Source organism: Halodurantibacterium flavum (genome assembly GCF_042681825.1).
Taxonomy (GTDB): domain Bacteria; phylum Pseudomonadota; class Alphaproteobacteria; order Rhodobacterales; family Rhodobacteraceae; genus Halodurantibacterium; species Halodurantibacterium flavum.
The window spans coordinates 165,835-219,850 of sequence record NZ_JBHUGH010000010.1 but is presented as its reverse complement, the minus strand read 5'-3'; the positions used below and the strand labels follow the sequence as shown (position 1 = coordinate 219,850).

Annotated in this window: 58 protein-coding genes and 1 pseudogene (2 of these 59 running past the window's edge); 24 read left to right on the top strand and 35 right to left on the bottom strand. The window is 65.4% G+C overall.

The window, feature by feature from the left end:
- The 4 genes in view from ACFSGJ_RS13965 to ACFSGJ_RS13950 are tightly spaced (at most 59 nt apart) and all read left to right on the top strand, a layout consistent with a single transcriptional unit that may run on beyond the window.
- Window positions 1-1,069, top strand: partial view of a DNA polymerase III subunit gamma/tau gene (locus tag ACFSGJ_RS13965; protein ID WP_390263002.1) — the 3' portion only. The gene continues 752 nt to the left of window position 1, outside the view; only the last 1,069 of its 1,821 coding nucleotides appear in the window; the start codon falls outside the window, past its left edge; it ends in the stop codon at window positions 1,067-1,069.
- A 4-nt stretch (window positions 1,070-1,073) separates the two neighbouring features.
- The gene (locus ACFSGJ_RS13960; protein WP_390262999.1) at window positions 1,074-1,418 is read left to right on the top strand and encodes a YbaB/EbfC family nucleoid-associated protein; all 345 of its coding nucleotides are present in this window, start codon (window positions 1,074-1,076) and stop codon (window positions 1,416-1,418) included.
- Between the two features lies 1 nt (window position 1,419).
- The gene (gene recR, locus ACFSGJ_RS13955; RefSeq protein ID WP_390262996.1) at window positions 1,420-2,019 is read left to right on the top strand and encodes a recombination mediator RecR; all 600 of its coding nucleotides are present in this window, start codon (window positions 1,420-1,422) and stop codon (window positions 2,017-2,019) included.
- Between the two features lie 59 nt (window positions 2,020-2,078).
- Entirely contained in the window at window positions 2,079-2,552 is a 474-nt protein-coding gene (locus ACFSGJ_RS13950) for a BON domain-containing protein (RefSeq protein WP_390262993.1), read from the top strand.
- On the opposite strand, the gene pheT is transcribed toward ACFSGJ_RS13950, so the two are convergent.
- The 6 genes from pheT to pyk all read right to left on the bottom strand — a co-directional run bounded on the left by pheT (window position 2,549) and on the right by pyk (window position 8,986).
- Window positions 2,549-4,969, bottom strand: a complete 2,421-nt coding sequence (gene pheT / locus ACFSGJ_RS13945) for a phenylalanine--tRNA ligase subunit beta (protein ID WP_390262991.1) — start codon at window positions 4,967-4,969, stop codon at window positions 2,549-2,551. The genes ACFSGJ_RS13950 and pheT overlap by 4 nt on opposite strands.
- 418 nt (window positions 4,970-5,387) lie before the next feature.
- Entirely contained in the window at window positions 5,388-6,470 is a 1,083-nt protein-coding gene (gene pheS / locus ACFSGJ_RS13940) for a phenylalanine--tRNA ligase subunit alpha (RefSeq protein WP_390262988.1), read from the bottom strand.
- Window positions 6,471-6,595: 125 nt separating this feature from the next.
- Window positions 6,596-6,961 carry a 50S ribosomal protein L20 gene (rplT, locus tag ACFSGJ_RS13935; RefSeq protein WP_390262985.1) on the bottom strand — a complete coding sequence of 122 codons (366 nt, stop codon included), beginning with the start codon at window positions 6,959-6,961 and terminating at the stop codon, window positions 6,596-6,598.
- A gap of 12 nt (window positions 6,962-6,973) precedes the next feature.
- Entirely contained in the window at window positions 6,974-7,174 is a 201-nt protein-coding gene (gene rpmI / locus ACFSGJ_RS13930) for a 50S ribosomal protein L35 (protein WP_377398283.1), read from the bottom strand.
- Between the two features lie 111 nt (window positions 7,175-7,285).
- Window positions 7,286-7,510 carry a hypothetical protein gene (locus ACFSGJ_RS13925; RefSeq protein ID WP_390262982.1) on the bottom strand — a complete coding sequence of 75 codons (225 nt, stop codon included), beginning with the start codon at window positions 7,508-7,510 and terminating at the stop codon, window positions 7,286-7,288.
- Between the two features lie 30 nt (window positions 7,511-7,540).
- Window positions 7,541-8,986, bottom strand: coding sequence for a pyruvate kinase (gene pyk, locus ACFSGJ_RS13920; protein ID WP_390262979.1), 1,446 nt, complete (start codon window positions 8,984-8,986; stop codon window positions 7,541-7,543).
- A gap of 150 nt (window positions 8,987-9,136) precedes the next feature.
- Here pyk and ACFSGJ_RS13915 point away from each other — a divergent pair, with 150 nt between their 5' ends.
- Both ACFSGJ_RS13915 and ACFSGJ_RS13910 read left to right on the top strand, forming a co-directional pair.
- Window positions 9,137-9,877, top strand: a complete 741-nt coding sequence (locus ACFSGJ_RS13915) for an N-formylglutamate amidohydrolase (RefSeq protein ID WP_390262976.1) — start codon at window positions 9,137-9,139, stop codon at window positions 9,875-9,877.
- A gap of 20 nt (window positions 9,878-9,897) precedes the next feature.
- On the top strand, window positions 9,898-10,209 hold the full coding sequence (locus tag ACFSGJ_RS13910; protein ID WP_390262973.1) for a DUF1244 domain-containing protein: 312 nt from the start codon (window positions 9,898-9,900) through the stop codon (window positions 10,207-10,209).
- Window positions 10,210-10,316: 107 nt separating this feature from the next.
- Here the strand turns inward: ACFSGJ_RS13910 and ACFSGJ_RS13905 are convergent, their stop codons facing one another.
- The 3 genes from ACFSGJ_RS13905 to dgcN are packed head-to-tail and all read right to left on the bottom strand — an operon-like array spanning window position 10,317 to window position 13,205.
- On the bottom strand, window positions 10,317-11,171 hold the full coding sequence (locus tag ACFSGJ_RS13905) for a D-amino-acid transaminase (protein WP_390262970.1): 855 nt from the start codon (window positions 11,169-11,171) through the stop codon (window positions 10,317-10,319).
- Window positions 11,172-11,182: 11 nt separating this feature from the next.
- Window positions 11,183-12,148 carry an N-acetyl-D-Glu racemase DgcA gene (gene dgcA / locus ACFSGJ_RS13900; RefSeq protein ID WP_390262967.1) on the bottom strand — a complete coding sequence of 322 codons (966 nt, stop codon included), beginning with the start codon at window positions 12,146-12,148 and terminating at the stop codon, window positions 11,183-11,185.
- Window positions 12,149-12,203: 55 nt separating this feature from the next.
- Window positions 12,204-13,205, bottom strand: a complete 1,002-nt coding sequence (dgcN, locus tag ACFSGJ_RS13895) for an N-acetyltransferase DgcN (protein WP_390262964.1) — start codon at window positions 13,203-13,205, stop codon at window positions 12,204-12,206.
- Between the two features lie 270 nt (window positions 13,206-13,475).
- Between dgcN and ACFSGJ_RS13890 the strand changes: the two are divergent.
- Both ACFSGJ_RS13890 and ACFSGJ_RS13885 read left to right on the top strand, forming a co-directional pair.
- Window positions 13,476-14,437, top strand: a pseudogene (locus ACFSGJ_RS13890) (L-malyl-CoA/beta-methylmalyl-CoA lyase).
- Between the two features lie 189 nt (window positions 14,438-14,626).
- Window positions 14,627-15,586, top strand: a complete 960-nt coding sequence (locus ACFSGJ_RS13885; protein ID WP_390262961.1) for an acetyl-CoA carboxylase carboxyltransferase subunit alpha — start codon at window positions 14,627-14,629, stop codon at window positions 15,584-15,586.
- A 1-nt stretch (window position 15,587) separates the two neighbouring features.
- Here the strand turns inward: ACFSGJ_RS13885 and ACFSGJ_RS13880 are convergent, their stop codons facing one another.
- Genes ACFSGJ_RS13880 through ACFSGJ_RS13865 form a run of 4 tightly spaced genes read right to left on the bottom strand, consistent with a single transcriptional unit; the run spans window position 15,588 to window position 18,490 of the window.
- A complete protein-coding gene (locus ACFSGJ_RS13880; protein WP_390262958.1) occupies window positions 15,588-16,193 on the bottom strand; it encodes an MSMEG_1061 family FMN-dependent PPOX-type flavoprotein in 606 nt (201 codons plus the stop codon).
- The gene (locus tag ACFSGJ_RS13875; protein ID WP_390262955.1) at window positions 16,162-16,932 is read right to left on the bottom strand and encodes a lysophospholipid acyltransferase family protein; all 771 of its coding nucleotides are present in this window, start codon (window positions 16,930-16,932) and stop codon (window positions 16,162-16,164) included. The genes ACFSGJ_RS13880 and ACFSGJ_RS13875 overlap by 32 nt, the downstream gene beginning before the upstream one ends.
- Window positions 16,932-17,822 carry a cell division protein FtsX gene (locus ACFSGJ_RS13870; RefSeq protein ID WP_390262952.1) on the bottom strand — a complete coding sequence of 297 codons (891 nt, stop codon included), beginning with the start codon at window positions 17,820-17,822 and terminating at the stop codon, window positions 16,932-16,934. Before ACFSGJ_RS13870 ends, ACFSGJ_RS13875 begins: the two co-directional genes overlap by 1 nt.
- Window positions 17,819-18,490, bottom strand: a complete 672-nt coding sequence (locus ACFSGJ_RS13865) for a cell division ATP-binding protein FtsE (protein WP_390262949.1) — start codon at window positions 18,488-18,490, stop codon at window positions 17,819-17,821. The genes ACFSGJ_RS13870 and ACFSGJ_RS13865 overlap by 4 nt, the downstream gene beginning before the upstream one ends.
- Before the next feature lie 151 nt (window positions 18,491-18,641).
- On the opposite strand from ACFSGJ_RS13865, the gene ACFSGJ_RS13860 reads away from it, so the two are divergent.
- On the top strand, window positions 18,642-19,232 hold the full coding sequence (locus ACFSGJ_RS13860) for a zinc-ribbon domain-containing protein (RefSeq protein ID WP_390262946.1): 591 nt from the start codon (window positions 18,642-18,644) through the stop codon (window positions 19,230-19,232).
- An 8-nt stretch (window positions 19,233-19,240) separates the two neighbouring features.
- Here the strand turns inward: ACFSGJ_RS13860 and ACFSGJ_RS13855 are convergent, their stop codons facing one another.
- The 5 genes from ACFSGJ_RS13855 to argH form a co-directional block, all read right to left on the bottom strand.
- The gene (locus tag ACFSGJ_RS13855) at window positions 19,241-21,676 is read right to left on the bottom strand and encodes a DUF4175 domain-containing protein (protein ID WP_390262943.1); all 2,436 of its coding nucleotides are present in this window, start codon (window positions 21,674-21,676) and stop codon (window positions 19,241-19,243) included.
- A 78-nt stretch (window positions 21,677-21,754) separates the two neighbouring features.
- Entirely contained in the window at window positions 21,755-23,023 is a 1,269-nt protein-coding gene (gene lysA, locus ACFSGJ_RS13850) for a diaminopimelate decarboxylase (RefSeq protein ID WP_390262940.1), read from the bottom strand.
- The gene (locus ACFSGJ_RS13845; protein ID WP_390262937.1) at window positions 23,023-23,340 is read right to left on the bottom strand and encodes a DUF2834 domain-containing protein; all 318 of its coding nucleotides are present in this window, start codon (window positions 23,338-23,340) and stop codon (window positions 23,023-23,025) included. The genes lysA and ACFSGJ_RS13845 overlap by 1 nt, the downstream gene beginning before the upstream one ends.
- Window positions 23,340-23,540, bottom strand: a complete 201-nt coding sequence (locus ACFSGJ_RS13840) for a hypothetical protein (protein WP_390262934.1) — start codon at window positions 23,538-23,540, stop codon at window positions 23,340-23,342. Before ACFSGJ_RS13840 ends, ACFSGJ_RS13845 begins: the two co-directional genes overlap by 1 nt.
- Window positions 23,537-24,937 (bottom strand): argininosuccinate lyase, encoded by a 1,401-nt coding sequence (argH, locus tag ACFSGJ_RS13835; RefSeq protein ID WP_390262931.1) that lies wholly within the window; start codon window positions 24,935-24,937, stop codon window positions 23,537-23,539. Before argH ends, ACFSGJ_RS13840 begins: the two co-directional genes overlap by 4 nt.
- A gap of 23 nt (window positions 24,938-24,960) precedes the next feature.
- Between argH and ACFSGJ_RS13830 the strand changes: the two genes are divergently transcribed.
- The 5 genes from ACFSGJ_RS13830 to yddG all read left to right on the top strand — a co-directional run bounded on the left by ACFSGJ_RS13830 (window position 24,961) and on the right by yddG (window position 29,445).
- A complete protein-coding gene (locus ACFSGJ_RS13830) occupies window positions 24,961-25,512 on the top strand; it encodes a TlpA family protein disulfide reductase (RefSeq protein ID WP_390262928.1) in 552 nt (183 codons plus the stop codon).
- 48 nt (window positions 25,513-25,560) lie between these two features.
- Complete coding sequence (locus ACFSGJ_RS13825) at window positions 25,561-26,397, top strand: EAL domain-containing protein (protein ID WP_390262925.1); 837 nt, start codon at window positions 25,561-25,563, stop codon at window positions 26,395-26,397.
- An 89-nt stretch (window positions 26,398-26,486) separates the two neighbouring features.
- Window positions 26,487-27,662: an acetyl-CoA C-acetyltransferase gene (locus tag ACFSGJ_RS13820; RefSeq protein WP_390262922.1), complete on the top strand. Its 1,176-nt coding sequence runs from the start codon at window positions 26,487-26,489 to the stop codon at window positions 27,660-27,662.
- A gap of 98 nt (window positions 27,663-27,760) precedes the next feature.
- Window positions 27,761-28,486 carry a beta-ketoacyl-ACP reductase gene (phbB, locus tag ACFSGJ_RS13815; RefSeq protein ID WP_390262919.1) on the top strand — a complete coding sequence of 242 codons (726 nt, stop codon included), beginning with the start codon at window positions 27,761-27,763 and terminating at the stop codon, window positions 28,484-28,486.
- A gap of 92 nt (window positions 28,487-28,578) precedes the next feature.
- Window positions 28,579-29,445, top strand: a complete 867-nt coding sequence (gene yddG, locus ACFSGJ_RS13810) for an aromatic amino acid exporter YddG (RefSeq protein ID WP_390262916.1) — start codon at window positions 28,579-28,581, stop codon at window positions 29,443-29,445.
- Between the two features lie 9 nt (window positions 29,446-29,454).
- Here yddG and ACFSGJ_RS13805 read toward each other — a convergent pair whose 3' ends face one another.
- The 3 genes from ACFSGJ_RS13805 to ACFSGJ_RS13795 form a co-directional block, all read right to left on the bottom strand.
- Window positions 29,455-29,625, bottom strand: a complete 171-nt coding sequence (locus tag ACFSGJ_RS13805) for a YdcH family protein (protein WP_390262914.1) — start codon at window positions 29,623-29,625, stop codon at window positions 29,455-29,457.
- Window positions 29,626-29,707: 82 nt separating this feature from the next.
- Window positions 29,708-30,481, bottom strand: coding sequence for a tRNA1(Val) (adenine(37)-N6)-methyltransferase (locus ACFSGJ_RS13800; RefSeq protein ID WP_390262911.1), 774 nt, complete (start codon window positions 30,479-30,481; stop codon window positions 29,708-29,710).
- A complete protein-coding gene (locus tag ACFSGJ_RS13795; protein ID WP_390262908.1) occupies window positions 30,478-30,693 on the bottom strand; it encodes a putative signal transducing protein in 216 nt (71 codons plus the stop codon). The genes ACFSGJ_RS13800 and ACFSGJ_RS13795 overlap by 4 nt, the downstream gene beginning before the upstream one ends.
- Window positions 30,694-30,747: 54 nt before the next feature.
- Here ACFSGJ_RS13795 and ACFSGJ_RS13790 point away from each other — a divergent pair, with 54 nt between their 5' ends.
- On the top strand, window positions 30,748-31,761 hold the full coding sequence (locus ACFSGJ_RS13790; RefSeq protein ID WP_390262906.1) for a polyprenyl synthetase family protein: 1,014 nt from the start codon (window positions 30,748-30,750) through the stop codon (window positions 31,759-31,761).
- Here ACFSGJ_RS13790 and ACFSGJ_RS13785 read toward each other — a convergent pair.
- From ACFSGJ_RS13785 to ACFSGJ_RS13775, 3 genes are all read right to left on the bottom strand, one after another.
- On the bottom strand, window positions 31,754-32,617 hold the full coding sequence (locus tag ACFSGJ_RS13785) for a 4-(cytidine 5'-diphospho)-2-C-methyl-D-erythritol kinase (RefSeq protein ID WP_390262903.1): 864 nt from the start codon (window positions 32,615-32,617) through the stop codon (window positions 31,754-31,756). The genes ACFSGJ_RS13790 and ACFSGJ_RS13785 overlap by 8 nt on opposite strands.
- Complete coding sequence (locus ACFSGJ_RS13780; protein WP_390262900.1) at window positions 32,607-34,307, bottom strand: tetratricopeptide repeat protein; 1,701 nt, start codon at window positions 34,305-34,307, stop codon at window positions 32,607-32,609. The genes ACFSGJ_RS13785 and ACFSGJ_RS13780 overlap by 11 nt, the downstream gene beginning before the upstream one ends.
- Before the next feature lie 94 nt (window positions 34,308-34,401).
- The gene (locus tag ACFSGJ_RS13775) at window positions 34,402-36,054 is read right to left on the bottom strand and encodes an electron transfer flavoprotein-ubiquinone oxidoreductase (RefSeq protein ID WP_390262897.1); all 1,653 of its coding nucleotides are present in this window, start codon (window positions 36,052-36,054) and stop codon (window positions 34,402-34,404) included.
- An 82-nt stretch (window positions 36,055-36,136) separates the two neighbouring features.
- On the opposite strand from ACFSGJ_RS13775, the gene ACFSGJ_RS13770 reads away from it, so the two are divergent.
- Genes ACFSGJ_RS13770 through ACFSGJ_RS13750 form a run of 5 tightly spaced genes read left to right on the top strand, consistent with a single transcriptional unit; the run spans window position 36,137 to window position 38,743 of the window.
- Window positions 36,137-36,298, top strand: a complete 162-nt coding sequence (locus tag ACFSGJ_RS13770) for a hypothetical protein (RefSeq protein WP_390262894.1) — start codon at window positions 36,137-36,139, stop codon at window positions 36,296-36,298.
- 12 nt (window positions 36,299-36,310) lie between these two features.
- Complete coding sequence (gene greA, locus ACFSGJ_RS13765) at window positions 36,311-36,781, top strand: transcription elongation factor GreA (protein ID WP_390262891.1); 471 nt, start codon at window positions 36,311-36,313, stop codon at window positions 36,779-36,781.
- Between the two features lie 8 nt (window positions 36,782-36,789).
- Entirely contained in the window at window positions 36,790-37,704 is a 915-nt protein-coding gene (locus tag ACFSGJ_RS13760) for a hypothetical protein (protein WP_390262888.1), read from the top strand.
- An 8-nt stretch (window positions 37,705-37,712) separates the two neighbouring features.
- The gene (locus ACFSGJ_RS13755) at window positions 37,713-38,417 is read left to right on the top strand and encodes an AzlC family ABC transporter permease (protein WP_390262885.1); all 705 of its coding nucleotides are present in this window, start codon (window positions 37,713-37,715) and stop codon (window positions 38,415-38,417) included.
- Window positions 38,414-38,743 (top strand): AzlD domain-containing protein, encoded by a 330-nt coding sequence (locus ACFSGJ_RS13750; RefSeq protein WP_390262882.1) that lies wholly within the window; start codon window positions 38,414-38,416, stop codon window positions 38,741-38,743. The genes ACFSGJ_RS13755 and ACFSGJ_RS13750 overlap by 4 nt, the downstream gene beginning before the upstream one ends.
- On the opposite strand, the gene ACFSGJ_RS13745 is transcribed toward ACFSGJ_RS13750, so the two are convergent.
- The 9 genes from ACFSGJ_RS13745 to ACFSGJ_RS13705 all read right to left on the bottom strand — a co-directional run bounded on the left by ACFSGJ_RS13745 (window position 38,716) and on the right by ACFSGJ_RS13705 (window position 47,301).
- Window positions 38,716-38,925, bottom strand: coding sequence for a Trm112 family protein (locus ACFSGJ_RS13745; protein WP_390262879.1), 210 nt, complete (start codon window positions 38,923-38,925; stop codon window positions 38,716-38,718). The two genes, ACFSGJ_RS13750 and ACFSGJ_RS13745, sit on opposite strands and share 28 nt — an antisense overlap.
- The gene (locus tag ACFSGJ_RS13740; RefSeq protein ID WP_390262876.1) at window positions 38,922-39,566 is read right to left on the bottom strand and encodes an LON peptidase substrate-binding domain-containing protein; all 645 of its coding nucleotides are present in this window, start codon (window positions 39,564-39,566) and stop codon (window positions 38,922-38,924) included. The genes ACFSGJ_RS13745 and ACFSGJ_RS13740 overlap by 4 nt, the downstream gene beginning before the upstream one ends.
- Before the next feature lie 27 nt (window positions 39,567-39,593).
- Window positions 39,594-40,499, bottom strand: coding sequence for a thioredoxin (gene trxA / locus ACFSGJ_RS13735; protein ID WP_390262873.1), 906 nt, complete (start codon window positions 40,497-40,499; stop codon window positions 39,594-39,596).
- Window positions 40,500-40,617: 118 nt separating this feature from the next.
- Window positions 40,618-40,830 carry a hypothetical protein gene (locus ACFSGJ_RS13730; protein ID WP_390262870.1) on the bottom strand — a complete coding sequence of 71 codons (213 nt, stop codon included), beginning with the start codon at window positions 40,828-40,830 and terminating at the stop codon, window positions 40,618-40,620.
- A 75-nt stretch (window positions 40,831-40,905) separates the two neighbouring features.
- Window positions 40,906-41,547, bottom strand: coding sequence for a YjbF family lipoprotein (locus tag ACFSGJ_RS13725; protein ID WP_390262867.1), 642 nt, complete (start codon window positions 41,545-41,547; stop codon window positions 40,906-40,908).
- An 8-nt stretch (window positions 41,548-41,555) separates the two neighbouring features.
- Window positions 41,556-43,718 carry a YjbH domain-containing protein gene (locus ACFSGJ_RS13720; protein WP_390262865.1) on the bottom strand — a complete coding sequence of 721 codons (2,163 nt, stop codon included), beginning with the start codon at window positions 43,716-43,718 and terminating at the stop codon, window positions 41,556-41,558.
- Window positions 43,719-43,779: 61 nt separating this feature from the next.
- A complete protein-coding gene (locus tag ACFSGJ_RS13715; RefSeq protein ID WP_390262862.1) occupies window positions 43,780-45,543 on the bottom strand; it encodes a polysaccharide biosynthesis protein in 1,764 nt (587 codons plus the stop codon).
- Between the two features lie 203 nt (window positions 45,544-45,746).
- Window positions 45,747-46,535, bottom strand: a complete 789-nt coding sequence (locus tag ACFSGJ_RS13710) for an exodeoxyribonuclease III (protein ID WP_390262859.1) — start codon at window positions 46,533-46,535, stop codon at window positions 45,747-45,749.
- A gap of 79 nt (window positions 46,536-46,614) precedes the next feature.
- Window positions 46,615-47,301, bottom strand: coding sequence for a response regulator transcription factor (locus ACFSGJ_RS13705; protein WP_390262856.1), 687 nt, complete (start codon window positions 47,299-47,301; stop codon window positions 46,615-46,617).
- Between the two features lie 167 nt (window positions 47,302-47,468).
- Between ACFSGJ_RS13705 and ribA the strand changes: the two genes are divergently transcribed.
- Entirely contained in the window at window positions 47,469-48,560 is a 1,092-nt protein-coding gene (ribA, locus tag ACFSGJ_RS13700; RefSeq protein ID WP_390262854.1) for a GTP cyclohydrolase II, read from the top strand.
- On the top strand, window positions 48,557-49,057 hold the full coding sequence (locus ACFSGJ_RS13695) for a L,D-transpeptidase family protein (RefSeq protein ID WP_390262853.1): 501 nt from the start codon (window positions 48,557-48,559) through the stop codon (window positions 49,055-49,057). Before ribA ends, ACFSGJ_RS13695 begins: the two co-directional genes overlap by 4 nt.
- Here ACFSGJ_RS13695 and ACFSGJ_RS13690 read toward each other — a convergent pair.
- Window positions 49,054-49,701 (bottom strand): YggS family pyridoxal phosphate-dependent enzyme, encoded by a 648-nt coding sequence (locus ACFSGJ_RS13690; RefSeq protein WP_390262851.1) that lies wholly within the window; start codon window positions 49,699-49,701, stop codon window positions 49,054-49,056. The genes ACFSGJ_RS13695 and ACFSGJ_RS13690 overlap by 4 nt on opposite strands.
- 104 nt (window positions 49,702-49,805) lie before the next feature.
- Window positions 49,806-50,810, bottom strand: a complete 1,005-nt coding sequence (locus ACFSGJ_RS13685; RefSeq protein ID WP_390262848.1) for a porin — start codon at window positions 50,808-50,810, stop codon at window positions 49,806-49,808.
- 341 nt (window positions 50,811-51,151) lie between these two features.
- Between ACFSGJ_RS13685 and ACFSGJ_RS13680 the strand changes: the two genes are divergently transcribed.
- Window positions 51,152-51,655: a DUF3576 domain-containing protein gene (locus ACFSGJ_RS13680; protein WP_390262845.1), complete on the top strand. Its 504-nt coding sequence runs from the start codon at window positions 51,152-51,154 to the stop codon at window positions 51,653-51,655.
- A gap of 73 nt (window positions 51,656-51,728) precedes the next feature.
- Window positions 51,729-54,016, top strand: the 5' portion of a protein-coding gene (gene leuS, locus ACFSGJ_RS13675; protein ID WP_390262843.1) for a leucine--tRNA ligase. The gene runs 259 nt beyond the window's last position; the window shows 2,288 of its 2,547 coding nt (coding positions 1-2,288); the start codon lies at window positions 51,729-51,731; its stop codon lies beyond the right edge, outside the window.

The following is a 54,016-nucleotide window of genomic DNA, read 5'->3' as shown; positions in this document are numbered from 1 at the left end:
GCTTGCGGACCGGGGGCGGGTGCTCGACCTCTTCGATCTGGTGATGAAAGGCGCGGCGGCCGACGCGCTGGCCGAGCTTTCCGCCCAGTATGCGGATGGCGCCGACCCGATGGCCGTGCTGCGCGATCTGGCAGAGGTCACCCACTGGATCAGCGTCATCAAGATCACGCCCGAGGCCGCCGAAGACCCGACCGTCCCGCCCGACGAACGTGCGCGCGGCCTGCGCATGTCCGAGGCGCTGCCGATGCGGGTTCTGACGCGGATGTGGCAGATGCTGCTAAAGGCGCTGGAAGAGGTCGCGCAGGCCCCGAACGCCATGATGGCGGCCGAAATGGCGATCATCCGGCTGACCCATGTGGCCGACCTGCCCTCGCCCGAGGAACTGGTGCGGCAGCTTCAGTCCATGCCCCCGCCGGCGCCCGGCGGCACGCCGCCCGCAGGTGGACGCTCTGCCCCGAACGGAAGCGGGGCGCGCAACGGATGGCAGGCCGCCGCGCCGGGCAATGGCCAGCCGGGGCCCGCGATGCAGCAGGCGCCCGGCTCTCACGGCCCAACCGCGCATGGTCCAACCACACACGGCCCCACGGCGCATGGGGCCGCGACCGCGCAGGCCCTCGCGGCCCAGGCCGGGCTTGCCGCCTATCCGAGCTTTGACCACATCGTCGCCCTGATCCGCGACAGCCGCGACATGAAGCTGCTGGTCGAGGTGGAAACGCATCTGAGGCTCGCGCGCTATGCGCCCGGCCGGATCGAGTTCCAGCCCACGCCCGAGGCCCCGCCCGACCTTGCGGCGCGGCTCGCGCAGCGGCTGCAGTCGTTGACGCATCAGCGCTGGGGCGTGAGCCTTGTGAACGAGGGCGGCGGGCAGACCATCGCGGAAGCCCGTGCCGCCGACCGGCTGGCGCTGGAGGCAGAGGCCCGTCAGCATCCGCTGGTCCAGGCGGTGCTCGAGGTCTTTCCCGGCGCCCGGATCAGCGATATCCGCACGCCCGAGGCACTGGAAAAACAGGCCGCGACCGAGGCCCTGCCCGAGGTCGAGGACGAATGGGACCCCTTCGAAGAGGAGTGACGAAATGATCAAGGGATTGGGCGGTTTTGGCGACATGGCCAAGATGATGAAAGCCGCGCAGGAAATGCAGGGCAAGATGGCGACCCTGCAGGAGGATCTTGAAAAGATCACCGTCACCGGCGAAAGCGGCGCGGGCCTCGTCAAGGCGACGGCCAGCGCCAAGGGCGATCTGGTGGCGCTCGACATCGACCCGTCGATCTTCCGCCCCGAGGACAAGGAGGTCGTCGAGGACCTGATCCTTGCGGCGATCAAGGATGCGCAACAGCGCGCCGGCGACCGCGCGCAGGAAGAGATGCGCAAGATTTCCGACGCGATGGGCCTGCCCGCGGGCATGAAGTTCCCGTTCTGACGTGTCCGACACCCGGCGCGAGATCGATACCCTGATCGAGGCCCTGGCGCGCCTGCCCGGGCTTGGGCCCCGATCGGCGCGGCGGGCGGTGCTTTACCTGCTGCAACGGCGCGGGACGCTGATGCTCCCGCTCGCGCAGGCGATGGAAGCCGTTGCCCAGACCGCGCGCGATTGTCTTGTCTGCGGCAATATCTCGACCGACGATGTCTGCCCGATCTGCGCGAACGAGGCTCGCGCGACGGGCGAACTGTGCGTCGTCGAGGATGTGGCCGACCTCTGGGCGATGGAACGAGCGGGCGTCTTTCGCGGGCGGTATCATGTGCTGGGCGGCACCCTCTCGGCGCTCGATGCCGTGGGACCTGAGGAACTGCGCATCCCGCAGCTGATCCGCCGCATCGCGGACGAAGGCGTGCGGGAAATCATCCTTGCCCTCAACGCGACGGTGAATGGCCAGACGACCGCGCATTACATCGCGGACGCGCTTTCCGGCAGCGGCGTCGCGGTGACGACGCTTGCCCAGGGCGTGCCCATCGGCGGAGAGCTCGACTATCTCGACGATGGCACGATCTCGGCGGCGCTGCGATCCCGGCGCAGTTTCTAGCGCCGGAACCCTTGCCCCCGGCCAAAGGTTCACTTGCCGTAACCAGCGAGGAGCCTGACATGACCGAGCGTGACAAGCGAGACGACGACACCCGCACCGATGCGGCAGGCTATGACATCACGCCACCGCCCCTGCGCCCCGACCAGCATTCCGAAAATCCGGGTTTGCATGATGAGGTCGCGCCTGCGCAGGAAGGCTGGAGAGAATTCGACACCGAGCGTGACCCAGCGGACTGGAAAGCCGACGAACCCTATCCCGAAACACCCGATGCAGAAGAGGCCACGCTGGACGACCTGCCGGACCTGCCCGAAGGCGATCTTTCGGAGAGGATCATCACGCTTCTGGAGGACTCTGACCTCACCATCTCCGACCTCTCGGTCGAGCGCAAGGGCACGACGATCATCCTGCGCGGCACCGCCGAGACGAATGCCGACCGGGCGCGCGCCGTGGATCTTGCCGTGGCGGTTCCCGGCGTCGATCACGTCGAGAACCTGCTTGCCGCCGACCATGCGTCGGACAGTGCGGAGGGCTAGCCGCGCAGGCTGCCCCCCGACACCTTGGTGACCTTTTCGATGATACGGGCGCTGACCGCCTCGATCTCCTCTTCGGTCAGCGTCCGTTCCACGGGCTGCAGCCGCACGGTCAAGGCAAGGCTCTTTTTCCCCTCGCCCATCTGCGCTGCCGCCTTTGGGCCGGTGAATTCATCAAAGACACGCACGCTTTCGATCAGGGCCTTGTCGGCCCCTTGGGCGGCATTCACCAGCGTCAGCGCCTCTACCCGTTCGTCGACCACGAAGGCAAAGTCGCGCTCCACCGCCTGAAGGCCGCTGGCGGCAAGCGCCGGCCGTGCCAAGGTCCGCGACTTCGGATAGGGCGCGTTTTCCAGCAGAACCGTAAAGGCAACCGCCGGTCCCTTGATGTCGAGCGTGGCGAGAACCCTGGGATGCACCTCGCCGAAGGTCGCGAGCACGAGTTTCGGCCCCAAAGTCATCTGCCCCGCGCGTCCGGGATGAAACCAGCCCGGAACGTTCCGCCCGATCTGGACCTTGGCAGGCGCACCGATGGCCGCGAGCACCGCCTCGGCATCGGCCTTTGCGTCATAGATATCCACGTTGCGGCGGCTGCCATGGGGATCGCGCGCGGCGGCCGCCCCGACCAGAAGGCCCGCCGCCTGAATATGCTGCTCGCCCGGCTCACCGCCGCTGAAGGCCGCGCCCACCTCGAACAGCGCCAGATCTGCAAAGCCCCGTGCCTGATTGCGCGCAGCCGCCAGCAGAAGGCCCGGCAGCAGGTCGGGCCGCAGATGGGTCATTTCCGACGAGATGGGGTTCTGCAGCCGCACCGCATCGTCCCCGCCGCCGAACAGCGCGGCAGAGGCTGCGTCGATGAAGCTGTAGGTGACGCATTCGTTATATCCGAGGCCCGCAAGCTGCCGCCGCGCCGCCTGTTCCCGGCGCTGCATCGGCGTCAGGATCGGGCGCGGTACGCCCGCCTGCGCCCGGGGCAAGGGCCGTCCCTTGAGCTTGGTGAGGCTGGCGATCCGCGCAACCTCTTCGATCAGATCGGCCTCGCCCAGCACATCGGGGCGCCAGCTGGGCGGGATCGCCTCGTCGCCCTCCAGCCGGAAGCCGAGCGCCTCAAGCGTCGCGCGCTGATCGGCCTCGGGGATATCCATCCCGACAAGGCTGATGACGCGGGCCGGATCGAACCGGTAGCGGCGCGTGGTGTCGGGCACTGCGCCGTCCATCACGACATGGCCGGGTTCGCCGCCGCAAAGCTCCAGCACCATCTTTGTCGCAAGTTCCAGCCCCGGCAGCGTGAATTCCGGGTCCACCCCGCGTTCGAAACGGTAACGCGCATCGGAATTGATCCGCAGCGCGCGGCCCGTGGTGGCAATGGTGATCGGGTCCCAATAGGCGGATTCCAGGAACACGTCGACGGTTTCGGCGGTGCAGCCGGAATGTTCGCCGCCCATGATCCCGGCAAGGCTTTCGACGCCCTGATCGTCCGCGATCACCATCTGACCTTCGCCCAGGGAATAGGTCTTGCCGTCGAGCGCCAGCAGGCTTTCCCCCTCGCGCGCCGGACGGATGTGCAAATTGCCCTGCACCTTGGCCATGTCAAAGACGTGCAGCGGGCGGTTCAGGTCGAAGGTGAAGAAGTTGGTGATATCGACCAGCGCCGAGATTGGTCGCAGCCCGATGGCGCGTAACCGTTTTTGCAACCAGTCGGGGCTTGGCCCGTTCTTCACGCCGCGGATGACACGGCCGGCGAAAAGGGGGCAGCCCTTTTCCTTCAGGCCCGGGTCGATGCTTACCGTGATCGGGCTGTCGAAACGCCCCTCGACCGCCGGAACCTCTTGCGGTTTCAACCGCCCCAGCCCCCGTGCCGCCAGATCGCGCGCGATGCCACGCACGCCGAGCGCGTCGGGCCGGTTCGGCGTGATCTTGATATAGATCATCGGGTCGTTGAGGCCGCGATAATCGATGAAGCGCGCGCCCAGCGGCGCGTCCTCGGGCAGGTCGATGATGCCGTCATGGTCGTCCGACAGCTCCATCTCGCGTTCGGAACAGAGCATCCCGTTCGATTCCACGCCCCGGATCACCCCCGGCTTGAGGTCCACGCCCGTGCCCGGAACATGCGTCCCCACCGGCGCAAAGACCCCCACAAGCCCCGTCCGCGCATTGGGCGCACCACAGACGACCTGAACCTCTTCCATCCGGCCGCCGGGGCCATCGGGATAGGTCGCCACACGGCAGAGCCGCAGGCGGTCGGCATTGGGGTGCTGCACCGCCTCGATCACCTTCGCGATACGAAAGGCGCCCAGCTTTTCGGCCGGGTCCGAGACCTCCTCGACCTCCAGCCCCAGATCGGTGAGGGCGTAAAGAATGTCATCCAGCGACGCCTCGGTCTCGAGGTGGTCTTTGAGCCAGGAGAGGGTGAATTTCATTGTGTTATCCCGAGACGGTTCATGACGATGATCGTCAAAATGGTCGTTATGATCGGGAGACCGACCGAAATCAGAAGCTGAGAGCTCGCAGAGGCAAGCCACCTTCGTAATCTGCTGAGGGGCATGTTTGACCGTAGATCGCGCAACCTCTCGAATCCCGGAAGCATAAGCAAGGTGTGTCGAAAGTCGCCGCCCTGAGACTCATGGATTTCCGCCCATCGCTGCTCCCCAAACTGTCGCAGGTAGTACCGCACTTCCACGCCTTGCAAAGGGATCGCTGCGCCCTCTGGCTTTGGTACGGAGTGATCCGTCGTCCAGCGATAGGACGCTCGATCATCATTCACTAGAAATGCCACCCTGGACGGAGCCGACTTCTCGAGAATCTCCAGCAGGAGCCTCTCCGCCTTCTCATCCCACCTCACCTGCTCAGCCCCCCCGGCAGGCTCGGCATGTCGAGCGCCGCGAAGCCGTAGTTCCGCAGCCAGCGCAGGTCGCTCTCGAAGAAGGCGCGGAGGTCGGGGATGCCGTATTTCAGCATGGCGATCCGGTCGATGCCCATGCCAAAGGCAAAGCCCTGCCATTCATTCGGGTCGATCCCGCCGGACCGCAGCACATGCGGGTGCACCATGCCGGACCCAAGGATCTCCATCCAGCTGTCGCCCTGCCCGATCTTGAGCTGCCCGCCTTCCCAGGAACAGCGGATATCGACCTCGGCCGACGGCTCGGTGAAGGGGAAGTGGCTGGCGCGGAAGCGCAGTTCGACCTGATCGACCTCGAAGAAGGCGCGGCAGAATTCCTCCAGCACCCATTTCAGGTTGGCCATCGACAGATCGCGGTCGATCGCCAGCCCCTCGACCTGGTGGAACATCGGCGTATGGGTCTGGTCCATGTCCATGCGATAGACGCGGCCCGGCGCGATCACGCGGATCGGCGCGCCCTGAGCCAGCATCGCCCGCACCTGAACCGGGCTGGTATGGGTGCGCAGCACATGCGGCGGGCGGTCGTCGCCGGGGGCGCGGTGCATGAAGAACGTGTCATGCTCCTGCCGGGCCGGGTGTTCCGGCGCGATGTTGAGCGCGTCGAAGTTATACCAGTCGCTTTCGACCTGCGGCCCCTCGGCCACGGAAAAGCCCATATCGGCAAAGATCGCCGTCAGTTCCTCCATCACCTGGCTGACGGGGTGGATGGTGCCCATGCGGCGCGGACGGCCCGGCAGCGTCACGTCGAGCCATTCGGCCTGCAGCCGTTCGTTCAACGCGGCATCGGCAAGCGCTGCCTTTTTCGCCCTCAGCGCGGCGTCGATTTCGTCCTTGAGCGCGTTGAGCGCGGGCCCCGCCACCTGCCGTTCTTCGGGCGTCATCTTGCCCAGTTCGCGCATCCTGAGGCTGACTTCGCCCCTCTTGCCGAGTGCTGCCAGACGAAGCTCTTCCAGCGCGGCCTCATCCCGGGCACCGCCGATGCCCTCCAGAAACCTGGCCTTCAACGCGTCGAGATGTTCCATGGCGCCCTCATGCAGTCATTGCGCGCCGGGGATAGCACAGAGCGCCTTGATTGCAAGCGCGGGGCACAAGAAAAACCCCGCCTGCCGGGGCAGACGGGGTTGCGGTTTTCGCAGCGGTCGCAGCCTCAGGCGGCGACGGCGGCCTTGGCGCGGGTCACGATGGCGCCGAACGCCTCGGGCTCATGCACCGCGAGATCGGCGAGAACCTTGCGGTCCACCTCGATCCCGGCCACGGCCAGCGCGTTGATGAAGCGCGAATAGGTCAGCGCCGGGTCGATCTCGCGCACTGCGGCGTTGATCCGCTGAATCCAGAGCGCGCGGAAATTGCGCTTGCGGGTCTTGCGGTCGCGGGTGGCGTATTGGTTGGCCTTGTCCACCGCCTGCGTGGCCGTGCGGAAGTTCGTGCCACGGGCGGCGTAATAGCCCTTGGCGGCCTTGACGACCTTGCGGTGACGGGCGTGGGTAACCTTGCCGGATTTAACGCGTGCCATTGTCCAGCCTCCTTAGCGGTCGTAGGGCATGTAGGTCTTGACGATCTTGGTGTCGGGTGCCGAAAGCACCGTCGTCCCACGAGCGTCACGGATGAACTTGGTCGTCCGCTTGATCATGCCATGCCGTTTGCCGGCCTGACCGACCTTGACCTTGCCGGTCGCGGTCATCTTGAAGCGCTTCTTGGCGCTGGACTTGGTCTTCATCTTGGGCATTTCCATCTCCTTTTCAGGCGGTTTACGCGCGACTCGGCATGCCACATGGGCCGGACGCGCGGGTATAGAGCGGGGCGTATAGGCGGCCCGCCCCGGCTTGGCAAGCGGAAATCAGTTCACGATGCGGGCAAGGACATGGATCACGGCCTCGGCGATCAGGCCGGGGGCCGCCGGTCCGGGGTGCAGGTAGAACCCACCGCCGATCAACCCCGCGCCAAGCAGGGTCAGCACAAAGCCCGACCTCGGGCGCCGTTCATCGGCATAGGCGCCGGCGATCAGAACGATGCCGAAGCCCGCCAGAACCAGCCCCGCAACCAGCATCAGATCGACGGCCATCCTGCCCCCGCGCCAGAGGTGATGCGGCCATTATTCGGGATCGGTCCGGTAAATCAACCGTTCTTCGCAAGGCGCCACGCGCAGGATGTTGGTCGTGCCCTCGACATTGAAGGGCACGCCGGCAGTGACGACGATCTGGTCGGCCTCGGTTGCAAAACCGTAGTTGCGTGCGACCCGTGCGGCGCTGACCACGGCGCCCTTGAACCGGTCGACGGGATCGACAACCTCGCAATGGGTGCCCCAGGTCAGCGAGAGACGGCGGGCCGTTTCCCGGATGGAGGTCAGCGCGATGATCGGAACGCGCGGACGTTCACGGGCCACCAGCGAGCCGGTCGTGCCCGACTGGGTGAAACAGCAGATCGCCCGGATCTCCGTGGCCTCGGCGATTTCGCGGGCTGCGGCGACGATACCGTCGGCGATGGTCTTGCGAACAACCTTGCGGCTCGACTCGATGACGTCGCGATAGGTCTGGTCGCTTTCGACCTCGATGGCGACGTTGTTCATCGTCGTCACCGCCTCGACCGGATAGTTGCCCGCCGCGCTCTCGGCCGAGAGCATGACGGCGTCCGCCCCCTCATAGATGGCGGTGGCGACGTCCGACACCTCGGCCCGGGTCGGCATCGGGCTGTCGATCATGCTTTCGAGCATCTGGGTCGCGACGATCACCGGCTTGGCGGCCGCACGGGCAAGGCGGACCAACCGCTTTTGAATCGGCGGCACGTTCTGGACGGGCAACTCGACACCCAGATCGCCCCGAGCCACCATGATCCCGTCGGAGACCGCCAGAATCTCCGGATAGGCCTTCACCGCCGCCGGTTTCTCGATCTTCGAGAGGATCGCCGCCCGCCCGCGTGCAAGGCCGCGCGCTTCATCGACATCGGCGGCACGTTGCACGAACGAGAGCGCGAGCCAGTCGACCCCCAGTTCGCAGACGAATTCCAGATCGCGACGGTCCTTGTCAGACAGGGCGGCCAGCGGCAGCACGACGTCGGGCACGTTCACGCCCTTGCGGTTCGAAATGATGCCGCCGGCGATCACCACGCAATCGGCAAAGTCCGGACCGCAGGCATTCACCTTGAGGCGGATCTTGCCGTCATTGACCAAAAGCGTTGCCCCCGGCTCCAGCGCCTCGAAAATCTCGCGGTGGGGAAGACAGACGCGATTCACATCGCCCTCGGCCGGATCGAGATCCAGACGGAAGGCGGCACCGGCGTTCAGCATCTCCTCGCCATTGGCAAAGGTGCCGACCCGCAGCTTTGGACCTTGAAGATCGGCAAGGATGCCGATCGGGCGGCCCATATCGGCCTCGATCTGCCGGATGATCGCGTGCCGGGCGGCGATTTCATCATGGCTGCCATGGCTCATGTTCAGGCGGAACACATCTGCCCCTGCCTCGAACAGCGCCCGGATCGTTTCATAGGTGCTTGATGCAGGGCCCAGCGTGGCCACGATCTTTACGTTGCGAAGGCGTCTCATCCTGCCTCATTTCCCTGTGTTCGTATCAGCGTTTCAAATCAGGTTTGAAATCGCGATGGGCCGCAGCCTGTATGGCGGAATTCACCCATGGGGGCAACTGGCGCTTTACCCTACAGACGGTTAAAGGCAGGTGACAAACAGGGAAAGACAATGCAGCACCAGCCATTTTTCGTGGAAGGCGCCGAGCGTCCGGCGCGCTGGCTCATCACCTGCGACCACGCGTCGAACACCGTGCCGCCGTGGGTCAATGGCGGCACGCTGGGCATCGCGCCTGCGGATATGGCGCGGCATATCGCCTATGACGTGGGTGCGGCGGATCTGGCGCGCGCGCTCGCGGCGCGGCTGGATGCCCCTTTCCTGCGCTCTGACTTCTCGCGTCTCGTGATCGACCCCAACCGGGGCGAGGATGACCCGACGCTGGTGATGAAGCTTTACGACGGCACGATCATTCCCGCGAACCGCCATGTCGGGCCGAATGAACGCGAGGATCGGCTCAACCGACTTTATCGCCCCTATCATGCGGCGCTTGAAAGGCTCGCCGGGCGGCGCCCCGATACGGTGATCGTGGCGATCCACAGCTTTACCCCATGTCTGCGCGGGCGCCCCCCGCGGCCCTGGCATGTCGGTATCCTTTTCGCGGATGATGTGCGACTTGCGCGTCCCCTTCTCGACCTGCTTCATGCCGAGACCGACCTCTGTGTGGGCGAGAACGAGCCCTATCTGGGGCACCTTCCCGGCGACAGCATCGACCGCCATGCCCTTGCCCCGGGGCGGCCCAATGTTCTGATCGAACTGCGCAACGACCTGATCGCCTCGCCGGGGGACGCCGAGGCATGGGCCGCGCGGCTGGCACCCCTGCTTGAAGCCGCGCTGACGAAGGCCAATCTTTGATCCGACAAAGGAGATGACCGATGGATGACGCCACCCGCACCGAACTGGAAGCCGCCGCCTTTCGCCGCCTGATGGAGCACCTGCTGGAAAAGCGCCCGGAGGTGCAGAACATCGACCTGATGAACCTGGCGGGGTTCTGCCGCAACTGCCTGAGCCGCTGGTATCAGGAGGCCGCGAATGCGCGCGGCATCGAGATGGACAAGGAAGAGGCCCGCGAGATCGTCTATGGGATGCCGTATGACGACTGGCGTGCCCGCCACCAGCGCGAAGCCTCGGACGATCAGAAGGCGGCCTTCGAGACCGCGTTCCGGGAAAACGTCGGCGAGAAATGAAAAGGCCGCGCAACTGCGCGGCCCCTTGATCCGGAAGGTCTGACCCGGAAGGCCCGCGGGGCCTTGCCCCCTGTCGCCTTAGGGTCCTCTTGCGGATGCGTCGGCTGTCAGACGGCAGCCTTGCGCATCTCATCCAGATAGATTTCCCGCAGGCGCGCCGCCACGCGGCCCGGCTTGCCGTCGCCAAGCGTCGCGCCGTCGATCTCGACCACCGGCATCACGAAAGCCGAAGCCGAGGTGATGAAGGCCTCATCCGCCGCCTGCGCTTCCTCGATGGTAAAGGCGCGCTCCTCGACCTCCATCTGCGCCTCGCGGGCGCAGCGCAGCACGGCGGCACGGGTAATCCCGTGCAGGATCTCGTTGCCCAACTGCCGGGTGATGATCTTGCCGCCCTTGACGATATAGGCGTTGTTCGAGGTGCCCTCGGTCACCTTGCCATCCTCGACCAGCCAGGCGTCGTCGGCCCCGGCCTTCTTGGCCATCATCTTGCCCATCGACGGGTAAAGAAGCTGCACCGTCTTGATGTCGCGACGCCCCCAGCGGATATCGGGGATCGAGATGACCTTGATGCCCGTCTTTGCGACCGGATTATCGGCCAGACCGGGCTTCGACTGGGTGAAAAGCACCACTGTCGGTTCGGCATCCACGGGGAAGGCGAAATCCCGGTCCGCCGCGCCGCGCGTGACCTGCAGATAGATCATCCCGTCGACAAGTTCGTTGCGCGCCACCAGCTCGCGGTGGATCTCAAGCAACTCATCCTCGGTCAGCGGGGCCTTCATGTCGAGTTCGTTCAGCGAGCGTGCCAGCCGGCGGGCATGGCCCGCAAAGTCGATGAGCTTGCCGCCAAGAACGCTTGTCACCTCATAGACGCCATCGGCCATCAGGAAGCCGCGGTCAAAGATCGAGACCTTTGCCTCTTCCTCCGGCAGGTAGTCGCCATTCACATAGACAGTCCGGCTCATCATTCTCTCCTTCAGCCCCAAAGCGCCGCCTGCGCGGGATGCACGCCCGCCTCGTCATATTGCAGCGGATGGTCGCGGTCTTCCGCCAGAAGCAGCGGCCCGTCAAGATCGGTGACCGCAACGCCCTGCGCCACCAGCACCGCCGGTGCCATCGCCAGCGACGACCCCACCATGCAGCCGACCATCACCTGATACCCCTCTGCCAGCGCCTGCGCCTTCAGCGCCAGCGCCTCGGTCAGCCCGCCGGTCTTGTCGAGCTTGATGTTCACCATGTCATACTTGCCCTTCAGGGCAGGCAGGCTGTGGCGGTCATGGCAGCTTTCATCCGCGCAGACCGGCAGCGGGCGCGCGATCTCGGCCAGCATGTCGTCCTGCCCGGCGGGCAGCGGCTGTTCGACCATCGCCACGCCCAGCCGCAGCAGATGCGGCGCAAGCTCGGAATAAACCTCGGCTGTCCAGCCTTCGTTCGCATCCACCACGATCCGAGCCGAGGGCGCACCGGCCCGCACAGCCTCCAGCCGCGCCATGTCGTCGGGCGTGCCCAGCTTGATCTTGAGCACGGGGCGATGCGCGTTGCGCGCCGCTGCGGCCTGCATCCGCTCGGGCGTGTCGAGCGACAGGGTAAAAGCCGTAATCTCCGGCCCCGGCGCGGCAAGGCCCGCCAATTCCCAGACCCTCTTGCCGGTCGTCTTGGCCTCAAGATCCCACAGGGCGCAATCGACCGCATTGCGCGCGGCCCCGGCAGGCAGAAGGCCCTGCAGCGCCTGCCGGTCGAACGGCACCGAAAGCCCCTCGATCTGCGCCGTGACGCTTTCGAGCGTTTCGCCATAGCGGGCATAGGGAACGCATTCGCCCCACCCCTCATGCGCGCCGTCACCGATCCGCACGGTCAGGACGCGCGTTTCCGTCCGGCTGCCGCGGCTGATGGTAAAGACTTCCGCAAGGCGAAACGTGTCGGGGGTGACGGTCAGACGCATGAACTCTCCTTCCGGCCCGGACAGGCCCGGGCCAATTCTGTCGCTGCGGATCAGATCAGATTGCCGCCAGCGCGTCCACCAGACGCCCGGCGCCATGGCGGAACGGATCGACGGCCGGCAGGCCCATCTCCGCCTCGACCTGGGCCAGATAGGCCTGCGCCTCTTCCTCGGTCATGTGCTGGGTGTTGACCGAGATGCCCACGACCTGCACCTGCGGGTTCGCAACACGCGCCATCAAAAGCGCCGCGTCCCGCAATTCCGCGAGCCCGGGCAGCGTGTAGTCCGGCAGGCCCCGCATATGGGCGCGGGTGGGTTCGTGGCACAGGACCAGCGCGTCGGGCTGCCCGCCATGGATCAGCGCCAGCGTGACGCCCGAATAGGACACGTGGAACAGGCTGCCCTGCCCCTCGATCAGGTCCCAGTGGTCGGGATCGTTGTCGGGGGTCAGCCACTCGATCGACCCGGCCATGAAATCGGCGATCACCGCGTCCAGCGGCACGCCCTCACCCGTAATCAGGATGCCGGTCTGGCCGGTCGCACGAAAGGTCGACTTCATCCCCCGGGCGCGCATCTCACGATCCATGGCGAGCGCGGTGTACATCTTGCCGACCGAGCAATCCGTGCCGACGGCGAGCATCCGCTTGCCGGCGCGTTTCTTGCCGTTCGCGATCGGGTAATCCACCACCGGAACGCGCACGTCATGCAGGCTGCGCCCATGGCGTTCTGCGGCGGCAACCAGTTCAGGTTCGTCCCGCAACAGGTTGTGCAGGCCGCTTGCCAGGTCGAACCCCTCGGCCAGCGCGGCGACCAGAACCTCGATCCATGCCGGGGAGATCACCCCGCCCCGGTTCGCGACGCCGACCACGAGCGTCTTGCAGCCCGCCGCCCTGGCCTCGGCCAGGGTCATGTCGGGCAGGCGCATATCGGCCTTGCAACCGGGCATCCGGAACTGGCCGATGGCAAATTCGGGGCGCCAGTCGCGGATGCCCTGCGCAACCTTGGCCGCAAGCGCATCCGGTGCGTCGCCGAGGAAAAGAAGATAGGGGGTCTGAATCATGGCGCACCTCTCCTGTGTTTCCCGGAGAATGCGGCATCTCCGACCGAATGTCCGTGATTTTTGCGGGCGCAGCAGAGGGCGGTAAGCAATAATTCCGCGGTAAGCTGGTGCAGCGCGCAAATTTCTTCTGTTATTCTTTTTCTGCACGAGTTTTAATCTCACGTCCAAGGGTTTATGCGCAGTTTTCTGCGCGCGCAAACAACACTTGAAACTTTTCGCGCAACTTCGTATCCATCAAGGCGATCATATGGAAACAAAATTACCAGCCCGATGAGCTTCCGCATCCAGCCTGCGCCGCCCGCCCGCCCCAATCGCTGCCAACTCTTCGGGCCGGGCTCTCGTCCGGCGATCTTCGAGAAGATGGCGCAAAGCGCAGCGGACGTGATCAACCTCGATCTCGAAGACTCGGTCGCCCCGGATGACAAGGCGGCCGCGCGCGCCAACATCATCCGCGCCATCGGCGAAGTCGACTGGGGGCGCAAATACCTCTCGGTGCGGATAAACGGCCTCGACACGCCCTATTGGTATCGCGACGTGGTGGACCTGCTGGAACAGGCCGGGGACCGTCTGGACCAGATCATGATCCCCAAGGTCGGCTGCGCTGCGGATGTCTATGCCGTGGATGCGCTGGTGACGGCAGTCGAGCGCGCCACGGGCCGCGAAAAGGCGATCAGCTTTGAAGTCATCATCGAATCCGCAGCCGGCATCGCACATGTGAACGAGATCGCTGCTGCCTCGCCACGCCTGCAGGCGATGAGCCTTGGCGCCGCGGATTTCGCGGCCTCCATGGGGATGCAGACGACCGGCATCGGCGGCACGCAGGAAAACTACTACATGCTGCAGGACGGCGCGCGCCACTGGTCCGACCCTTGGCACTGGGCGCAGGCCGCGATCGTCGCCGCCTGTCGCACCCACGGGCTGTTGCCCGTGGACGGGCCATTCGGCGACTTTTCCGACGATGAGGGCTTTCGCGCGCAGGCCCGGCGGTCGGCGACGCTGGGCATGGTGGGCAAATGGGCCATTCACCCCAAGCAGGTGGCGCTTGCGAATGAGGTTTTCACCCCGTCCGCCGCAGCGGTCGCCGAGGCGCGGGAAATCCTCGCGGCAATGGAACAGGCCCGGGCCGAGGGCGCTGGTGCGACTGTTTACAAAGGTCGTCTGGTAGATATAGNATAGCATCCATTCGGCAAGCCGAGGTGATCGTCCGGCAATCCGAGATGATCGCCGGCTGACAGATACCAGCCCCGTCCGGTTTGGGAGGACATGACGGGGATCTGGGAGGAGGCGCGCGCCCCGGCACCGTCCGGGGCGCGGCGTTGAATCCGGGTCTCGGCGACGGGCCGCACGAAGACTGTCCTACCGTTGCAAATGACCGCCCGGGCCGTCATATAGCAGCCAGTGACATTTCTGGAGCGTGGTCGATGAATTATCTCGAGTTCGAAAAGCCGCTGGCCGAAATCGAAGGCAAGGCCGAGGAGCTTCGGGCGATGGCCCGGTCGAACAAGGAGATGGATGTCGAGAAAGAGGCCTCGGCCCTCGACCGCAAGGCCGAAACGATGCTGCGGGACCTTTACAAGGACCTCACGCCGTGGCGCAAATGTCAGGTCGCGCGCCACCCCGACCGCCCGCATTGCCGCGATTATATCGACGCGCTTTTCACCGAATACACCTCGCTTGCCGGCGACCGGAACTTTGCCGACGACCATGCCGTGATGGGGGGGCTTGCGCGTTTCAACGACCAGCCGGTGATGGTGATCGGCCATGAAAAAGGCAACGACACCCGCACCCGTATCGAACGCAATTTCGGCATGGCGCGCCCCGAAGGGTACCGCAAGGCCATCCGGCTACTGGATATGGCGCACCGGTTCCGCATCCCGGTCGTGACGCTGGTCGACACCCCCGGCGCCTATCCCGGCAAGGGCGCCGAGGAACGCGGCCAGAGCGAGGCGATCGCCCGTTCCACCCAGAAATGCCTTGAGGTCGGCGTGCCGCTGATCTCGGTCATCATCGGTGAAGGCGGGTCGGGCGGCGCCGTGGCCTTTGCCACCGCGAACCGCGTCGCGATGCTGGAACATTCGGTCTATTCGGTGATCAGCCCCGAAGGCTGCGCCTCGATCCTGTGGAAGGACGCGGAAAAGATGCGCGAAGCTGCCGAGGCCCTGCGTCTCACTGCGCAGGACCTGCACAAGCTGGGCGTGATAGACCGGATCATCAAGGAACCGCTGGGCGGCGCCCATCGCGCCCCCTCCGAGACGATTGCAAGCGTCGGGCGCGCCATCGAGGTCATGCTCAAGGAGCTTTCGGGCAAGAAACCCGAGGCCCTGATCCGCGACCGCCGTCAGAAATTCCTCGACATGGGGACCAAGGGGCTGGCGGCCTGACCTACCACATCGTGGCGGCAGCCCGGGCGGGCCAGGCCGCGTCATAGGCGGCGCCGTCGAACCGGCCCTCGGTCATTTCCCGCAGGATGTCGCCCACGCTCGGCAACCCCTCCGATGCGTCGCCCGAGGTCCAGAGTCCGCTGCGCAGAATGGCGCGGGCGCATTGGCAATATATCTCGCCAAGCGACAGCACGATGACAGTGCGGGGCCGGATGCCGCGCCGCTCAAAGCTTTGGCAGAGACCGGTGTCGGCGGTCACCCCGGCACGTCCGTTGACCCGGATCACATTCGTCGCGCCTGGCACCATGAACATGAGCGAGGCGCGCCCGTCCGCGACGATATTGCGCAGCGAGTCGATGCGGTCGTTCCCTTTCCAGTCGGGCAGAGCCAGCGTCCCGGGATCAAGCTCGCGCACCACCGGGCCGTCATCGCCACGCGGGCTGGCATCGGTGCCCTCGGGCCCCACGGTCGTGAGGATGCAGAAACGGCTGCGCGCGATCCAGTTGCGATAGGCGGGCGTCATCCGGCGGGCGACCTTGGCGGTCGCCGCCTCGCCGGGGGTTCCGTAGTGACGCTCAAGCGCCTCGATGTTCGTGATCAATTCCATCCGTCGCCCCTTTGCTGGTGAAACCCGCCTCGGCCATAAGCGCGTCCGACGCGCTCTCGACCTCCCGCTCCAGCCGGGCGACGAAGACGTCCCTTGGCAGACCCGCCGGGATGGCCGGCAGAAATTCGACAACCGCAAGCCCCGGCCGGCGGTATATGCCGTGACGCGGCCAGAACACGCCGACATTCGTCGCGACAGGCACGCAATCCTGTCCAAGCTCATCATAAAGCGCGCCTGCCCCCGCCTTGTAGGGCCGCTGGACCCCCGGGGCGACCCGCGTTCCTTGCGGATAGATGATCAGCTGCCCGGGGTCCTGCCGCCCGCTGCGCACATCGGCCAGCATCTGCCGGACCGCCTGCCCCCGCTTGCCCCGATCAACGGGCACGCAGCCCATTCGCAGCGCATACCAGCCAAGGATCGGCGCCCATTTCAGTTCCTTCTTCATGATGAACTTGGGGCGCGGCAGCACGCTGACCATGAGGATGATGTCGAGAAACGACTGATGCTTGGCCGCGACCAGAACCTCTGTCTGCGGAACCTCACCTCGGATTTCGGACCGCAGGCCGACCATCACGCGGGCGCTGGTGCGGACCCAGCGGCAATAGGTGTGGACAGCGTCGAACACGGCTTCGCGCCGGAAGATCGCGAAGGGCGTGAACCAGATCGCAAGGATCGCCATCGCCAGATACATCTGGATGATGAACAAAAGCGACAGGACCCATTGCAGCGCGTAACGCATCAGTTCAGCCCCCTCAGGGCGCGCAGGGCCGCCGCCCGCGTCGCCGCGTAACCGACACCCCCAGCAAGCAGCGGGATCAGCAGGGGCCAGCCCCAATGCCAGCCCTGAAACCCGAGGCCGGTCAGGAAACCCCCTGCCTCGTCCGCCGCCGGCAAAAGGAACATGGCCAGCATCCCCGCACCCGTTCCCAGCGCCGCACCGCCCATCGCGCGCAGCGTAAAGCGCCGCACGAAGGCCTGCGCGATAAAGGCATCCCGCGCGCCCACCAGCCGCAGGACACGGATCACCTGCGCATTTGCCGATAGCGCGGCGGCGGCGGCAAGCGTGATCATCGCCGCGACCGCCCCGAGGATCAGCAGGACCGATGCCGCCGCCAGCAGCCGCAGCCGGTTCGCCGCGCTGACCAGCGGCTCCCGCCAGCGGGTATGGTCGTCATAGACCGCATCGGGTGCCTCGGCCCGCAACCGGAGCCGCAGGGCGTCCACGTCATAGCCGCTGCCCACGACCTCCACCAGTTGCGGCAAGGGCAATGTCTCGACCGGCAGATCGGGGCCGAACCAGGGTTCGAGCAGGGCGCGCTGTTCCTCGGGCGGAATGACCCGCGCCTGTGTCACGCCCGGCGTGGTTCGCAGAACCTCCAGCACCGCGGCAGTCTGCGTGCCCAGCTGATCCTCGGGCGCCGACAGACGCACGGTCGCGCTTTGGGCAAGGGCCGTTTCCCAGCGGTCGGCAAGCCGGCCCGAGGCGAGCGCGAGCGCAAGCGCAAAGACCGCCAGAAAGGCCATCGCCGCAGCGGTGAAGGTCGTCAGTCGCGCGGTATAGCCCGAGGGCGGGACGATCCGGTCCGCAGGGCCTTCCCCCAGCGACAGAAGCAATGCCAGTCGTTTCACAGATCTGCCCCCGCGAGCTGAAGCCGCCGGTTCTGGATGCGCAGCACACGGGCCGCGACCTGCGCCTTGGCGCTTCGGATCAGGTTCAGGTCATGGGTCGCGACCAGAACCGTCTTGCCCATCCGGTTGAGTTCGACCAGCAGGGTCAAAAGCCGCATCGACATGTCCCAGTCGAGATTGCCCGTCGGCTCATCCGCAAGGATCACATCGGGCGAAAGGATCACGGCCCGCGCCAGTGCCGCGCGCTGCCTCTCGCCGCCCGAAAGTTGCGGCGGCAGCGCCGCGGCCTGCGGGCGAAGCCCGACCCAGGTCAGAAGATCGCGCAGATCGTCGGGATGCGGGTCCATCCCCGACACCATGAGCGGGAGCGCGATATTCTCGGCGACGCTCAGATGGTCGAGAAAGGCGCAATCCTGATGCACGACGCCGATCTTGCGCCGGACCATTGCCACATCGTCCCGGCCGAGCGCCCGGACGTCCCGGCCAAAGACGTCGATCTGTCCCGCCGTCGGCAAAAGCTCGGCATAGCAGAGCTTGAGAAAGGTCGTCTTGCCCGCCCCCGACGGCCCGGTGAGGAAATGAAAGGACCCCGGCGCAAGGCGAAAGGTAATGTCTGAAAGAAGTTCGCCCCCGCCATAGCTGTAGGCGACATTCTGTAGGTCGATCACGCGATGCGCTCCTGCTGAGTTGGCCGCAATTTCGCCGAATGTCGCCCGGCTTTCAATCGCTGCCGACACAAAGGCTTGGATAATTCCGGGCCGATTGCTACAACATGCCGGAAGCCGGGGCCATGGCGCCGAAAGGGGCGAGTCACTTCACATGCGGTTGATCTGCCCGAACTGCACTGCACAATATGAGGTCGAGGAAAACGCCGTTCCGCCGCAGGGGCGCGACGTGGTCTGTTCGGCCTGCGGGCATGGCTGGTTCCATACCGGCGCGCAGTTGAACGATGTGCTTGTTCTTGCGGGCGATGCCCCGGGCGCGGCCACGCCGCCGCGCCGTCCACTTGATGCGGCGGTCGTGAACATCCTGCGCGAAGAGGCCGAGCGTGAGGCGAGGGCGCGCCGCGCCGCAACGACCAAAGACCCGGAACCTGCACCGCCCTCGGACGCGGCGACCGCCGAGGAACCGGTGCGTGACATCGGCGACATAACGGCAACCCTTCACGCGACGGCGCGACTGCGAACGGCGGAACGTCAGGCCGGGAAACGGCGCGGCTGGGGGATGGGGTTCGGCTTTGTCACGGGCGCGGCGGCGGCGTTGCTTGCGCTCTATCTTCTGGCGCCTGTGATCGCACGGGAATGGCCCGCCCTCGCCCCGGCCGCCGCCAGCTTTACCCAGCAGGTCAATATGGCGCGGCTCTGGCTCGACGATGGCCTGCGGGAAATCGGCATCCAGCCCCGGCCCTGAGCGACGGGTCAGAACCGGTCCAGAAGTCGCCGCAGGTAGTCCAGTTCCAGGTCCGGCCGCGTCTGGTCGCCCGAACGGCGCCGCAGTTCCTGCAAAAGCTCATCCGCACGGCGATAGACATCCTCCCCCTGAAGCAGGTTCTGGTCGGTGCCCAACTGGCCGCTGCCGCCGGGTTCGCGTCCCAGCGGATCGCGCTGCTGGCTTTCGGGATCGCTGCGTCCGGCCTGCTGGCCCTGCTGGCCGTTCTGATCCTGCTGGCCCTGCGCCATCGCCTCGCCCAGCTGACGCATTCCCTCGCGCAGCGCATCCATCGCCTCGGACTGGCGGTCCAGCGCGTCGCCGCCCCGCCCGTCGCGCAGGGCCTGTTCAGCCTCGTCCATCGCCCGCCCGGCCTCATCAAGCAGGCGGCGGGCGGCATCGCCCTCGGGCGTACCCTCGCCCGGCAGCGCCTCGCCCTGTTCGGCCAGCCGGTCGCGCAATTCCTGCTGACGTTCCGACAGGCCATCTTGCCCCTGTCCGCCCTGGCCTTCCCCCCCGAACCGTTCCTGAAGGTCGCGGAAGGTGTCGTCATTCAGGCCCTGCTGGTCGCGCAGGGTGTCGGCAAGGCCCTGCATCGCATCGCCCTCACCGTTTCCTTCGCCCTGCACGACCTGCATGTTCTCCATCATCTGGCGGAGCATCTCCATCAACTCGGCCGCCTCGGCCATCCGGCCCTCTTCCATCAGGCGCTGAAGCTCATCGAGCAGATCCTGAAGGTCCTGCCCGGACAGCGACATCTCGGGCGCCTCGGCCTGTTGGCGGTCGGGGTCGTTCTGCTGTTCCTGGGCAAGCTGGCGCATGTAATCCCGCAGGGCGTCGCGGTATTCCTGCATCAATTCGGCGATCTCGGACTCATCCGCGCCATTGCGCATCGCCTCTGACAGGCGGTCCTGCGCCCGCTCCAGCCGTTCGCGCGCGCTGTCCAGATCGCCCGCCTCGATCAGGGTCGCGACCTCCCACAGGGCCTCGGCGATTTCATCCCGCGCCTCGACCGAGAAACCCGCCGCAAGCTCGGTGTCGAGCCGCCGCATCGCCACCCGCAACAGAAGGAAAGCGCGCTCGTTCCGGATGAACCCTTCGGGCCGATGCGTGATCGCCCGCAACAACTGGGCGCTGCGCCGGCCATTGTCGCGGGACCAGAGCAGATCGCGCCTGAGCTCGATCACCGCCGCCGCAAGCGGGTCAAAGAACCTCTGGCCCGGCAGAACCATCGCGGTTGCCGCGGTCTCGCCTTCCTGACCGCGCGCATCGGTCGCGACCATGCGGATGCGGACCGGCAGGTTGGCCCAGGGATGCTCGGACAGGTTCTCGACCAGCGCCTCGGAAAACTCGCGCCGGTTGCCGGTCAGGGGCAGCGGCAGATCGAGGATCAGCGGCTCTCTCGGTTCGGGGTCAGGGGCCAGACCGTGGCGCCGGTCTACCGCGGCAAGATCCAGCGTCACCTCGGCATGGCCGGACACGACGCCATAGTCATCCTCGGCGCTGAAGGGCTGGCGCATCTGGCCCCCGGCCTCGCGCACCGCCTCTCCGGTCATGCGGATCACGGGTGTGAGGTCGGGGATGACCTCCACATGCCATTCCCGCCCTCCGGGCCCTTCCACAGCCAGCCGGCCGGAACGGAGCACCTCGATATCGCCCGCGCCTTCGGGCTGGTCGGAAAGCCCGTGCGATAGGTTGAGCGCGCCCGCGTCGCCGTAAAAGCGCAGCGTGACGATGGAACCTTCGGGCACGCGCAGCGTGTCGGCCTGCGCATCGTTGAGGTAGATCGTCGGGCGTCCGGTATATCCCGGCGGGCGCAGCCATCCCTCCCATGCCGGGCCGGCGGCCAGCGCCTCGGCACGGCCCGGAACCGACAACCCCGCCAGTTCCCCCACCCGCTGCGGCGCGCCGAACAGCACGGCCACGGCCAGCGCCAGCAGCGCCGCATAGCGGAGCGCATAGGGATCACGGTCTGCCAGACGAAGATCGGGGGCAGGGGCACGAACCCCCGCCAGCCGCGTCGCCATCCGGCGTCGATGCGCCTCCCACACGGCCTGCGAGGCTGGGTCGGCGGCCCCCACAGCCAGACTGTCGCGGAGCGCCGAGATAGGCCGGCCGGGCATCGTCCGATCCAGCCGTTCAAGCGCCTCCGTCACACCAGGCCGCCGGAACCGGCGCAGCGCGATATAGATCAGGACAAGCGCGGAGACGGCAACGCCCGCGGCGCCCCAAAGCAGCGCGCCATCGCCCATGAGGTCATGCACCCCGAATGCCGACAGCGCCACCACCAGGAACATAAGGCTCCAGACCGGCCAGAAGCCGCGCAGCACGGCCTCGGCCCACAGCCCCGCCCATGTCAGCCGCAGCGGCCATTTCAGCCGGTCAAGCGCAGGATCACTGGGATCGGGGGATGGTGCCTTGATCATGCTCCCTTTCCGGAAACGACTTTCAGGGGATCGCGGAATGGGCGCCACGAACTGGGCCGTCCGGCGCGCGGACGCGCCTCAGAGCCATGGCGGTATGGTATCGCGGTTTATGATTTCGTCAAACGTCGGGCGCGGGCGAATGACGGCGAATTGATCGCCGCTGACCAGAACCTCGGGCACCAGCGGACGGGTGTTGTATTCCGACGCCATCACGGCGCCATAGGCCCCGGCCGAACGGAAGGCGACCAGATCCCCGGGCGACAGGCCCTCGGGCAGATCGCGCTGGCGGGCAAAGGTGTCGCCCGTCTCGCAGACCGGGCCGACCACGTCCAGCGGGCGCCGTGCGGTACCGGGTGCGGCCTCGAGCACCGGAATGATATCGTGATGCGCACCGTATAGCGACGGTCGCATCAGGTCGTTCATCGCCGCGTCGATAATGAGGAAATCACGCCCCTCGCCGTCTTTCACATAAATCACCTCGGACACGAGAATGCCCGCATTGCCGGAAATCAGCCGCCCCGGCTCGATCTCGATCTCGCAGTCCAGATGCCCCAGCGTTTCCTGAATCATCCGCCCGTATTCGATGGGCAGCGGCGGGGCGCTGTTCGAACGCTCATAGGGAATGCCAAGCCCGCCGCCCAGATCGAGCCTGCGGATATCGTGGCCGTCCTGCCGCAAGGCCCGGGTCAGTTCCTCAACCTTTGCAAAGGCTTGCCGGAAGGGGTCAAGCTCGGTCAGTTGGCTGCCGATATGGACGTCGATCCCCACCACTTCGATCCCCGGCAGGCCCGCCGCCTGCGCGTAGACCTGCCGGGCCCGGGCAATCGGGATGCCGAACTTGTTTTCCGACTTGCCGGTCGCGATCTTCTCATGCGTCCGGGCATCGACATCCGGGTTGACCCGCACGGCAATGGGCGCCACCAGCCCCATCCCGGCCGCCACCTCGGACAAGGCGACAAGCTCCGGCTCGCTCTCCACGTTGAACTGGCGCACCCCGCCGGCCAGTGCCTGACGCATTTCCGCGCGGGTCTTGCCCACACCGGAAAAGACGATCCGGTCGCCCGGCACCCCCGCGGCCTTGGCCCGCAGATACTCGCCCCCCGACACGACATCCATGCCCGCCCCAAGGCTGCCCAAAAGCCGCAGCACCGCCTGATTGCTGTTCGATTTCACGGCAAAGCAAACGAGGTTCGGCAAGGGCGCCAGCGCCTCCTGGAACAGGCGGAAATGCCGTTCGAGCGTCGCGGAGGAATAGCAGTAGAACGGCGTTCCGACGGCCGCAGCAATCTCGGAAACCGGCACATCCTCGGCGTGAAGGCTGCCATTGCGATACAGAAAATGGTCCATCAGGTCACCGGGCGCGTTCGCAGGAAAAGATAAAGCGGCAATCCGCAGGAAAGGCCGATCAGAAAGGTCGCGGGAATGGCGGCAAGGGCCGACCAGTTCTTGCGCACGAATGTCTCGGCCAGGACAAAGACGCTCAGCGCGATGGCGGCGATGGTCAGGTCCCAGGCAAGGGCGGTGGTGGCCGCGTTCACCGTCCATGCGGCGAAGAGGCGCGGCAGGTCGAATCCGGTTTCACCGAACCAGCGGTGAAGATGCACCGTCGGATGGACCGCGCCCCATATGGCGAGCGCAAGATAGACCATCCGCAGCGGCGACATCAGAGCCGCCCCACGACGCCCATCCGGGCCTCGCCCGAAACCGACACACCTGTCTGGTTGTCGATGTTCACAAGGACATCGGTGCCTGTCGCGCTGCGCGGACCATGGGTCTGGACCGATGCGCCCACGACCGGACGGGGGGGGCCGTCGACGCCGCAGGCGGCCAGTGCCAGCGGGACAAGCAGGATGAACCGTATCATGCCAAGGCCTCCTTCCAGCGTCTGACCTGCGCGCGCACCTGATCCGGGGCGGTCCCACCGTAACTCTGCCGGCTCGCGACCGAGTTGTGAACGCCCAGCACCGCAAAAACGTCCTGGGAAATACCGGGATGAACCTGCCGCATCTCGTCCAGCGTAAGGTCCGGCAGGTCGCACCCCTTGTCCTCGGCGCGTTTCACCAGCGTTCCGGTCACGTGATGCGCGTCGCGGAAGGGCAGGTTCAGTTCCCGCACCAGCCAGTCGGCAAGGTCGGTCGCGGTGGAAAAGCCTGCGCTCGCCGCGGCCTCGAGCGCGGGACGGTTGGCGGCCATGTCGCGCACCATCCCCTCCATCGCCGCGAGCGACAGCATCAGCGTGTCGGCGGCGTCAAAGACCTGTTCCTTGTCTTCCTGCATGTCCTTGGAATAGGTCAGCGGCAGGCCCTTCATCACCGTGAAAAGCGCGACCATCGCCCCCAAGATGCGGCCGATCTTGGCGCGCAGCAGTTCGGCCGCGTCAGGGTTCTTTTTCTGCGGCATGATCGAGGACCCGGTCGAAAACCGGTCCGACAGGATCACGAAGCGGAACTGGGCCGACGACCAGATCACCAGCTCTTCCGCCAGACGCGACAGGTGCATGGCGCAGATCGCGGACGATGACAGAAACTCCAGCGCGAAATCCCGGTCCGACACCGCGTCGAGCGAATTGGCCATCGGCCGGTCAAAGCCGAGCGCGCGGGCCGTCATGTCGCGGTCGATGGGGAAGGAGGTGCCCGCAAGCGCCGCCGCCCCCAGCGGAGATTCGTTCATGCGCCGGCGGGCATCCTGAAACCGACCCAGATCCCGGCCCAGCATCTCGACATAGGCCATCATGTGATGCCCCCACGTCACGGGCTGCGCGGTCTGCAGATGGGTAAAGCCCGGCATCACCCAGTCCGCGCCCTGTTCGGCCTGCACCAGCAGCGCGCCGATCAGCGCGCGGATCCCGCCAATCGCCGCATCGGCCTGATCCCGCACCCAGAGCCGGAAGTCGGTGGCGACCTGATCGTTGCGGCTGCGGGCGGTATGAAGCCGCCCCGCCGGTTCGCCGATCACCTCTTTCAGGCGCGCCTCCACATTCATGTGGATGTCTTCCAGTTCGGTGCGGAAGGGGAAGTCGCCGGCCTCGATCTCTGACAAGACCGTGAGAAGGCCTTCCCCGATCGCCTTTGCGTCGCTATCCGTGATGATGCCTGTCGCCGCGAGCATCGCGGCATGGGCGCGTGAGCCCTGGATGTCCTGCGCATAGAGCCGCCTGTCAAACCCGATCGAGGCGTTGATCGCCTCCATGATCGCGTCGGGCCCGGCGGCAAAGCGCCCGCCCCACATGGCGTTCGAGGAAGTCTGGCTGGCGGTGGTCATGATCGAAACCCCTTGGAGGGAAAATGCGTCTTTTGCGTCTTGCCGTCCTCTATACTGCCATTGCGCTCGGTGCAAATGCCGCAGCGGCCGGGACCGGCGCGGAGGCCCTGCGCGAAGGCGACATGCGCAAGCTCGTGTTTCACACCGATCCGCGCCCGCTGCCCCGGGCCGCCCTGCTGGATGAGCGCGACGCCCCGCAGGATCTGACGGGTTACGAGGGCCGGATCGTGGTCCTGAATTTCTGGGCGACATGGTGTGCCCCCTGCCGGCATGAGATGCCCTCGCTCGACCGGCTGGAGGCGACGCTGGGCGGCGGCGATCTGGCCGTAGTGCCCGTGGCGACCGGCCGCAACCCCGTTCCCGGGATTGAACGCTTCTATGCCGAAGCGGGAATCACCCATCTGCCGGTGCTGCGCGACCCGTCATCGGCCCTTGCACGCGAAATGGGGGTGCTGGGGCTGCCGGTCACTGTGATCCTTGACCGCGAGGGGCGGGAAATCGCGCGTCTGACGGGCGACGCAGAATGGGATTCCGACTCGGCCATCGCGATCCTGACCGCCCTGATCGCCGAGTAACGGCGGGTTAACTTTTGCACCTCACATTCGGGTCAGAGGACCTGAGTGATGACCGGATTGCCGCCCCCGCCCAACGACAGCCCCGCGGCCGACGCGCTGGACCACGCGGCGGCGCTGCAACGGCGTGAGGCACCCGCCTTTGCGCGCGCGGCACTTGCCGAAGGGCGGGTGGAACTGGTGCTCCATCCGATCCATGACGCGCGTGACCTTGCGCGGATCGCCTTTCATGAGGCGCGACCCAGGCTGCGGGATGCGGGCGGTCGCGTCATTCCGCCATCCGATCTGGCCGCGGCGCGTGCAGAGACCGATCTTGGTGCGGCAATCGACTGTGCAACGCTGGGTCTGGCGCTGGCCGCTCTGGGCGGTCGGGAAAATCTGCGCCTTCTTCTGCCGCTATCGCCTGCAACGCTCTGCTCCTTCGAATGGCGCATGACACTGGAAGCAGGGCTGCGGCTTGACCCGTCCCTTGCGGATCGCCTGATCCTCGGGGTCGATGCAACCGCGTTCGCGGCGCTGCCCGTCGTTGTCTCGGCCTTTCTCGACCCTTTGCGGGGGCGCGGTGCCAGCCTCGCGCTCTGCGGATTCGGCGCCGCCCCGTTCACCCCGCGTCCCTTCGCCACACAGGACTTCGACTTCATCCAGCTTGACCCGCGGGTGGTGCAAGGCCTGGCCGATGACGCAAGGCGGCGAAACATCGTCGCCATGCTGCTTTCGCTTGCGCGTCATTCAGAGGCCTTCGTGATCGCAAGCGGGGTTGAAAGGGCCGAGGATGCTGCATGGCTCGGCGCTGCCGGGATCGATGGGATACAAGGGCCCGCGATCCCGCGCCCCGGCGCGGACACCACAACCATTGCGGAACCTCCCCTGCGCCACCGCGGCACTTGACGTGCGCGCGCCCACGGGCAAGGTGAAGGCTGAGGGCCGCGCGTGCTGCATTGCCGCATGGCCTCTGGTGGAAGGGAGAGGACCCAGTCATGACAAATGTGGTAATTGTCTCTGCGGCACGCACCGCGGTCGGCAGCTTCAACGGCGCCTTTGCGAATACCCCTGCCCACGAACTGGGCGCGACGGTCATCGAGGCGGTCATCGCCCGCGCCGGCATCGACAAGGCAGAGGTATCGGAGACGATCCTCGGTCAGGTGCTGACGGCCGGTCAGGGCCAGAACCCGGCACGCCAGGCGCATATCCGGGCGGGACTTCCCATCGAAAGTGCCGCATGGAGCATAAACCAGGTCTGCGGATCGGGTCTGCGCAGCGTCGCGCTTGCGGCGCAGCATGTGCAGCTTGGGGATGCGGCCATCGTTGTCGCCGGCGGGCAGGAAAACATGAGCGTCGCGCCGCATGTCGCGCATCTGCGTGCTGGCCACAAGATGGGCGACATGTCCTTCATCGATTCGATGATCAAGGACGGGCTCTGGGACGCCTTCAACGGCTATCACATGGGCCAGACCGCCGAGAACGTGGCCGAAAAGTGGCAGATCAGCCGCGAAATGCAGGACGAATTCGCGCTGGCCAGCCAGAACAAGGCCGAGGCGGCGCAGAAAGCCGGACGTTTTGCCGATGAGATCGTGCCTTTCGTCGTGAAAACCCGCAAAGGCGAAGTCACCGTCGATCAGGACGAATACATCCGCCACGGTGCGACGATCGAGGCGATGCAGAAACTGCGACCTGCCTTTGCAAAGGATGGCAGCGTTACGGCCGGAAACGCGAGCGGGATCAACGATGGCGCAGCGGCCGTGCTGGTCATGTCCGCCGATGAAGCCGAACGGCGCGGCCTCACGCCGCTTGCCAGGATCGCGTCCTATGCGACGGCGGGTCTGGATCCGTCGATCATGGGAGTCGGCCCGGTATATGCAAGCCGCCGTGCGCTGGAAAAGGCCGGCTGGAAAACCGGCGATCTGGAACTGATCGAGGCGAATGAGGCCTTTGCCGCCCAGGCCTGCGCCGTCAACAATGAAATGGGCTGGAACCCCGATATCGTGAACGTCAATGGCGGCGCGATCGCCATCGGCCATCCGATCGGCGCCTCCGGGGCGCGCGTGCTCAACACGCTCCTGTTCGAAATGCAGCGGCGGAGCGCGAAACGCGGCCTTGCCACGCTCTGCATCGGCGGGGGCATGGGCGTCGCAATGTGCCTCGAACGCCCGTAGATCACAACGCCCGTAAACCGCAGCGCCTGCGCAATATTATTGCGCGGGCGCCGGCCGGTCGCTAGGCTGGAAAACGGCTACAACCTGGAGGGGGGATCATGGCAAGGGTTGCACTCGTTACCGGTGGAACGCGCGGAATTGGCGCGGCAATTTCGGTAGCGCTACGAGACGCGGGGTATCAGGTCGCGGCGAACTATGCCGGCAATGACGCCGCGGCAGAGGCGTTCAGCGCCGATACCGGCATCAAGACCTATAAATGGTCTGTGGCGGATTACGACGCCTGCGCGGACGGAATTGCGCGTGTCGAGGCTGATCTGGGCCCCGTCGATGTGCTGGTGAACAACGCCGGGATCACCCGCGACGCGATGTTCCACAAGATGACGCCGCAGCAGTGGAAAGAGGTCATCGACACCAACCTTACCGGTGTCTTCAACATGACCCACCCTGTCTGGCCCGGGATGCGGGACCGCAAGTTCGGGCGGATCATCACGATCAGCTCGATCAACGGACAGAAAGGTCAGGCGGGGCAGGTCAACTATTCGGCGGCCAAGGCGGGCGATCTCGGCCTGACCAAGGCGCTGGCGCAAGAAGGCGCGCGGGCCGGCATCACCGTCAACGCGATCTGCCCCGGCTACATCGCCACCGAAATGGTGCGGGCCATCGACGAGAAGGTGCTCAACGAACGGATCATCCCGCAGATTCCGGTCGGCCGTCTGGGCGAACCCGAAGAGATCGCGCGCTGCGTCGTCTTCCTCGCGTCCGAGGATGCGGGCTTCATCACGGGTGCGACGCTCAGCGCCAACGGCGGGCAATTCTTCGTCTGACGACCGCTGAGCGGCGATCGGACCGCAGGCGCCGCCCCCTTGCACAGGGCGGCGTTTCGCGCTTTCTGACCTCGTTCAGGAAAGGGGTCAGGATGACGTCCGCACGCAGTCGCGCCACGATGATCGGGTTTGTCGCCGTCCTTCTCTGGGCGCTTCTGGCCCTTTTCACCAAAGGGTCGGAACCGGTTCCCCCGCTGCTTCTGAACGCGATGTGCTTTGGGATCGGCGGCACGATCGGCATCGTCTGGGTCGCGGCGACGGGGGGCCTTGGCCAATTGCGCGGCGTCGGTTGGCGGGTCTATGCCTTCGGGACCGCGGGGCTTTTCGGATATCACTTCCTGTATTTCTCTGCCCTGCGCCTTGCCCCCGCGGCAGAGGCCGGGTTGATCGCCTATCTCTGGCCGCTGTTCATCGTGATCTTCTCGGGCCTTCTGCCGGGTGAGAAGTTACGGCCCGGTCATATCGCCGGGGGGCTCATCGCGTTTCTGGGGGCGGGGCTGATCGTGCTTGGCGGCGCCGGCGGAATTGACCCCGGCGCCCTCCCGGGGCTGACGCTGGCCTTCCTCTGCGCGCTGACATGGTCGGCTTATTCCGTTCTGTCGCGGCGGCTTGGAAACGTGCCGACAGAGACGGTCGCTGTCTTCTGCCTTGCGACGGCGGTGCTTTCGGTCGGGGCGCATCTCATGTTCGAGGAAACAGTCTGGCCGGGCAGCGCAATGTCCTGGCTCTCGGTCGTGGCGCTCGGCCTCGGGCCGGTCGGGCTGGCCTTTTATGTCTGGGACATAGGCGTCAAGCGCGGGGACATCCAGCTTTTGGGCGTGGCATCCTATGCCGCCCCGCTTTTGTCCACGCTCGCCTTGATCATGGCCGGCATCACACGGGCGACGCCGACCATTATCGTTGCGGCGATCCTTATCGCCGGGGGTGCCGCACTGGCCGCAAGGGCCAGCGCGCGCTAGGGCCGCAGGTCACATCTGCGGCGAAAGGCGGGTGATTTCTTCCTTCAGCCGCAGCTTTTGCTTTTTCATCTCAGCAATCCGCGCGGCATCGACCGAGGGGCGCTTTTGCGCCTTCTCGACCTGATCCGAGAGAGTTTGGTGTTTCCGACGCAATTCTTGCACATGCGAGCTCAAGCTCATTGCAGTCTCCTCTCTGTTATGTCCGTGTCACAATTCCAGCACAGATACCGAGTCGCGTCACGCAAAACCGGGCCGAGACCCGTCAGAGGCGAAACTTCGCCCGCGGCGGCAAAGCGAGCGGCGCGGCATCGCGCAGGATGGCGCGCGCTTCATCAGTAAGGGATTCCCCGTCCCGTTCATGTTCATCGCCTGAATGAAGAATGAACGGCGCCAGCAGGGTGAAGGGCCCCTTCGCGCCTTTCCGGCACTGAACGATCACGCGCCGCGCAGGCCGCCCCATGCGCGCCGCCACCGGCAGAACCATCGTGCTGCCGCCCCGGGCGGCGATGGCGGCAAGAACCTCGGGCAGACGATCGGCGGCCTGGATCAACGTCAGAAAGCCCCCCGGACGCAAACGGCGAAAGGCAGTATCGAGCCATTGGGCCAGGGGCGTTTCCTCTCGCAGCGCCGTTTCGCGCCCGGGATCGTCGGCGGCAGTGCCGCCGCCGGAGGGGAAATAGGGGGGGTTCGCGATCACATGATCCACCGAAAGGCCGCGCAACACCGGCGGCAGGTCGGTCAGATCGGCCTCGGTCACGGTCATCGCCGCGCCGTTCCGGGCGGCGTTGCGACGCGCGAGTTCCGCGTAATCTGCCTGACGCTCCACCCCATGGATGACAAGGCCCGGCACACGGGCATGGAGGCAGAGGCTCGCCGCCCCTGCCCCGCAGCCGAGTTCAAGAACGGTCTGCCCCGCCTGCGCCGGCACCGCCGCCGCCAGAAAAACGGGGTCCATGGCCGCACGATAGCCGCGCAGCGGCTGCCAAAGCGTGATGCGGCCGTTCAGAAAACGATCTTCGGTCAGGTCGGCGGTCAATCGGGCAGGTCCAGATCGTGGTCACGCAGGATCTGCCGCGCAAGGAAATGGTCCTGATCACGCACCATCAGCCGCCGCGGCAAAATGCCGATGGAGCCCTCGAGAACGCTCATGTGGACGTCCATCGGAAAGACGACTATATCGTGCCCCTCAAGGATCGCCGTTGCGAATGTGATGATGGTGGGGTCGGTGGTGCGCAAAAGTTCCCTCATGCCCGACACTATGAACGAACCGGCCCCTTTGTCGAGACAGGTAGCAGGACAGGCATGAGTTTGGACAACAGAGCGCAATCGCCCGCCGGCAAGCCGCATGAACGCCTGGCAGACTATCTCTCGGATGACATGGATGCGGTGAACCGGCTGATCCGGGAACGGATGGCATCGCGTCACGCCCCCCGCATCCCCGAGGTGACGGCACATCTGGTCGAGGCGGGGGGCAAGCGGCTGCGCCCAATGCTCACGCTCGCTGCGGCGCGACTCTGCGGTTATGACGGCCCGCACCACATCCATCTGGCGGCAACGGTCGAGTTCATCCACACGGCGACCCTGCTGCACGACGACGTGGTCGATGAAAGCGAGCGTCGCCGGGGCCGGCCCACGGCGAACCTTTTGTGGGACAACAAGTCGAGCGTTCTGGTGGGCGACTATCTCTTTGCCCGTTCGTTTCAGTTGATGGTCGAGCCTGGCTCGCTCCGGGTGCTCGACATCCTCGCGGATGCGTCGGCCACGATCGCCGAGGGCGAGGTGCTGCAACTGACCGCCGCGCAGGATCTGCGGACGGATGAGGCCGTCTACCTTCAGGTCGTGCGGGGCAAGACGGCAGCACTTTTCGCGGCGGCGGCCGAATCGGGCGCTGTCGTGGCCAAGGCGCCGGACGATCAGATTGCCGCGCTGCGGACCTATGGCGATGCCTTGGGGATCAGCTTTCAGATCGTTGACGACCTGCTCGATTATGGCGGGGCAAGCGAGACGATCGGCAAGAATGTCGGGGACGATTTCCGCGAGGGCAAGCTGACGCTGCCGGTGATCAAGGCCGTGGCCCGGGCCAGCGCCGAAGAGCGCGCCTTCTGGGAACGGGTGATCGAGAAACGCCAGCAGCGCGAGGGCGATCTGGAAGAGGCGCTGCGGCTCCTGCATCGCCACGGCGCGCTTGAAGAGACGCGACAAGAGGCCCTCGCCTGGGCTGCCCGCGCCAAGGCCGCCGTTTCGGAACTGCCCCCGCATGACCTGCGGGACATGCTGTCCGACCTGTCGGATTTCGTGGTCGAGCGGATCAGCTAGGCGCCACATCCATTCTGGCGGGCGCCTGCGCGCCCAGCGTCCCGGCGCGGACCCACCACCCGGGTTCTGCCGCCGACAGGGCCGCAGCCGCGCGCTGCGCTGCCGCTTCGGTCGGGAAAAGCCCGAAACAGGTGGCCCCGGATCCCGACATCCGCGCCAACAGGCAATCGGGCTGGGCAGAAAGGGCCAGAATGACCTCGCCCACCTGCGGCGCGATGTTCCGCGCGGGGGCCTCAAGGTCATTGCGCAGCGGTTCGAGCCATCGCGCCATCGCAGGAGCATCCGGCAACAGGGGAACGCGCGGAGGCAAAGGCGGGTTGTCGCGTCGCTCCAGTGCCGTGAAAATCCGGGGCGTCGAGACCTCTATCCCCGGATTCACCAGAACTGCGGGCAAAGGGGGCAACCCGTCCAGAGGCTCCAGCCGTTCGCCGATGCCCGACATCCGCGCCGCCCGCGCAAGGAGACAGACAGGCAGATCGGCGCCGAGCGAAAGCACCGCGTCATCCGAAGGCAGGGCGCGCCCGAAACCGGCCAGCACGCGCAGCGTCGCCGCGGCGTCAGACGATCCCCCGCCGATGCCGGATGCGGGCGGCAGGTTCTTTTCCAGACAAAGCCGGGCCTGCCCCCCCATCAGGGCCGCCGCCCGCAGCACGAGGTTGCCGGGGCCCTGCGGCACCGCGTCGGCATAGGGGCCGGTGACGTCCAGTGACAGCGCGTCGGACGGCACCGCCCGGACGTGATCGCCGATATCGGCAAAGACCACGAGGCTGTCGAGCAGATGATATCCGTCCGCCCGCCGCCCCGTCACATGAAGCGCGAGGTTGATCTTGGCCGGGGCAAAACCCTCAGTTGCCATTCATCGTCATGCGCAGCGGCGGGGCGCCTTCCTCGGCAAGAACCGCGTCCAGCCCGACATCCAGCTTGCGACGGATGCGCCGTTCCTCCTCCGGTTCCGGCTTGAACGAGAGGGCGCGGCGCCACTGGAACTCAGCCTCAAGGCGGCGTCCGACGGCCCAGTAAACATCGCCCAGATGATCGTTGATGATCGGGTCCGTCGCGGTCAGTTCGACCGCCCGCTCCATATGCTCCACGGCTTCTTCATAGCGGCCGAGGCGATAAAGCACCCAACCCAGACTGTCGGTGATGAAGCCGTCCTCGGGGCGCGCGGCGACCGCGCGTTCGATCATGCCCAGCGCCTCGTCAAGGTTCTCGTTCCTCTCGACGTAGGAATAGCCGAGATAGTTGAGAACAAGCGGCTGATCCGGGCGCAGATCCAGTGCCGACCGGAAATCCGCCTCGGCCTCGGGCCAGTTCCCTTCCCGCTCATGCGAAATGCCGCGGCTGTAGAAAAGCGCCCAATGACCGTCGCTCGGTTCATCGATCAGCGCGATGGCGCGGTCATAGGCGGGGATCGCCTCGGCATGGCGGCCTTCACGGCGCAACATGTCCCCAAGGCCGATATGGATCAGCGGAAGGTCCGGGCGCGCCCTTGCAAGCTGTTCCATTACCTCGATGGCGGCTTCGACCCGCCCGCCATTATAAAGCGCCTCGGCCCGGCCAAGCTCGGCCGCATCATAGGCCGGATCGTCGCGGGAAATGCGGTTATAGGCCGCCGTCGCCAGGTCGTACTGGCCCATCGACTCCAGAAGGCTCGCCGATAGCAGGATTGCGTCCGTATGCGCGGGCCGGTCGTGGCTGGCCAGCCGCGCGTAAAGAAGCGCCGACTGATCGCCGTCCTCCGGCGCCAGGGCCATGGCGACGGAATAGAAGACCTCGGCCACGCCATCCGCCGGCTGCTGGATGATGGTAAAGGGCAGCACCTCGCCATCCGCCAGCCGTTCCTGCAGGGATTCCAGCACCGGATCGGCATTCGCATCCAGGACGGCGGCAAGCAGGGCCTGCGCCTCTTCGACCCGGTCAAGCTGGCTCAGCACCTGAACATGCGCTTGCACGCCCCGGCGCGTCAGGCCAAGCCCGCTGCCGGCCGCGCCGCGCAGGATTTCCTCGGCGCCTTCGAAATCACCGGCCGAGGCAAGGGCAAGCGCCTTGTGCTGCGCCGCGAAGGGCGCCAGCGTAGGGTCACCCATGAGCCGGTCAAATTCCGCCACGGCCTCCGACATCCGTCCAAGGCCCAGTTGCGCCCAGGCGACGACCAATCCTTCGATCAGCGGCCCGACATTCCGCCCTTCGGCCCCCGCCAGCACCTCTTCCCAGGCGCCACGCTCAACCTGATCGGCGAGAATGACCACATGCGCCGTCTGCGTGGGAAAGCCCTGATCCAGCATCGCCCGCGCCGCCGGCACCGCCCGCGCGACATCGCCAAGCGCGACATGGGTGGCAATCATGCTTTCAAGCAGCAGTTCATGCTGCGGGTCACGGGCGACCGCGACCGAAAGATGCGGCGCCGCTGCCGCAAAGTCATTGTGCATAAGCGCCTGCCGACCGGCCAGATAGGCCCCGGCCAGCCCGTCGGCCCGCGCCTGATCCGTGGCTGCGCCGAAGCACGCCAGCGCGGCCGCGAGTGTAAGCGTGAGTTTACGCGTCATGGCGCCCCTCCCCCTTGCGGTGGTCGATGCGGCAACCGTAGTCGCGGGCGGCACGCAAGGCAATGCGCGCGCCGCTGCTCGCGCAATTGTCATATTACATGTTGGGATAGTTCGGCCCGTCGCCCCCCTGCGGCGTGACCCAGTTGATGTTCTGGCTCGGGTCCTTGATATCGCAGGTCTTGCAGTGGACGCAGTTCTGGAAGTTGATGACAAAGCGGGGTTCGGCCCCCGCCTCTTGCACCACCTCATAGACGCCCGCGGGGCAGTAGCGCTGCGCAGGTTCGGCGAATTTCGGCAGATTGACGGCGATGGGGATGACCGGGTCGCGCAGTTGCAGGTGGCAGGGCTGGCTTTCTTCATGGTTGGTGAAGGAAAAGGCCACGTTGGTCAGCCGGTCGAAGGACAAGACGCCATCCGGCTTGGGATAGACGATGGGCTTGTGGTCGGCGGCAAGCCCGGTCGCCGCCGCATCCGACTTGCCGTGCTTTTGCGTTCCCATCGGATTGACGCCAAAAAGGTTCGCAACCCACATGTCGAACCCGCCAAGCGTCAGCGACCCCAGCAGCCCGAATTTCGACCAGAGCGGTTTGACGTTGCGGACGCGCCGCAGATCGCGGGCGACGGGACCGCTGCGCAGGTCGTCCTCATAGCCCGTCAGCTCATCGCCGGACCGCCCGACCCGTATCGCCGCATGGGCGGCCTCGGCCGCGGCCTTGCCCGACAGCATCGCGTTGTGGTTGCCCTTGATACGCGGCACGTTCACAAGGCCTGCGGAACAGCCCAGAAGCGCCCCGCCCGGAAAGGCAACCTTGGGGATCGACTGCCAGCCACCTTCGCTGATCGCCCTTGCGCCATAGGCGACACGCTTGCCGCCCCGCAGCAGTTCGGCAATCAGCGGATGATGCTTGAGCCGCTGGAACTCCATATACGGATAGAGCCATGGGTTTTCGTAGTTCAGATGCACCACGAAGCCGATATGGACCTGATTGTTTTCCGCATGATAGATAAACGATCCGCCCCCGGCATTGTTGCCAAGCGGCCAGCCCATCGTATGGGTCACGGTCCCGGGCCGGTGCTTCTCCGGGTCGATTTCCCAGATCTCCTTCATGCCGATGCCGAACTTCTGCGGTTCCTTGCCCGCGCAGAGGTCATAGCGCGCCATGACCTGCTTGGAGAGAGAGCCACGAACGCCCTCGCCCAGCAGGACATATTTTCCGCGCAGTTCCATTCCCGGCTCGTAGCTGGGGCCCGGCGTGCCGTCAGGCTCGCGCCCGAATTCGCCGGCGACCACGCCTACGACCTCGCCCCCCTCGCCATAGACAAGCTCGGAGGCCGACATGCCGGGGAAAATTTCGACGCCCAGTTCCTCGGCCTGCCCGGCCATCCAGCGGCAGACATTGCCCATCGAGACGATATAGTTTCCATGGTTCGACATCAGCGGCGGCATCGGCCAGTTGGGGATGCGGATCTGCCCGGCCTCCCCCAGCAGGTAGAAATTATCCTGCGTCACCGGCACATTGACCGGCGCCCCGCGTTCCCGCCAATCCGGGATCAGCGCATCGAGACCCGAGGGGTCGAGGACCGCACCCGAAAGGATATGCGCACCGACCTCGGAGCCCTTTTCCAGCACCACCACCTGCAGGTCAGGGTCGAGTTGCTTGAGCCGGATCGCCGCCGAGAGCCCCGCCGGCCCCGCACCGACGATCACAACGTCATATTCCATCGACTCGCGCGATACTTCGGTCATGGCTACCCCCTCTGCCTGTCGGGCTGGCGTTTTTCGCTTTCTCGTCATCCGGGTTATATTATTGCGCAAGGCAGGGTCAATCGTGACGCTGCTGGCGGTGCGCCGCATCTTGGGCGATTTCCGGCGTCCCGCGGACGAAAGGCGGCCACGGGCCTTGCAATCCGTGCGCGGCTCGGTTCAGGTGAAGGGCAAGAAGGGGACCCGGGTGTCGCGGCAGGGCTGCGACGCCCTCATTCGTGTCTGATAAAGTAGAGCCATGGAAAAAATACCAATGACACGCGCCGGACACGCGGCGCTTGAGGACGAACTCAAGAACCTGAAATCGGTCGAGAGACCCGCCGTGATCCGCGCCATCGCCGAGGCGCGCGAACATGGCGACCTGTCCGAGAATGCCGAATACCATGCCGCGCGGGAACGCCAGAGCTTTATCGAAGGCCGTGTTAAGGAACTCGAAGGGCTTCTGTCGCTGGCAGAGGTCATCGACCCCTCGCGCCTGTCGGGATCGGTCAAGTTCGGCGCCACGGTGACGCTGGTGGACGAAGACACCGACGAAGAGCGGACCTATCAGATCGTGGGCGAAGCCGAGGCCGATATCGAAAAGGGTCTTCTGAACATCCGCTCGCCCCTCGCCCGCGCCCTGATCGGCAAGGACGAGGGCGACAGCGTCGAGGTCAAGACACCCGGGGGAGACCGCAGCTACGAGATTCTCCGGGTTCAGTATATCTGAGGGGCACCATGAAAGCTCCGGGACGACATGGTCCGACTATCCCGGGCCTTTCGCCGCACCAGACAGGCGCAACCCGCCCCGGCATGGCCGAGGTCGCGGGGGTAATCCTGACGATCCTGTGGCTGGGGGCGGTGGCACTTGGATGGCAGGGCGACAGCGGCCCCGCCGGCTTGCTTCTGGCGACGATGACCGTCGTCGTGCCCCCGGCCCTGATCTGGGTGACGGTCATGACCATGCGCAGCCTGCGGCAGTTGCGGGCAGAGGCGGCCCATCTGCATGACACGATCGAGGGGCTGAGGCGGGCGCAGATCGCGCGCCAGCAGTCGATGCCCCAGGCGCCGGCGGCGGAACCGGCCGCGCCGTCCCGGGATATCCCGGCCCCGGATCATCTCATCGCCGATGACCCGCCGGACCCTCAGGCCGCGCTTGATTTCCAGGACGTCCCTGCCCCGCGCGTCACCGCCGAGGACCTTGTTCTCGCGCTGAACTTTCCCGACGATCCGGACGATGCCGAGGGGTTCCGGGCACTCCATAATGCCCTTGCCGATCCTGCGGCGGCCAAGCTCATCCGCGCTGCGCAGGATGTGCTGACCCTTCTGGCTCAGTCCGGCCTCTATACCGATGATCTCGCGCCCAGCGACACCGACGTCGGCTTGTGGCGCAGATTCGCGCGGGGTGAGAGGGGGCGCGCACTGGCCGGGCTCGCCGCGCTCGACACGCCAGAGGCAACCGCAGCCACGACCGTGCTGCTGCGGCAGGACCCGGTCTTTCGGGACGCGGCCCATCATTTCCTGCGAATGTTCGACAAGACGCTTGCCGCATTCGAGCCAGAGATGCAGGACATCCATCTGATGTGGCTCGCCCAGACCCGCACCGCACGCGCCTTCATGCTGCTGGCGGGTGCCAGCGGCACCTTCGACTGAGGTTTCTGATGTCCTCTCCCGTCTCTTCAGCCTTCTGGCGCGGCCTGCGGAACGCGGCACCCTTCCTGCTGGTGGTCGGTCCCTTCGGTGTCGTCTTCGGCGTCGCGGGAACGGCTGCCGGCCTCAACCTGGCCGAGGTGATGGGCTTCAGCATCCTCGTCATCGCAGGTGCCTCGCAGTTCGCCGCGCTTCAGTTGATGTCCGACAATGCGCCCACGATCATCGTCGTCGCGACCGCCTTGGCCGTGAACATGCGGATGGCGATGTATTCGGCATCGCTCGCGCCCTATCTGGGGCGGGCCAGCGTGGGTAAACGCGCGCTGGTCGCCTATTTCATGCTGGACCAGTCCTATGCGCTCAGCGCCGTGGAATATGAGACCCGGCCGCAGATGAGCATGGCGGAAAGGCTGGCCTATTTCTTCGGTACGATCATTCCTACGGGGCTGCCATGGTATTTCTTTACCCTGCTGGGGGCGACCGCGGGGCGGTCCTTGCCGGAAGGGTTGGCACTGGATTTCGCGGTCCCGATCACGTTTCTGGCGATGATAGGCCCGATGCTGCGCACGACCGCCCATGTCGCCGCGGCCTTCACCTCGGTCGTGCTTGCGCTGCTGCTGGCCTGGATGCCCTATAACTCGGGCCTGCTGGTCGCGGCACTTGGCGCCATGGTGGTGGGCGCGCAGGTCGAACTTTGGCAAAAGGCACGGGGATGAACTATTCCACCTTCGAGATCTGGACGATCATCCTTCTGCTGGGGATCGGAACCTTTCTGATCCGCTTTTCCTTCCTCGGCATTCTCGGGGGAAAAGATCTCCCGCCCTGGGTCTTGCGGCATCTGCGCTACACGGCAGTGGCGGTCCTGCCCGCGCTCGTCGCACCGCTCGTCGTCTGGCCCCAGGCAACCGGAGGAGAGATCGACCCGGCCCGCCTTTCGGCCGCGGCGGTGACGCTCGGGGTCGGTTACTTCACCCGCAACGTTCTCGCGGCGATCGTCGCCGGCGCCGGCACGCTTTACTTGATGCTGTTTCTCACCGGCTGATCGTCGTCAAGGTTCCGCGCCTCTGACTGCAGCATCACCGGGATCCCGTTGCGGATGGGAAAGGCGAGCCTCGCGCCCCGCGACACCAGTTCCTGCGCCTCGGCATCATAGGCAAGCGGCCCATGCGTGAGGGGGCAGACCAGCGCCTCCAGCATCCTGCGGTCGAATGCGCTTTCGGTCATTGCATGATCTCGTCGTCATTTCCGCCGCGCAGCGCAAATTCCAGCAGCGTCACAAGCGTTTCGCGACGGGTCTGGAGCGACGGGGCCTCAAGCAACGCCTGCTTGTCCTCCGGCGAAAAGGGGCAGAGCATCGAGAGCGAGTTGATCAGCAGTTCATCCTCGGCCTCGCGCAGGCTTCCCCAGTCGGTGGAGAGGTTCTGCGACGCAAAATACCGCCCCAGAAGGGTCATGAACCGGGCGCGCGGAAAGTCGGTGTCATCCTCTGCCGGGCCCAGATCCCGCTCGAACCCCGACCAGGCCACATCCGCCCGAAGATAGGGTGTGAAACCACCCACCTCTTGCGTAACCCGGAAACGCGATATGCCGGTAAGGGTAATCATGTAGCGACCATCCTCGGTCTCGGAAAAGCCGGTCACCCGCCCCGCGCAGCCGATGGCCTGCAGCTTGCGCTCGGCGGAACCCGGAACCTCGCGCGGCTGCACCATCCCGATCAGCCGGTGCCGCGTCTTCATCGTATCGTCCAGCATCGCGAGATAGCGCGGCTCGAAGATATGAAGCGGAAGTCGCGCGCGGGGCAGCAGAAGCGCCCCGGGGAGGGGGAAAACGGCGATCGTATCCGGCAAATCCGAGACGTTGAACATGGTGCCCAACCTAGTGCGCCCTTACGGTCAGGCAAATATCATGGAGCTCAGCCGGCGACGCCCCTTGAGAACGATCGGATCCTGCGGCTTCAGGGCGTCGAATATCTTGAAAAGTTGGGCCTTTGCCGCCCCGTCGTTCCATTCCCGATCACGGCGGAAGAGGTCCAGCAACTCGTCCACGGCCTCTTCGACATGGCCGGCCGCATGGAGCGCCAGCGCGAGGTCATAGCGCGCCTGATGATCGTCGGGGGCCGCCGCGACCGCAGCGCGAAGATCCGCCACCGGCCCGGCCTTTTCGGCCTGCCGCGTGAGGTCAAGTTGCGCCCGCGCCGCCTCGACCTCCTTGGCGCCTGCCATCGATTGGGGCGCGTTGTTCAGCAATGCCTCGGCCTGATCGAGATTGCCAAGCGCAAGATGCGCCCGGGCAAGCCCCCCGAGCGCTGGCGCACTTTCGGGATCTTCGGCAAGGATTGCGGCGAATGTCTCTGCCGCATCGACGGCGGCACCCTCGGTCAGCATCTGCTCGGCTGCGGCAACCGCCTCTTCCAGACCGCCGTCGCCACCGGAAAGGGCCGCTACACGTTCGATGAATGTCTTGATCTCGGCCGGAGGCAGCGCACCCTGAAAGCCATCGACCGGCTGGCCCTGCCAGAAAGCATAGACGGTCGGGATGGACTGGATACGGAGCTGCGCCGCGATCATCTGGTTCTTGTCGACATCGACCTTGACCATCCGGACCTTGCCGCCCGCCGCCTGAACCGCCGCCTCCAACGCGGGCCCGAGCGCCTTGCAGGGGCCACACCATGTCGCCCAGAAATCGACGATGACCGGGACCTCGCGGCTCGCCTCGACCACGTCGGCCATGAAGGTCGCCTCGGTCGTGTCCTTCACCAGATCCGTCTGAGCCTGCTTGACCTCACCAAACCCCAGCATCGCGCCCCTCGCTGTTCAATCCTGCGCCCTATATGTGCGGCGGGACAGCAAAGGCCAAGAGGGAAACGGAAAAGGCCCCGGCATTGCCGGGGCCCTTTTGATCAGTCAAAGGACTAAATCAGTCCGCAACCGCCACAGCGATCACCGCGAGGCCGAGCAGCGCGCCGACGATAGCGCCGGTGCCGAGCGTGCCACGGGCAGCGACCGGAGCCGGAGCCGGTGCGACCGGAGCGGGCTCCACGACGACCGGGGCCATGCCACCAGCGTAAGCCGACGAAGCACCAGCCAGGATCATGGCCGAAGCAGCAGCGGACGTAATGATGCGTTTCATCATATTCTCCATTTGGTTGACTGAGAGCGAAATTAGCACCCTCGTATCAAGTCGCAAAGCTCGCTTCGGGTTCCGTCAAGCTGAAAGATCAGTAAGTTGCAAAAAGCCCACATCTGTTCCCAGCCACTGGAGCGAGCGGACGATACGGCCCTCCCGGCTGATCCAGTAGCGATTCACGACACCATCGGTCGGACCTTCACAGGTTTCCCGAACCTCGTGAACGGGAAACAGCCTGTCCACGATCTGGATGGCGGGCGCTTCGTGCCGGCTCAGGACGCAACTGAAATCGTGGCGCACTGTCCGATCCGCACCGTCGAGCGTGTAGTAGCTGCGCGAGTGCCGCCCTTGTCCGGCAAGGATCTGGCTGTCCGTTGGTACTGCCGCCGACATCAGATCATGCCCCAAACCACGGGAGGCGACCAGAACGCCCCCCCTGAGCGCGAGCGTCGAGCCATCGGCCGTTGCCCATGTCGTGACCCCGGCATTCCGGCCGGCAGGAACAAGGATCGCCTCTGCGCCCCTCGAGGGGATCGCAACCTGCAATAGCGGAACGGGGGATTGCGCGATCTCGGCCCGGGTAACGGGCGCGACCGGCTCCGGTTGCGGGCCACCAAAGGCATCCTTCACGGCCGCACCAAGTCCTCCAAGTCGAAAACCGCCGGAAGGGTCGTTGCCGCAGCTTGCCAACAGCAGCAGCGAAATGAGAACAATTGTCACCCTGCCGCTCATCGCCAGAACCTTCCCCATTGCCCATCCATGGGCTGTTCGTGGTAGTCGCGGACCGTGTCGTAGAGCCGCCCATCCACCGACAGCCGCGCGCCGCCGTCACCGATATTCGGACGGATCGTCACATTCTGAACGTTTCGCGTGCGGTTACCCAATACCCACGCGACAGGGATCGAGACACGCACCCCCTTGTCAAATGCGCCGTCACCGAAATCCGCGCTTGAGGCATCGGTGAACGTCGCGAAGGCCCCAAAGCGCCAGCCATTCTCGAACTGACGGTCCAGCGACACCGTCGCGCCCCAATCTTCGGCGAGGTAGCGTCCGAGGTCGAGCTGCGCGTGATAGCCGCCGCCGATATCGTAGTAGGCAGACACATGGCCGGTGACGACATCGTAATCCTGCAACTCGAACCCACCGCCAAAGGCGCGCTGCTGCACATAGTTGAGTTCTGCGCCCAGCCCGAGCCGGCTCTGGACGGGCTTCCAGAGAACCTCTCCGGACAGGCCCGCATACATGCGTTCGAGATAACCCGCCGTAACGCGGCCATAGATGTCTGGCGAAAGCTTGGAGTAACCGGCAAGCGTGAGCGTTTCGAGGGTGGGATCACCCTCTCTGTCATATTGCCACGCGTCCGTGCGAACCGGATGAAGCGCGCCGCTGCCATTTGGACCGCGATCCTGATCGTCAAGATTGCTCCAGACACTTTGAGTGAGACTGCCCGACGCAATCAGGCCAGGCGATAAAGCGTAAGCTGCCCGCAAGCGAAGACCCACCGCTGCGCGTGTCTCTTGATCGGGATCAAAGCTGCTGGTGCGAAGAAACGGCCCCAGCGACCAGGTGAACCGGGGCTCCTGTGCGACGAACAGCATGCCTGCCGACGGCGCCTGGGCGTCGTGAATCAGCCGCACCTGCCGGACCGCCTCGGAAGCATCAGGCGCATTCTCCAACCGCTCCACATCGCTCCGGCGAAGGGTGACAGCGGACGTCGCCATACCGTTTACCACCGGCACGATGACGAAGGTTTCGACCGAGGCCGGTGCCAGGTGGGTCAGAATACGGGCGACCCGCCCGACCGATTGCGCCTCTGCATCAAAGCGGAGATTACGATATCGCACTTCGAGCCGGTCGGCCTGCGCCTCGAGCCCGACGAGCTGCAGACCGTCCAGCGCCAGATACTGTGCCACATTGTCGCGCAGCGTGGGCGCGGATTGCGGATGATCGACCCAGGCAGACGACCATGCGGCATCACCCGCCGCAGGCCGGGCCTTGACCGGCATCGGAGCAGTGTCGCGAATTCCGGCATTTCCGGGGCGCTGATAGGGCGAGAAAGCAAGCTGCAAAGTAGCGCCGAACTCTGACCCATAGAGATAATAACCGCCCACCGTCATAAAATCAGTCACACGATATTCGGCACCGAAGTTGAACGGGCTCTTGTGCTCAATAAGGCCACGACGCTCTTCTTCGCCGTAATCCTGAGGGGAATACTCCGCCAGGAGGGCGATCCGCGGAGTCACCTGCCATTCAACGCCGCCAAAGGCAGACATCGGCCCTTGGAAAAGCGTGTCGAGCGCCGGCGCCTGACCACGATCAAAGCTGGGATCGGGACGATCGCCGAAGGGGGATCCAAGGCTGTCCCGTCCCGCGATCCTTCCCCAGCCAAGGCCTGCCGTCACACGCAGATTCGGCAGGACCGTCTTGCTCGCCACCAGATATTCAGCCGGAACAAGGCCGCTGCCCGCCACGTCCTGAAGCCCGAGCGAGAGCGCAGGAAGCTGCGTCGTTTCCTCCAGCAGGAGAAACCGGAGATCCAGGCTCCGGCCCCGATACGTATCGACGCCCTGCTCGGCCGGAGGAAGCTCTGCGTCCCAGTCGCTCACGTTCGAAAAGCGTAGCGTCGCCGAGATGCGCGGGGAGAGTTGGAACGTCGCCGACGTCCGCCTGATGGAACCGAACGTTCCGAGCGTCACGGAAACAGTGCCGTCTGGGTTCGCAAAACCCGATGGCATATCGATCAGGCCCGGCACGCCCTGGAAATTCAGCGACGGTTGAACTGTCTCGGCTATCACCGGGCCTGCAGCAAGCGCCGCCACAAGGCTGATCGCCGAAACCTTCGCCAAGTGCCTATTGCGTCGCCCCGCCCACACCCGCTGGTACTGCGTCATTTTATCCCCCGTTTGTCGCGTTTGTAGGACCCCCGCGAAAGCGGAACAAGCCTTCACAACATCACAGCGCGGATTTGAGGGAAACTGGTGCCTGGGGGATGCAGGGTTGCAACGCCGCGCTGCCGGCATTGTAGCCGGGAACCCAGCGCGACACAAACTCCCTCGCGGCCACGGGATCGCCTTCTGCAACGATATCGCGCAAGGCACGCAGCGCAGCGGCAGTCTCCAGCTGCGAAAGCGCGTCCTCTTTGGCCCGCAGGATCCTGGGGTTGGACGTTGGCACGAGACAGTCAGAAGATGCGAGGCTTTCGTGAAGCTTTTCGCCTGGCCGCAGGCCAGTATAGCGGATTTCGATATCCCCCTCACCCTGCCGCCCCTCGAAGGGACGATAGCCGGCGGCCCGTACCATTTCATTCGCAAGATCGGCGATGCGCCGTGGCGCGCCCATATCGAGCACGAATATCGCCGCGTCCCCGGCGCTTGCGAGACCGCCAGCCTCCAGCACAAGATGGACTGCTTCGCCAACCGACATAAAGTAGCGGGTCACCTCCGGATGTGTAACGGTCACCGGCCCACCTTCGGCGATCTGCTTGCGAAAGAGCGGTACTACCGATCCGGACGAACCCAGGACATTGCCGAACCGGACAATCGCAAAGGCTGTATTCGCGCTCCTGCGGGCAAGATCCTGCACGATCAGCTCCGCCAGACGCTTCGACGCCCCCATGATACTTGCAGGACTTACCGCCTTGTCGGTGGAAATCAGGGTGAACCGCCTTACGCCGCATTTGACAGCGACCTCACCCAACACCCGGGTGCCGAGACTGTTGTTCGCCAGCCCGCTGACCGGGTCATTCTCAATCATCGGAACATGCTTGTAGGCGGCTGCGTGAAAAACCTCTGACACACTGTTCTCACGCAGCGCGCGCGCCACGAGAGCGGCATCAAGGATCGAGGCGAGAACCGGCACGAGCGTCACGCCTTCGGCTTCGGCCCGAGGGGAAAGTTCCCGCATCAGGGAATATAACGCGATCTCACTGCGTTCGAGCAGGACGAGCCTGCGCACCGACATCGCAAGAAGCTGGCGGCAAAGCTCGCTTCCGATGCTGCCGCCAGCCCCTGTCACCATGACGGAAAGCCCCTTGAGCTCCGCCCCGGCGGTCAAGGGCACCCCGGCACGCCCCAGAAACCGGTCGATGCTGCCGGTCTCCTGCCCCTCCTCTGTCATCAGGTCGGAAAGCGAAGGGCAAACGACCACACGCGTGCCCATGCCACGCAGGTCGGTGACGATCCTTCGCTGGCGGGCAGCCGGCGCAGAAGGTATTGCAAGCAGTACTTTCGCGGTCTGTCCCTTGCGGACGATCTCGGCCAGATCCTGCGGTGGCAGGACGGTCAGGCCCGCAATATCTGTTCCCCACAGAGATTTGTCGTCATCGACAAAGGCAACGGGACGAATCCGGCGATGCAGACGCAACGCAGAGGCAATCTGCATCCCCGTCTGTCCCGCGCCATAAATGACGACGCGCTGAACCGGATGCACGACACGCCCCACCTGTAGCAATATACGCAAGAGCCCGACGCGCAGCCCGACATGGCCAAGAAAGAACGCCATCATCCACAGGATCGCGTCGATCGGAGCCATCAGAAAAAGCGCTGCAACCCCGAGGCCCGCGGCAAGCCAGAATCCCCGGCAGGCATTCTCAAGATCATAGCCCACAAGCTTTATGCGGTGCAGCCCCAGAAGCAGCGCCCCCGCGCCGGCAAGAACCGAAAGGATGAAGGCGAGCCACGGCCCACCGCCCCCGGCGAGCACAAGAAACGCCGCCATTCCAACGTCACATGCCAGGAAAAACCGCCGCTTCGCCCGGCGGCTGGCACCAGCCACCGCAGCATGCAGGGCCGCCGCTATTCTATGATGCGCCTGATCCCGATGCGCCATTCCGCCATCCTCGCCCGCCCCTGAACACAGGGCCGGACCAGAATGCGCACCGCGCACTTAACCGGCGGTGAACGCGAGCCGGAAAAATGGGCTCAGAGATCGAAACTCGCGAAAACCGGGGCATGGTCCGAGGGCTGATCCCAGCCGCGGACCGGGCGCAGGATGCGGCTTGAATGGCCCGCATTCGCGATATCCTGTGTGGCCCAGATGTGGTCCAGCCGCCGCCCCTTGTCGGCGGCATCCCAATCGGCGGCGCGATAGGACCACCAGCTGTAAAGCTGCCCCGATGGGATATCCTGCCGGGTAATGTCGACCCAGTTCCCCGAGTCCTGAACATCGGCGAGATGTTCCACCTCGACCGGCGTATGGCTCACGATCTTGAGGAGTTGCTTGTGGCTCCAGACGTCATCTTCGCGCGGCGCAATATTCAGATCGCCAACCAGGATCGCCTTTTCCGGCCGCTCGGCGTGGAACCAGTCGCGCATACCCGTCAGATAGTCGAGCTTTTGCCCGAACTTGACGTTAAGTTCCCGGTCCGGAATGTCGCCCCCCGCCGGGACGTAAAAGTTGTGAATCGTCACCCCGTTTTCCAGTCGCGCCGCGACATGGCGCGCATGACCCAAGGTCGCAAAATCCTGTTCCCCCACATCCTGAATGGGCAAACGGGACAGGATCGCGACGCCATTATACCCCTTCTGCCCTCGCGCCACGACGTGCAGATAGCCGAGCGCGTGAAAAATCTCCAAGGGCAGCTTTTCGATCGGGCACTTGCATTCCTGCAGGCAGAGAACGTCAGGCGCTTCCTCTCGCAAAAGACGTTCCACCAGACTCGCTCGCAAGCGGACCGAGTTGATGTTCCATGTGGCGACGGTAAAGGGCATGGGGGCGGCTCCGGTTTCTGCCGCCCCCTTTTATCTGTCCGGAGCGAATGTGCAAACCCGCTCGGCTCTCTCCTCCGGCTCAGGAGACGAGCCGGTAGCCTCCGCTCTCGGTTACAAGAAGGCGCGCGTTGGACGGATCGGGCTCGATCTTTTGCCGCAGGCGGTAGATGTGGGTTTCCAGCGTATGGGTGGTCACGCCGGCGTTGTAGCCCCACACCTCATGCAACAGTACGTCGCGCGGCACCACACCATCGGATGCGCGATACAGAAACTTGAGGATGTTGGTTTCCTTCTCCGTCAGACGAATCTTCCGGTCCTTCTCATCGATGAGTATCTTCATGGCCGGCTTGAAGGTGTAAGGGCCAAGCTGGAATACAGCATCCTCTGATTGCTCATGGGTTCGCAGTTGCGCCCGGATCCGCGCCAGAAGAACGGGAAACTTGAACGGCTTGGTCACATAGTCATTCGCGCCCGCATCAAGGCCCAGGATCGTGTCGCTGTCGCTGTCATGCCCGGTCAACATCACGATGGGGCATTTGACGCCCTGTTTCCGCATCCGGCGACACAGTTCGCGCCCGTCCGTATCGGGTAGCCCTACATCAAGGATGGCAAGGTCGAAATGCGCCGCCTTTACCTTCTCCATCGCCTCGGCCCCGGTCCCGGCCTCGAACACGTCGAAATCCTCGGTCATCACGAGTTGTTCGCTGAGCGCCTCGCGCAGGTCGTCTTCGTCATCGACCAGCAGAATTTTCTTGAGGTTGGCCATCAAGTCCCCTCCTATTTCAATAATTCTTGAGCCTGAGATGCGGTTCCATGGCGCTTCCGGCAAGCAAACGACATATTCCTCACGTGGACGTGTCCGCCGGGCGCCATATGTTTCAATTCGTTGCGGCAAAGGCTATCTGAAAGACAACCAGGTCCGGAACCACGACGATGACGCTTCATCTCAGCCCTGCCGAACAACTCAACCGTGCCCGCGCCGATTTGCGCATGGGTGTGCCCGTTGTGCTGACCGGAGAGGGGCAGTCGGCGCTTGCCATAGCGGCCGAAGCGCTGAGCCGGGAGCGTCTGGCGCAGCTTCGCGTCATGGGCGGGAGGGCGACCCTGGCCATCACCTCCCACCGCGCGGCGACGCTGAAGGCGCGCGCCTATGATGGCGATGTCGCGCGCATCCTGATCCCGCAGGACGCCTCGCTCGGCTGGATACGTGATGTCGCCGACCCGGCCAATGATCTGGCACGTCCACTGCTGGGGCCCTTCAGTTCCCTGCGCGGGGACTCGGCGGCGCTGGACCGGGCGGCGATCCGGCTGGTGAAATCGGCGCAACTCTTGCCGGCGGCGGTCATGCTCCGCGTGGCGCAGGGCCTTTCGATGGCGACCGAGAACGGCCTCACGTTGTTGCGGCTGCAAGATCTCGCCGATCAGGAGGCCGAGGCCCACCGCCTGACGCCCGTGGTGAGCGCGCGCCTTCCGATGGCGGCGTCCGAGGCAGGGCGTGTCCACATCTTTCGTCCCGATGACGGCGGGGTGGAGCATTACGCCATCGAGATCGGTCAACCGCCGCGGGATCAGCCCGTTCTGGCGCGGCTTCATTCCGCCTGCTTCACCGGCGATGTGCTGGGCAGCCTGAAATGCGATTGCGGGCCGCAGCTTCGGGCGGCGCTGGCGCAGATGGGGGCCTTGGGGGCTGGCGTTCTGCTTTATCTCAACCAGGAGGGGCGCGGGATCGGCCTTGCGAACAAGATGCGGGCCTATTCCTTGCAGGATCAGGGGTTCGATACGGTCGAGGCCAACCACCGCCTCGGCTTTGAGGATGACGAACGGGACTTTCGCATCGGCGCCGGCATCCTGCGCCGGATGGGCTTCGGCAAGGTGCGGCTGCTGACCAACAACCCCGCCAAGATGCGGATGCTGACCGCGAACGGGTTGGAGGTGACGGAACGCGTGCCCCTCCGCGTGGGTGAAACTGCGCATAATGCCCAGTACCTTGCCACCAAGGCTGCCAAGTCAGGACATCTGTTGTGAAACCGGCCGACCTGATCGTGACGCAATGGGGTTGCCGGTTTCATGGGCGGACCCTGCCCTGTTCCATCGGGCGCAGTGGCATCACTGATGACAAGCAAGAGGGCGACGGCGCCACCCCCCGCGGGACGATGCGGATCGTCGGAATGCTCTGGCGCGCCGACCGCCTGCCGCCCGGCGTGGTGCCGCCATGGGCCCGGGCGATCGGCCCGGGCGATTTGTGGTCGGATGATGTCGCGGACCCGGCCTATAACCACCTCGTCCGGGCGCCCCATCCGTTTTCCCACGAACGGCTGCGACGGGCGGACCCGATGTATGATATCGTCCTGCTGACCGACTGGAACTGGCCGGATTCCACACCGGGGCGGGGTTCGGCGATCTTTCTGCATCAATGGCGTCGCCCGCGCCTGGGAACGGCGGGTTGCGTGGCGTTTTCACGCCGCGACCTCTTGTGGCTCGCGGGGCGGGTACAGCGGGGAACACGGGTGATCCTGCGCTAGTTGCGGGCGCCAAAGATGGCCGAGCCGACGCGGATATGGGTCGCGCCCTCTGCAACGGCTGGTTCGAAATCGTCGCTCATCCCCATCGAAAGACCGCTGAGGCCGTTCGAGTCCGCCATGCTGCGCAACAGGGCGAAATGGCGGCGCGGATCATCGGCCACCGGAGGAATGCACATCAACCCGACCACCGGCAGGTCGAGCGTCCGGCAGTCCCGGACGAACGCATCGAGATCGGCAGGGGCGATCCCCGCCTTTTGCGGCTCTTGCCCCGTGTTCACCTGGACAAAGAGGTCCGGGCAATGACCGCGTTCCTGCGCGAGCCGCGCAAGCGCCTGCGCGAGCCGGGGCCGGTCGAGCGAATGGATAGCGGCAAAGAGCTCCATCGCCTGACGCGCCTTGTTGGTCTGCAAGGGGCCGATCAGGTGCACCCTGGCATCGGGAAAACGCGACTGAAAACCGGGCCATTTGCCGGCGGCCTCTTGCACGCGGTTTTCACCGAACAGGCGATGGCCTTGATCGAGTACGGCCTCGACCCGCGCGTCGGGCTGCATCTTGGAAACGGCGATCAGTCGGACGGCCCCCTCGGGGCGGCCCGCCGCCCGTTCCGCCGCCCGCACGCGATCCTGAATTTCCGCCAGTGCCATCACCTGCCCCCATTTATCCGATGGGCCGCAGAAAGCCACAGGGACCGGAAAAAGAAAAGAGCGGGCCAAGGCCCGCTCTCTCTGTCCGATATGATCCGCAGGGATCAGAAGCGGAACGCGATGCCGAAGTCGCCGTAGGTGTCCGGAGCGTTCAAAGCCGAACCGTATTCCACGTCACGGTGACCGATGCCGCCGACGAGCGATGCGCCGCCGCCGAGGTCATAGCGAGCGCCGATACCGTAGTAACGGTTCGACAGGGTGTTCACGGGGAACTCCTGACGGGTTTCGCGAGCGAAGGCCGTTACGGTGACCAGATCGAAGGTTGCCGAACCCGAGAGGCCGTACTCTTCGTAGTCGTAGGTGTTCACGCCGCCGGCAACGTTGCGTGCGCCGTTGACGTAGATCGCCTTCAGGCCGAAGTCGCCGAAGGTTGCCTCACCACCGAGAACCCACTGGTCCTGGGTGTCAGCGGTCGTTGCGACGCCGCCGGCCACCGTCGTCACTTCCGACGATTCATAAGCAACGCCGACTTTGAAGTCGCCGCTTGCCCATGCAACCGCTACCGAGTAGTCCTGCGAACCTTCGTCGGTTGCCGGGTTCTCGACGCGGCCACCAGCGTTGTTGCCGTCGCTTGCCGATGCGTAGAAGCTGAAGTCACCGAAGGTGTAGGAGTAGAGAACGGTCGGGTTCCACGCACCGTTGATCCCTGCGCCGTCGCCGGTCAGGTAGTCAACTTCGTTGTAGAACGCCAGGCCGGTCAGACCCACTTCGTAGAGATCACCGACAGCTGCTTCGGCAGCGCCAGCCGGTGCGCCCATTGCCAGACGGCCGAAGTCGCCAGCGATGAAGACGGTGCCGCGGGTACCGGTCGAAGCCTGACGCGCGCCGGACTGCGCACCTTCGTCGTTGACGCGGAACGATGCGCCAAAGGTCAGGCCGCCGTCGGTTTCGCCCGACATGTTGAACTGAAGACGTGCACGGCTGGTGAAGCCCCAGTCGTCGCCATCATAGAGAACGCCCATGCGTGCGTCACCGGCCAAGCGCACTTCTGCAGCGGCGGCGCCAGCGGTCATGACCAGGGCGGTCGTCGCAAAAAGGATCTTTTTCATCGTTTTCCCTCGTTGTCTTTAGGGTGCGGCCCAACTCAGGGGAATCCGAATTGGGTACTGCGTCTATTTCCCGCCATGGCGCCATCAAAGCAAGTTGAACCCTGAACCGGGCAGGAAAGTCATGGCGGATGATGCAGCAAAGTCACACCGGCTTTTCCCCGCCGAAGGGCCACGCCTGCCGGCACAAGCCGCAGCAGAAGTCACTGCAGAAACCCTTGCTGCGGCGTTGCCCGGACGGGTGGGGGAAAAGGCGCTTGTTTGGGTGCCGCCGCTCGGCTAGACAACCGTGACGCCACCCGCAACGCGGGCGGCAGCGCATTTCGCCAGCGGACGGGGGACTGATGAGCGCTGAAACCATCATGCGGGCCACGACAGTTCGGGCAGCAGCCGTTGGGACATTGCTGCTGCTGGCAGCCTGCGGGAACAACGCAAACCAGAACACGACGCCGATCCCGCTTCAGGGCGGGGACGTTCTGGTGACGGACCCGCGCGCCCCGCGCGAGGCCGGGATTTTCGACCTTTTCAACAGCCCCGACACGAACACGACGCTGCGGGTGAACCGTTACATCTGGAACGCGTCACTCGATGTGCTGAACTTCCTGCCGATCGAGTCCGTCGATCCGTTTTCGGGCGTGATCGTCACCGGGTATGGCGTGCCGCCCGGCGGGGGACGTGCCTATCGTGCGACCGTCTATGTGCAGGACCCGGCACTCGACGCGCGCTCGCTCAAGGTCGCGCTGCAGACGCAGGGCGGCGGGGCGGTCAGCCGGGAAACGGTGCGCGCGGTCGAGGATGCGATCCTGACGCGGGCACGGCAATTGCGGATTCAGGACGGCAGGCTCTAGACCCAGCCGCCAGTGAAAGCTACTACCGACGCCGGGCCATCGCGCCCGGCGTCTGACGATCAGGAACCACGACATGCAGCGTTACGACCCCCGCACCCTTGAACCGAAGTGGCAGAAAGCATGGGATGACGCGCAGGTCTTTGCGGCCCGTCGCGACCCGGCCAAGCCGAAGTATTACGTGCTGGAGATGTTCCCCTACCCTTCGGGGCGTATCCATATGGGGCATGTGCGCAACTACACGATGGGCGATGTCGTGGCGCGGCAAAAGCTGGCCGCGGGCTATTCGGTGCTGCACCCGATGGGCTGGGACGCCTTCGGGATGCCGGCCGAGAATGCTGCGATGGAACGGGGCGGTCACCCGAAGGACTGGACCTACGGCAACATCGCCGACATGCGCGCGCAGATGAAGCCCCTGGGTCTGTCGATCGACTGGAGCCGCGAATTCGCCACCTGCGATCCGGAATATTACGGCCAGCAGCAGGCGATGTTCATCGACATGCTGGAGGCGGGGCTCGTCTATCGCAAGAACGCCGTGGTGAACTGGGACCCGGTGGACATGACGGTTCTGGCCAACGAACAGGTGATCGACGGCAAGGGCTGGCGGTCGGGTGCCGTGGTGGAACGGCGGGAACTGACGCAATGGTTCTTCCGCATCTCGGATTACTCGGCCGAGCTGCTCGATGCGCTGGACGGGCTGAAGGACTGGCCCGAAAAGGTCCGCCTGATGCAGAAGAACTGGATTGGCCAGTCGCGCGGGTTGCAGTTCGCCTTTTCGACCGTGGATGCGCCTGAGGGATTTGAGCGGCTGGATGTCTACACGACCCGCCCCGACACGCTGATGGGGGCGAGCTTTGCGGCCATTTCCCCCGATCACCCGCTGGCAAAACACCTGGAACGCCATGATCCGGGCGTGGCCGCCTTCGTCGCCGAGTGCCGCAAGATCGGCACGAGCGAGGAGGCGCTGGAAAAGGCCGAGAAGCGCGGCCTGGACACGGGCATCCGCGTCCGCCACCCGTTCGACAACGCCTGGGAACTGCCGGTCTATATCGCGAACTTCATCCTGATGGATTACGGCACCGGCGCGATCTTCGGCTGCCCCGCCCATGACCAGCGCGACCTGGACTTCGCGCGGAAATACGGCCTGCCGGTGCTCGACGTGTTCGAACCTGCGGAAGGCGGCGCGCCGGTCGCGGATGAGGCCTTTGTGCCGCTGAAGTCCGAACCCGTCCGCTATATCCGCGGTTTTGCCGGCGACGAGGTTCAGACCGGCGAGGCTGCGGTCGAGGCCGCCATCGCGTTCTGCGAGGCGAACGGCGTGGGACACGGCGTCACCAACTACCGCCTGCGGGACTGGGGCATTTCCCGCCAGCGCTACTGGGGCTGCCCGATCCCGGTCGTGCATTGCGACAGCTGCGGGGTGGTGCCCGAGCGGAAGGAGAACCTGCCCGTCCGCCTGCCCGATGACGTGACCTTTGACATCCCGGGCAACCCGCTCGACCGCCACCCGACCTGGCGCGACTGTGCCTGCCCGAAATGCGGCGCGCCAGCGCGGCGGGAAACCGACACGATGGACACCTTCGTGGACAGCAGCTGGTATTATGCCCGCTTCACCAGCCCCCATGCGGCGACGCCCACCGACGCGGCCGAGGCCGACTACTGGATGAATGTCGACCAGTATATCGGCGGCGTGGAACATGCGATCCTGCACCTGCTCTATTCCCGCTTCTTCGCGCGGGCGATGGCCAGGACGGGGCACCTGCCGCAAAAGGCGATCGAGCCGTTCAATGCGCTGTTCACGCAAGGGATGGTGACGCATGAAATCTACATGACCCGGGACGAGTCGGGCCGGCCGGTCTATCACCTCCCCGAGGATGTGGAGGGCGGCAAGCTAAAGGCGACGGGCGAGGCAGTGGAGATCATCCCCTCGGCCAAGATGTCCAAGTCCAAGAAGAACGTCGTCGATCCGGTCAACATCATCGAGGCCTTCGGGGCCGATACCGCGCGCTGGTTCGTGCTGTCCGACAGCCCACCCGAACGGGACGTGGAATGGACATCCGCCGGGGCCGAGGCTGCGGCCAAGCACCTCGGGCGCGTCTGGCGGATCGCAGCGGAAATCGCGGAAAGCGATGATGCCCCGAACGATCAGGACGCGGCGCTGGAAAAGGCCACCCACAAGGCCATCCATGAGGTAACGCAGGGAATCGAGGGCTTTGCCTTCAACAAGGCCGTTGCCAAGCTTTACGAACTCACCAACACGATCCAGAAATCGGCAGCCGGCACTGCCGCGCGCCGCGACGCCATGCGCATCCTTGCCCAGCTTTCGGCCCCGATGGTTCCGCATCTGGCCGAGGACATCTGGTC

Coding starts and splice junctions, on each gene's coding strand:
- ACFSGJ_RS13960 (WP_390262999.1), top strand. CDS start 1,074: ATGATCAAGGGATTGGGCGGTTTTGGCGACATGGCCAAGATGATGAAA.
- ACFSGJ_RS13950 (WP_390262993.1), top strand. CDS start 2,079: ATGACCGAGCGTGACAAGCGAGACGACGACACCCGCACCGATGCGGCA.
- pheT (WP_390262991.1), bottom strand. CDS start 4,969: ATGAAATTCACCCTCTCCTGGCTCAAAGACCACCTCGAGACCGAGGCG.
- pheS (WP_390262988.1), bottom strand. CDS start 6,470: ATGGAACATCTCGACGCGTTGAAGGCCAGGTTTCTGGAGGGCATCGGC.
- rplT (WP_390262985.1), bottom strand. CDS start 6,961: ATGGCACGCGTTAAATCCGGCAAGGTTACCCACGCCCGTCACCGCAAG.
- rpmI (WP_377398283.1), bottom strand. CDS start 7,174: ATGCCCAAGATGAAGACCAAGTCCAGCGCCAAGAAGCGCTTCAAGATG.
- ACFSGJ_RS13925 (WP_390262982.1), bottom strand. CDS start 7,510: ATGGCCGTCGATCTGATGCTGGTTGCGGGGCTGGTTCTGGCGGGCTTC.
- pyk (WP_390262979.1), bottom strand. CDS start 8,986: ATGAGACGCCTTCGCAACGTAAAGATCGTGGCCACGCTGGGCCCTGCA.
- ACFSGJ_RS13915 (WP_390262976.1), top strand. CDS start 9,137: ATGCAGCACCAGCCATTTTTCGTGGAAGGCGCCGAGCGTCCGGCGCGC.
- ACFSGJ_RS13910 (WP_390262973.1), top strand. CDS start 9,898: ATGGATGACGCCACCCGCACCGAACTGGAAGCCGCCGCCTTTCGCCGC.
- ACFSGJ_RS13905 (WP_390262970.1), bottom strand. CDS start 11,171: ATGAGCCGGACTGTCTATGTGAATGGCGACTACCTGCCGGAGGAAGAG.
- dgcA (WP_390262967.1), bottom strand. CDS start 12,148: ATGCGTCTGACCGTCACCCCCGACACGTTTCGCCTTGCGGAAGTCTTT.
- dgcN (WP_390262964.1), bottom strand. CDS start 13,205: ATGATTCAGACCCCCTATCTTCTTTTCCTCGGCGACGCACCGGATGCG.
- ACFSGJ_RS13885 (WP_390262961.1), top strand. CDS start 14,627: ATGAATTATCTCGAGTTCGAAAAGCCGCTGGCCGAAATCGAAGGCAAG.
- ACFSGJ_RS13880 (WP_390262958.1), bottom strand. CDS start 16,193: ATGGAATTGATCACGAACATCGAGGCGCTTGAGCGTCACTACGGAACC.
- ACFSGJ_RS13875 (WP_390262955.1), bottom strand. CDS start 16,932: ATGCGTTACGCGCTGCAATGGGTCCTGTCGCTTTTGTTCATCATCCAG.
- ACFSGJ_RS13860 (WP_390262946.1), top strand. CDS start 18,642: ATGCGGTTGATCTGCCCGAACTGCACTGCACAATATGAGGTCGAGGAA.
- ACFSGJ_RS13855 (WP_390262943.1), bottom strand. CDS start 21,676: ATGATCAAGGCACCATCCCCCGATCCCAGTGATCCTGCGCTTGACCGG.
- lysA (WP_390262940.1), bottom strand. CDS start 23,023: ATGGACCATTTTCTGTATCGCAATGGCAGCCTTCACGCCGAGGATGTG.
- ACFSGJ_RS13845 (WP_390262937.1), bottom strand. CDS start 23,340: ATGTCGCCGCTGCGGATGGTCTATCTTGCGCTCGCCATATGGGGCGCG.
- ACFSGJ_RS13840 (WP_390262934.1), bottom strand. CDS start 23,540: ATGATACGGTTCATCCTGCTTGTCCCGCTGGCACTGGCCGCCTGCGGC.
- argH (WP_390262931.1), bottom strand. CDS start 24,937: ATGACCACCGCCAGCCAGACTTCCTCGAACGCCATGTGGGGCGGGCGC.
- ACFSGJ_RS13830 (WP_390262928.1), top strand. CDS start 24,961: ATGCGTCTTTTGCGTCTTGCCGTCCTCTATACTGCCATTGCGCTCGGT.
- ACFSGJ_RS13825 (WP_390262925.1), top strand. CDS start 25,561: ATGACCGGATTGCCGCCCCCGCCCAACGACAGCCCCGCGGCCGACGCG.
- ACFSGJ_RS13820 (WP_390262922.1), top strand. CDS start 26,487: ATGACAAATGTGGTAATTGTCTCTGCGGCACGCACCGCGGTCGGCAGC.
- phbB (WP_390262919.1), top strand. CDS start 27,761: ATGGCAAGGGTTGCACTCGTTACCGGTGGAACGCGCGGAATTGGCGCG.
- yddG (WP_390262916.1), top strand. CDS start 28,579: ATGACGTCCGCACGCAGTCGCGCCACGATGATCGGGTTTGTCGCCGTC.
- ACFSGJ_RS13805 (WP_390262914.1), bottom strand. CDS start 29,625: ATGAGCTTGAGCTCGCATGTGCAAGAATTGCGTCGGAAACACCAAACT.
- ACFSGJ_RS13795 (WP_390262908.1), bottom strand. CDS start 30,693: ATGAGGGAACTTTTGCGCACCACCGACCCCACCATCATCACATTCGCA.
- ACFSGJ_RS13790 (WP_390262906.1), top strand. CDS start 30,748: ATGAGTTTGGACAACAGAGCGCAATCGCCCGCCGGCAAGCCGCATGAA.
- ACFSGJ_RS13785 (WP_390262903.1), bottom strand. CDS start 32,617: ATGGCAACTGAGGGTTTTGCCCCGGCCAAGATCAACCTCGCGCTTCAT.
- ACFSGJ_RS13780 (WP_390262900.1), bottom strand. CDS start 34,307: ATGACGCGTAAACTCACGCTTACACTCGCGGCCGCGCTGGCGTGCTTC.
- ACFSGJ_RS13775 (WP_390262897.1), bottom strand. CDS start 36,054: ATGACCGAAGTATCGCGCGAGTCGATGGAATATGACGTTGTGATCGTC.
- greA (WP_390262891.1), top strand. CDS start 36,311: ATGGAAAAAATACCAATGACACGCGCCGGACACGCGGCGCTTGAGGAC.
- ACFSGJ_RS13760 (WP_390262888.1), top strand. CDS start 36,790: ATGAAAGCTCCGGGACGACATGGTCCGACTATCCCGGGCCTTTCGCCG.
- ACFSGJ_RS13755 (WP_390262885.1), top strand. CDS start 37,713: ATGTCCTCTCCCGTCTCTTCAGCCTTCTGGCGCGGCCTGCGGAACGCG.
- ACFSGJ_RS13750 (WP_390262882.1), top strand. CDS start 38,414: ATGAACTATTCCACCTTCGAGATCTGGACGATCATCCTTCTGCTGGGG.
- ACFSGJ_RS13745 (WP_390262879.1), bottom strand. CDS start 38,925: ATGACCGAAAGCGCATTCGACCGCAGGATGCTGGAGGCGCTGGTCTGC.
- ACFSGJ_RS13740 (WP_390262876.1), bottom strand. CDS start 39,566: ATGTTCAACGTCTCGGATTTGCCGGATACGATCGCCGTTTTCCCCCTC.
- trxA (WP_390262873.1), bottom strand. CDS start 40,499: ATGCTGGGGTTTGGTGAGGTCAAGCAGGCTCAGACGGATCTGGTGAAG.
- ACFSGJ_RS13730 (WP_390262870.1), bottom strand. CDS start 40,830: ATGAAACGCATCATTACGTCCGCTGCTGCTTCGGCCATGATCCTGGCT.
- ACFSGJ_RS13720 (WP_390262865.1), bottom strand. CDS start 43,718: ATGACGCAGTACCAGCGGGTGTGGGCGGGGCGACGCAATAGGCACTTG.
- ACFSGJ_RS13715 (WP_390262862.1), bottom strand. CDS start 45,543: ATGGCGGCGTTTCTTGTGCTCGCCGGGGGCGGTGGGCCGTGGCTCGCC.
- ACFSGJ_RS13710 (WP_390262859.1), bottom strand. CDS start 46,535: ATGCCCTTTACCGTCGCCACATGGAACATCAACTCGGTCCGCTTGCGA.
- ACFSGJ_RS13705 (WP_390262856.1), bottom strand. CDS start 47,301: ATGGCCAACCTCAAGAAAATTCTGCTGGTCGATGACGAAGACGACCTG.
- ribA (WP_390262854.1), top strand. CDS start 47,469: ATGACGCTTCATCTCAGCCCTGCCGAACAACTCAACCGTGCCCGCGCC.
- ACFSGJ_RS13690 (WP_390262851.1), bottom strand. CDS start 49,701: ATGGCACTGGCGGAAATTCAGGATCGCGTGCGGGCGGCGGAACGGGCG.
- ACFSGJ_RS13685 (WP_390262848.1), bottom strand. CDS start 50,810: ATGAAAAAGATCCTTTTTGCGACGACCGCCCTGGTCATGACCGCTGGC.
- ACFSGJ_RS13680 (WP_390262845.1), top strand. CDS start 51,152: ATGAGCGCTGAAACCATCATGCGGGCCACGACAGTTCGGGCAGCAGCC.